Origin of the sequence: Acidovorax sp. LjRoot74 (genome assembly GCF_964254355.1) — a bacterium.
Classification (GTDB): Bacteria; Pseudomonadota; Gammaproteobacteria; order Burkholderiales; family Burkholderiaceae_C; genus Acidovorax.
Window position 1 is genome coordinate 1229305 of sequence record NZ_CAXUTI020000001.1, and the last position, 57122, is coordinate 1286426.

46 protein-coding genes (2 of these 46 only partly in view) are annotated in these 57122 nt (G+C 66.1%); 21 read left to right on the forward strand and 25 right to left on the reverse strand.

The genetic code is table 11. The features are described 5' to 3' along the window. From ACSQ3O_RS05790 to ACSQ3O_RS05810, 5 genes are all read right to left on the reverse strand, one after another. On the reverse strand, positions 1–471 hold the start of the coding sequence (locus tag ACSQ3O_RS05790; RefSeq protein WP_137746652.1) for a patatin-like phospholipase family protein. The gene continues 579 nt to the left of window position 1, outside the view; the window shows 471 of its 1050 coding nt (coding positions 1–471); it begins with the start codon at positions 469–471; its stop codon lies off the left edge, out of view. Positions 472–604: 133 nt separating this feature from the next. Further along, positions 605–1090, reverse strand: coding sequence for a nucleoside deaminase (locus ACSQ3O_RS05795; protein ID WP_283202037.1), 486 nt, complete (start codon positions 1088–1090; stop codon positions 605–607). Further along, positions 1083–1850: an ABC transporter permease gene (locus ACSQ3O_RS05800; protein ID WP_436138173.1), complete on the reverse strand. Its 768-nt coding sequence runs from the start codon at positions 1848–1850 to the stop codon at positions 1083–1085. Before ACSQ3O_RS05800 ends, ACSQ3O_RS05795 begins: the two co-directional genes overlap by 8 nt. Before the next feature lie 20 nt (positions 1851–1870). Further along, entirely contained in the window at positions 1871–2695 is an 825-nt protein-coding gene (locus tag ACSQ3O_RS05805; protein WP_436138174.1) for an ABC transporter ATP-binding protein, read from the reverse strand. Positions 2696–2772: 77 nt separating this feature from the next. Next, complete coding sequence (locus ACSQ3O_RS05810) at positions 2773–3804, reverse strand: ABC transporter substrate-binding protein (protein WP_137747070.1); 1032 nt, start codon at positions 3802–3804, stop codon at positions 2773–2775. A gap of 402 nt (positions 3805–4206) precedes the next feature. Between ACSQ3O_RS05810 and ACSQ3O_RS05815 the strand changes: the two genes are divergently transcribed. After that, positions 4207–5025, forward strand: a complete 819-nt coding sequence (locus ACSQ3O_RS05815) for an HDOD domain-containing protein (protein ID WP_137746649.1) — start codon at positions 4207–4209, stop codon at positions 5023–5025. Between the two features lie 79 nt (positions 5026–5104). On the opposite strand, the gene ACSQ3O_RS05820 is transcribed toward ACSQ3O_RS05815, so the two are convergent. The 6 genes from ACSQ3O_RS05820 to ACSQ3O_RS05845 form a co-directional block, all read right to left on the reverse strand. Next, on the reverse strand, positions 5105–7411 hold the full coding sequence (locus ACSQ3O_RS05820) for an NADP-dependent malic enzyme (RefSeq protein ID WP_436138175.1): 2307 nt from the start codon (positions 7409–7411) through the stop codon (positions 5105–5107). Between the two features lie 179 nt (positions 7412–7590). After that, positions 7591–9078, reverse strand: a complete 1488-nt coding sequence (locus ACSQ3O_RS05825; protein WP_063462474.1) for a nucleobase:cation symporter-2 family protein — start codon at positions 9076–9078, stop codon at positions 7591–7593. 204 nt (positions 9079–9282) lie between these two features. Further along, entirely contained in the window at positions 9283–9969 is a 687-nt protein-coding gene (locus ACSQ3O_RS05830) for a GntR family transcriptional regulator (RefSeq protein WP_436138176.1), read from the reverse strand. 28 nt (positions 9970–9997) lie between these two features. Then, positions 9998–11842: a methyl-accepting chemotaxis protein gene (locus ACSQ3O_RS05835; RefSeq protein WP_436138177.1), complete on the reverse strand. Its 1845-nt coding sequence runs from the start codon at positions 11840–11842 to the stop codon at positions 9998–10000. 135 nt (positions 11843–11977) lie between these two features. After that, the gene (locus ACSQ3O_RS05840) at positions 11978–12817 is read right to left on the reverse strand and encodes a transporter substrate-binding domain-containing protein (RefSeq protein WP_436138178.1); all 840 of its coding nucleotides are present in this window, start codon (positions 12815–12817) and stop codon (positions 11978–11980) included. Positions 12818–12844: 27 nt separating this feature from the next. Next, positions 12845–14125, reverse strand: a complete 1281-nt coding sequence (locus ACSQ3O_RS05845; protein WP_298449924.1) for a C4-dicarboxylate transporter DctA — start codon at positions 14123–14125, stop codon at positions 12845–12847. Positions 14126–14341: 216 nt separating this feature from the next. Between ACSQ3O_RS05845 and ACSQ3O_RS05850 the strand changes: the two genes are divergently transcribed. After that, positions 14342–15682, forward strand: coding sequence for a glycerate kinase type-2 family protein (locus ACSQ3O_RS05850; protein ID WP_436138179.1), 1341 nt, complete (start codon positions 14342–14344; stop codon positions 15680–15682). A 105-nt stretch (positions 15683–15787) separates the two neighbouring features. Here the strand turns inward: ACSQ3O_RS05850 and ACSQ3O_RS05855 are convergent, their stop codons facing one another. Continuing rightward, entirely contained in the window at positions 15788–16705 is a 918-nt protein-coding gene (locus ACSQ3O_RS05855; protein ID WP_436138180.1) for a LysR substrate-binding domain-containing protein, read from the reverse strand. Positions 16706–16865: 160 nt separating this feature from the next. Between ACSQ3O_RS05855 and gcl the strand changes: the two genes are divergently transcribed. From gcl to ACSQ3O_RS05875, 4 genes are all read left to right on the forward strand, one after another. After that, the gene (gcl, locus tag ACSQ3O_RS05860) at positions 16866–18656 is read left to right on the forward strand and encodes a glyoxylate carboligase (RefSeq protein ID WP_436138181.1); all 1791 of its coding nucleotides are present in this window, start codon (positions 16866–16868) and stop codon (positions 18654–18656) included. 168 nt (positions 18657–18824) lie between these two features. Then, positions 18825–19604 (forward strand): hydroxypyruvate isomerase, encoded by a 780-nt coding sequence (hyi, locus tag ACSQ3O_RS05865; RefSeq protein ID WP_436138182.1) that lies wholly within the window; start codon positions 18825–18827, stop codon positions 19602–19604. Between the two features lie 40 nt (positions 19605–19644). Further along, positions 19645–20559 carry a 2-hydroxy-3-oxopropionate reductase gene (gene glxR, locus ACSQ3O_RS05870; protein WP_137746639.1) on the forward strand — a complete coding sequence of 305 codons (915 nt, stop codon included), beginning with the start codon at positions 19645–19647 and terminating at the stop codon, positions 20557–20559. Between the two features lie 177 nt (positions 20560–20736). Further along, on the forward strand, positions 20737–20979 hold the full coding sequence (locus tag ACSQ3O_RS05875) for a hypothetical protein (RefSeq protein ID WP_436138183.1): 243 nt from the start codon (positions 20737–20739) through the stop codon (positions 20977–20979). 153 nt (positions 20980–21132) lie between these two features. Here ACSQ3O_RS05875 and ggt read toward each other — a convergent pair whose 3' ends face one another. After that, entirely contained in the window at positions 21133–22923 is a 1791-nt protein-coding gene (gene ggt, locus ACSQ3O_RS05880; protein WP_436138184.1) for a gamma-glutamyltransferase, read from the reverse strand. A gap of 218 nt (positions 22924–23141) precedes the next feature. Further along, entirely contained in the window at positions 23142–23861 is a 720-nt protein-coding gene (locus ACSQ3O_RS05885; protein ID WP_436138185.1) for a GNAT family N-acetyltransferase, read from the reverse strand. 141 nt (positions 23862–24002) lie between these two features. On the opposite strand from ACSQ3O_RS05885, the gene ACSQ3O_RS05890 reads away from it, so the two are divergent. Beyond that, the gene (locus ACSQ3O_RS05890; protein ID WP_436138186.1) at positions 24003–25493 is read left to right on the forward strand and encodes a PLP-dependent aminotransferase family protein; all 1491 of its coding nucleotides are present in this window, start codon (positions 24003–24005) and stop codon (positions 25491–25493) included. A 161-nt stretch (positions 25494–25654) separates the two neighbouring features. Here the strand turns inward: ACSQ3O_RS05890 and ACSQ3O_RS05895 are convergent, their stop codons facing one another. Genes ACSQ3O_RS05895 through ACSQ3O_RS05910 form a run of 4 tightly spaced genes read right to left on the reverse strand, consistent with a single transcriptional unit; the run spans position 25655 to position 30320 of the window. Continuing rightward, complete coding sequence (locus ACSQ3O_RS05895; protein WP_436138187.1) at positions 25655–26890, reverse strand: M20 family metallopeptidase; 1236 nt, start codon at positions 26888–26890, stop codon at positions 25655–25657. Next, positions 26887–28665 (reverse strand): 2-oxo-4-hydroxy-4-carboxy-5-ureidoimidazoline decarboxylase, encoded by a 1779-nt coding sequence (gene uraD / locus ACSQ3O_RS05900; RefSeq protein WP_436138188.1) that lies wholly within the window; start codon positions 28663–28665, stop codon positions 26887–26889. The genes ACSQ3O_RS05895 and uraD overlap by 4 nt, the downstream gene beginning before the upstream one ends. A gap of 5 nt (positions 28666–28670) precedes the next feature. After that, on the reverse strand, positions 28671–29630 hold the full coding sequence (gene puuE / locus ACSQ3O_RS05905) for an allantoinase PuuE (RefSeq protein ID WP_436138189.1): 960 nt from the start codon (positions 29628–29630) through the stop codon (positions 28671–28673). A 21-nt stretch (positions 29631–29651) separates the two neighbouring features. Then, complete coding sequence (locus tag ACSQ3O_RS05910) at positions 29652–30320, reverse strand: GntR family transcriptional regulator (RefSeq protein WP_436138190.1); 669 nt, start codon at positions 30318–30320, stop codon at positions 29652–29654. 108 nt (positions 30321–30428) lie between these two features. Here ACSQ3O_RS05910 and uraH point away from each other — a divergent pair, with 108 nt between their 5' ends. Next, positions 30429–30779, forward strand: coding sequence for a hydroxyisourate hydrolase (gene uraH, locus ACSQ3O_RS05915; RefSeq protein WP_015012870.1), 351 nt, complete (start codon positions 30429–30431; stop codon positions 30777–30779). A 58-nt stretch (positions 30780–30837) separates the two neighbouring features. Here the strand turns inward: uraH and ACSQ3O_RS05920 are convergent, their stop codons facing one another. After that, the gene (locus ACSQ3O_RS05920) at positions 30838–31317 is read right to left on the reverse strand and encodes a hypothetical protein (RefSeq protein WP_436141082.1); all 480 of its coding nucleotides are present in this window, start codon (positions 31315–31317) and stop codon (positions 30838–30840) included. Between the two features lie 124 nt (positions 31318–31441). Here ACSQ3O_RS05920 and xdhC point away from each other — a divergent pair, with 124 nt between their 5' ends. Both xdhC and ACSQ3O_RS05930 read left to right on the forward strand, forming a co-directional pair. Then, positions 31442–32260 carry a xanthine dehydrogenase accessory protein XdhC gene (gene xdhC, locus ACSQ3O_RS05925; protein ID WP_298449894.1) on the forward strand — a complete coding sequence of 273 codons (819 nt, stop codon included), beginning with the start codon at positions 31442–31444 and terminating at the stop codon, positions 32258–32260. Between the two features lie 254 nt (positions 32261–32514). Further along, positions 32515–33777: a urate hydroxylase PuuD gene (locus ACSQ3O_RS05930; protein ID WP_436138191.1), complete on the forward strand. Its 1263-nt coding sequence runs from the start codon at positions 32515–32517 to the stop codon at positions 33775–33777. A gap of 51 nt (positions 33778–33828) precedes the next feature. Here ACSQ3O_RS05930 and ACSQ3O_RS05935 read toward each other — a convergent pair whose 3' ends face one another. The 3 genes from ACSQ3O_RS05935 to ACSQ3O_RS05945 all read right to left on the reverse strand — a co-directional run bounded on the left by ACSQ3O_RS05935 (position 33829) and on the right by ACSQ3O_RS05945 (position 38008). Continuing rightward, a complete protein-coding gene (locus tag ACSQ3O_RS05935; protein ID WP_436138192.1) occupies positions 33829–34212 on the reverse strand; it encodes a RidA family protein in 384 nt (127 codons plus the stop codon). 714 nt (positions 34213–34926) lie between these two features. Next, positions 34927–36804 carry an EAL domain-containing protein gene (locus ACSQ3O_RS05940; protein WP_436138193.1) on the reverse strand — a complete coding sequence of 626 codons (1878 nt, stop codon included), beginning with the start codon at positions 36802–36804 and terminating at the stop codon, positions 34927–34929. A gap of 154 nt (positions 36805–36958) precedes the next feature. Beyond that, positions 36959–38008: a porin gene (locus ACSQ3O_RS05945; RefSeq protein ID WP_436138194.1), complete on the reverse strand. Its 1050-nt coding sequence runs from the start codon at positions 38006–38008 to the stop codon at positions 36959–36961. A gap of 300 nt (positions 38009–38308) precedes the next feature. Here ACSQ3O_RS05945 and ACSQ3O_RS05950 point away from each other — a divergent pair, with 300 nt between their 5' ends. Continuing rightward, positions 38309–38932, forward strand: a complete 624-nt coding sequence (locus ACSQ3O_RS05950; RefSeq protein WP_436138195.1) for a Crp/Fnr family transcriptional regulator — start codon at positions 38309–38311, stop codon at positions 38930–38932. Between the two features lie 183 nt (positions 38933–39115). Further along, complete coding sequence (locus ACSQ3O_RS05955; protein ID WP_436138196.1) at positions 39116–41239, forward strand: diguanylate cyclase; 2124 nt, start codon at positions 39116–39118, stop codon at positions 41237–41239. 970 nt (positions 41240–42209) lie between these two features. Here the strand turns inward: ACSQ3O_RS05955 and xdhB are convergent. Then, complete coding sequence (gene xdhB, locus ACSQ3O_RS05960; protein ID WP_436138197.1) at positions 42210–44558, reverse strand: xanthine dehydrogenase molybdopterin binding subunit; 2349 nt, start codon at positions 44556–44558, stop codon at positions 42210–42212. Continuing rightward, positions 44555–46063 (reverse strand): xanthine dehydrogenase small subunit, encoded by a 1509-nt coding sequence (xdhA, locus tag ACSQ3O_RS05965; RefSeq protein ID WP_137746619.1) that lies wholly within the window; start codon positions 46061–46063, stop codon positions 44555–44557. Before xdhA ends, xdhB begins: the two co-directional genes overlap by 4 nt. 110 nt (positions 46064–46173) lie before the next feature. On the opposite strand from xdhA, the gene ACSQ3O_RS05970 reads away from it, so the two are divergent. The 7 genes from ACSQ3O_RS05970 (at position 46174) to ACSQ3O_RS06000 (ending at position 54209) form a co-directional block, all read left to right on the forward strand. Beyond that, on the forward strand, positions 46174–47106 hold the full coding sequence (locus ACSQ3O_RS05970) for a LysR family transcriptional regulator (protein WP_137746618.1): 933 nt from the start codon (positions 46174–46176) through the stop codon (positions 47104–47106). 79 nt (positions 47107–47185) lie between these two features. Continuing rightward, complete coding sequence (locus ACSQ3O_RS05975) at positions 47186–48796, forward strand: ABC transporter ATP-binding protein (RefSeq protein WP_137746617.1); 1611 nt, start codon at positions 47186–47188, stop codon at positions 48794–48796. Next, positions 48789–49859, forward strand: a complete 1071-nt coding sequence (locus ACSQ3O_RS05980) for an ABC transporter permease (protein WP_137746616.1) — start codon at positions 48789–48791, stop codon at positions 49857–49859. Before ACSQ3O_RS05975 ends, ACSQ3O_RS05980 begins: the two co-directional genes overlap by 8 nt. Then, entirely contained in the window at positions 49859–50779 is a 921-nt protein-coding gene (locus ACSQ3O_RS05985; protein ID WP_063462500.1) for an ABC transporter permease, read from the forward strand. The genes ACSQ3O_RS05980 and ACSQ3O_RS05985 overlap by 1 nt, the downstream gene beginning before the upstream one ends. Before the next feature lie 109 nt (positions 50780–50888). Further along, positions 50889–52055, forward strand: coding sequence for a BMP family ABC transporter substrate-binding protein (locus ACSQ3O_RS05990; RefSeq protein ID WP_137746614.1), 1167 nt, complete (start codon positions 50889–50891; stop codon positions 52053–52055). A 118-nt stretch (positions 52056–52173) separates the two neighbouring features. After that, the gene (locus ACSQ3O_RS05995) at positions 52174–53157 is read left to right on the forward strand and encodes a Rieske 2Fe-2S domain-containing protein (protein WP_436138198.1); all 984 of its coding nucleotides are present in this window, start codon (positions 52174–52176) and stop codon (positions 53155–53157) included. Then, complete coding sequence (locus ACSQ3O_RS06000; protein ID WP_298449867.1) at positions 53157–54209, forward strand: adenosine deaminase; 1053 nt, start codon at positions 53157–53159, stop codon at positions 54207–54209. The genes ACSQ3O_RS05995 and ACSQ3O_RS06000 overlap by 1 nt, the downstream gene beginning before the upstream one ends. Before the next feature lie 44 nt (positions 54210–54253). On the opposite strand, the gene ACSQ3O_RS06005 is transcribed toward ACSQ3O_RS06000, so the two are convergent. After that, complete coding sequence (locus tag ACSQ3O_RS06005; protein ID WP_436138199.1) at positions 54254–54724, reverse strand: HIT family protein; 471 nt, start codon at positions 54722–54724, stop codon at positions 54254–54256. 229 nt (positions 54725–54953) lie between these two features. On the opposite strand from ACSQ3O_RS06005, the gene ACSQ3O_RS06010 reads away from it, so the two are divergent. Further along, positions 54954–56537, forward strand: a complete 1584-nt coding sequence (locus ACSQ3O_RS06010; protein ID WP_298449863.1) for a methyl-accepting chemotaxis protein — start codon at positions 54954–54956, stop codon at positions 56535–56537. A gap of 142 nt (positions 56538–56679) precedes the next feature. Next, on the forward strand, positions 56680–57122 hold the 5' portion of the coding sequence (locus ACSQ3O_RS06015) for a BMP family ABC transporter substrate-binding protein (RefSeq protein ID WP_436138200.1). Its footprint extends 658 nt past the window's final position; 443 of the gene's 1101 nt are visible here — the first part of the coding sequence; its start codon is at positions 56680–56682; its stop codon lies off the right edge, out of view.

The following is a 57122-nucleotide window of genomic DNA, read 5'->3' on the forward strand; positions in this document are numbered from 1 at the left end:
CGTGGCGACGACCACAAAGGGCTTGGCCATCTGCTCCAGCGGCTTGCGGCGTACTTGCTCGTTCACATAGTCTTCAAGCTTTTGGCCTAGCACCAGCCCGCCGGACGACAACTGCAGGTCGCGGATCTTGGCTTCGTCCAGCGCCACGGCTTTTTCCTGCATCTCGAAGGCGTTCATGCCGCTGGCGTACAGCGCGCCGACCACGCTGCCTGCGCTGGTGCCCGAGACCACGGCGGGCGCCAGGCCGTTGGCCTCCAGCATCTTGATCACGCCAATGTGCGCAAAGCCTTTGGCCGCACCGCCGCCCAGGGCGATGCCGATGCGGATGGGGCTTGTGCCGGGCGCGGTGAGGGTGGAAAGGGGCGTGGCGTCGCTGCCCGCCCCTGTCTGGGTCGGGGCTGTGCCGCCACATGCGGCCAGACCTGCTGCGGCCCCAAGGGCCAGAAGGCGCAAAAGAATGGTCAAGCGCATGCCGGGTGATCCTGCTGTCGTCCAAACGGGGCGGGCAGTATAGCGGCAGGGTGCCTGCGGCCTGGGTTGTGGGGCTGATTGCTCCTAAAAGAGGAGCGATATGCGCATTGTGGGCGGGCGGCGAGGCTGTTTATTACCAAAAATCGCGGTGCAGAGCCGCGATCTCGTCCTGCACCGCAGGCACCGGGCCCAGCACCTCGGTGGGGCGCTGGCCGCCCGCAAACACCGTGCGGCAGGGCAGGGCCAGCGTGGGGTTCTCGGGGTGGTCGCCCGTCAGGGCGAGCAGGGCGGTTTCTTCGGCGCCATACAACACGCGGCCGATGCCCGCCCAATAGATGGTGCCAGCGCACATGGCGCAGGGTTCAAAAGTGGTGACCAGGGTGCACTGGGCCAGGTAGGCGCTGGGATAGTTGGCCGCCGCTGTGCGGGCCAGCGTGCTCTCGGCATGGTTCACGGTGTCGATGTTGCCCTGCTCGGCCAGCACCGTTTCGCCATCGGGCGCAACGAGCAGCGCGCCGAAGGGGTGGCGGCCCATGTCCTTGGCGCGCTGGGCCACGGCGTTGGCGCGGCGCAGCAGCGTGGCTGCCTGGGCTTCGCTCAACGCCGTCGGGTTATTCACCTTGAGAACCCCGGTGCGCCCAGCCGGTAGTGCGCTTTTCCACCCAGCTGAACAGCTCGTACATCACCATGGCCATGGCACCCACCACCATCAGGCCTGCAAACGCCAAGCCCATCTGCATGGACGAGCCTGCGCTGATCAGCAGGTAGCCGATGCCTTCGTTCGCAGCGGTCATTTCGGACACCGTGGTGCCCACAAAGGCCAGCGTGATGGCCACCTTGAGCGAGCCGTAGAAGTACGGCATGGATCGGGGCAGGCCCACTTTGGTCAGCACGTCCCAGCGCTTGGCGCCCAGCACGCGCAGCACGTCTTCCAGCTCGGGCTCCAGCGTGGCCAGGCCCGTGGCGATGTTGACCATGATGGGGAAGAAGCTGATGAGGAACGCCGTGAGGATGGCCGGGCCCACGCCGATGCCGAACCACACCACCAGGATGGGCACAAAGGCGGCCTTGGGCAGCGCGTTGAAGGCGGTCATCAGCGGGTACACAGCGGCATAGGCGATGCGCGAGCTGCCGATCACAAAACCCAGCAGCACACCCACCACGATGGCAATGCCAAAGCCTGCCATGGTGACCCAGAAGGTACGCCAGGCATGGCCTGCGACGACACCGCTGAACTCCACCAGCTGCACGCCGATGGCCCAGGGGCTGGGAAACAGGTATTCAGGGATGCTGAAGGCTGAGCAGACGATCTGCCACAGAAGGATGATGGCGACGAGCAGGATCCAGGGGGACCAGCGCTCCACGGTTTTCTTGTGCATGGGGATGAGGCGCTTTCTTCTTATTGCTGAATGGGCGCGCCCGCTTTGCGCAGGGCGCCGATGTGGCCGCGCAGCTCGTGCACGATGTCGGTGAACTCCTTGGTGTAGGTGATCTCCAGGTCGCGCGGGCGGGGCAGCTCAATCTCCTTCTTCACCACAAACCGGCCGGGGCTCTTGCTCATCACATACACCGTGTCGGCCAGGAAGACCGACTCGCGCAGGTCGTGCGTGACCAGGATCACGTTGAACTGCTGTTCGGTCCACAGGTCGCGCAGGATGCACCACAACTCCTCGCGGGTGAATGCATCGAGCGCGCCAAACGGCTCGTCCAGCAGCAGCATCTTGGGCTCGTGGATCAGCGCGCGGCAGATGCTGGCGCGCTGCTGCATGCCGCCCGACAGCTGCCAGGGGAACTTGTCTTCGTAGCCCGCGAGGCCCACCTTCTGCAGCAGCTTGCGGGCGCGCTCTTCGTATTCCTTGCGCTTTTGCTTGAAGTTGCTGCGGTAGGGCTCGACGATTTCGAGCGGCAGCAGCACGTTGTCCACCGTGGTGCGCCAGGGCAGCAACGAGGGCGCCTGGAAGGCCATGCCCGAGACCTTCAGCGGCCCCGTCACCGGCTGCCCGTCGATGAGGATCTTGCCCATCGACGGCATCTTCAGCCCGGTGGCCAGCTTCATGAAGGTGGACTTGCCGCAGCCGGAGGGGCCGACGATGGCGATGAACTCGCCGCGCCGCACCTGCAGGTCGATGGCCTCGACCGCAAACTGGTTCTTGGCGCGCAGCTCGTCGTTGTAGGCGAGCCAGACATCGCGGAAGTCCACAAAATAGGAATCGGCAGCCAGCATGGAAAGTTGTTCTTTTTTGAATAAAAAGGCTGCTTGCGCCTGTCCAGTAAGCGCAAGCAGCTATCAAATTAATAGTTTTACTTCTTCGGCAGGATGTTGAGTTCCGCCGTGCTGGGCAGGAAGCTGGGGTTCCACACGTCGTCCGCGTTCACGCGGGTCTTGGTGTTGAACGCGTCGGACACCTGCGACGCCATCAGCGACAGGCGGCCGGGCACGGCCTTGCCGAAGCCTTCGGCGCGGGCGTCGGGGCTGTTGATCACGGTGTCGATGGCCAGCTGCAGGCGGCGGGTTTCGAGCGGCACGTTCACGATGCCGTCGCGTGCCTTCACATGTTCGATGGCGGCTGCGGGGTTGGCGATCACTTCCTTGGCGCCCTTGGCAAAGGCCGAGAGGAAGGCCTTGATGGCGGCCGGGTTCTCCTTGATGAGCTTGGGGCTGGCGATGATCACGTTGCCATACAGCTTCACGCCAAAGTCGGCGTAGGGCAGCACCACCACGTCGGCGGCCTTGGCGCCACGGGCTTCCAGGTTGAGCAGCGAGGTGAAAGTGAAGCCGGTGATGGCGTCCACGTCGCCGCGCACCAGCATGGTTTCGCGCAGTGGGGGGTCCATGGCGGTCCAGGTCACGGCGCCGATGCCGTTGGCCTTCTGGAAGATGGGGAACGCGCGGCGGCCTGCGTCAAACACGGGGGCGCCCAGCTTCTTGCCGGCCAGGTCGGCGGGCTTGGTGATGCCGCTCTTCTTGAGGGCCATCACCGATGCGGGCGTGTTGTTGTAGACCATCATCACCGCCACGGGCTTGTTCTGCGCGTCGGGGTTGTTGGCGTGGAATTCCATCACGGCGGCCAGGTCGGCAAAGCCCATGTCGTAGGTGCCCGAGGCCACGCGCTGCACCGCGCCACCCGAGCCGTTGCCTGCATCTACCGCCACGTCCAGCCCCGCTGCCTTGAAGTAGCCCTTGGCCACAGGCTGAAGGAACAGGGCGGCGGGGCCCTCGAAGCGCCAGTCGAGCTGGAACTTGATGGGCGTGGTGGCCTGTGCGTGGGCGGTGCTGAAGGTGCTGGCGGTAGCGAGCAGGAGAGCGGCTTGCAGGAGGGTGCGTTTGTTCATCATGAAGAGGTTCCTGTCAGAAGACGGCGGGAGAAGGCGGTAGCACAACGGGGCACTGGGCGGCCCCAGGGCTCGCCACCGTGCCATGGTGGGCCAGTCAGCAAAAACGATGCCTGGTTTCACCGGGGCGGGGAGGGGGTGCGGGCTATTGTTCGCCAGTTTGGTGCACGCGGTTCTACAGGCTTTCCCGAAATGGTGCAAAGGGGTTTTGGCGGTCCGAGGCTGGAGGCAACAAGCTTCGCGCCCATGGGGTCCGCTAAATCGGTGCCGAGGCGCGCGGCGGGGGCGCACATTGGGGCAAACGCGCAGGCCGTGCCCGCCCGCCGGTGGTACAACAAAAGCCCTGCATTCACTTTGTGGTTCCCGATCTCATATCCACACCAACACTTGGGAGGGCTTCTCATGGCAGACATCCAGGCTTTTTTCGAGAACGTGCAACTACCCACCATCCCCGACGTGGCGCGCGAGCTGATCGCCACGATGAAGGACGATGACATCCCTTTTGAGAAGGTGCGGGGGGCGATCTCCAAGGACCCGGCCCTCACGGCCAAGCTGATCCGCCTGGCCAACAGCGCACGGTTTGGCCTGCCCCGGCAGGTGGCGTCGCTGGACGATGCCATCACCATGGTGGGGCTGAATCAGGTGCGCACACTGGCGCTGGCGTCCTGCATGTCGGGCGTGTTCAAGGATGCGCCCGGGGTGGATGCGGATGCCTTCTGGAAGGAGAGCATGGCCATTGCGGGCTATTCGCAGTGGCTGGCCCGCACGCTGGGCTCCAATGTGCAGGAGTCGTGGCTCGCGGGCTTTCTGGTGCGGCTGGGTGAGCTGATCATTGCCCAGAAGGCGCCCGAGCAGATTCCGGCCATCGAACAGCTGCCCCACCATGCGGGTGGCCGCTGGGAGCGCGAACGCACGCTGCTGGGCTTTACCGAAGCCCAGGTGACGGCCGAGCTGGCGCGGCGCTGGCGCTTCCCCGACACCATCACCCGCGCGCTGGAGACCGCCGAAGACCCCGTGGCCGCCACCCCGTTCTGCCGCCTGGGCGGCATCCTGCATGTGGCCACCCTGCTGGCCGAAATCGGGCTGGAAGAGCCCATGTCGCCCGCCGACACCATTGCCAGCCTGCCCGCTGAGATCAAGAAGGCGCTGCAGCTCGATTCCCACTGGCTGGCCGAGCACCTGCCGCCGGTGGCGGACTATGTGGATGTCTCTGTTCGTTGAAGTTGTCTCACACAAAAAGAAAGGCCCCGAGGGGCCTTTCTTTTTGGCGTAGCGCGATCAGCGCTCTCAGCGATATCCGTCAGGCCGCGCGTGCAGCAGCGCTGGCCACGGCCAGGGCCGTCATGTTGAACACCCGGCGCACCGTGGCGGCAGGCGTCAGGATGTAGGCTGTGGCGGCGCCACCCATGAGGATGGGGCCCACGGTCACGCCGCCGCTGGTGGTGGTCTTGAGCACGTTGTACAGGATGTTGGCGGCATCCAGGTTGGGGCAGATCAGCAGGTTGGCCGAATCGGTGAGCGTGGAATCCGCCATGTAGGCGTTGCGGATGTTCGGCTCCAGCGCGGCGTCGCCGTGCAGCTCGCCATCGCACTCGATCTCGGGGTGGGCAGCCACAAACAGGTCGCGCGCCTCGCGCATCTTGCGGGCCGAGGCGCGCTTGGACGAGCCATAGCTGGAGTGCGACAGGAAGGCGACCTTGGGCGGGATGCCAAAACGCTGCACTTCCTGCACTGACATCCAGGCGATGTCGGCCAGTTGCTGGGCCGTGGGGTCTTCGTTCACATAGGTGTCTGCAATGAAGAGCGTGCCCCGGTTGGTCATCAGTGCGTTGAGGGCCGCGTAGTCGCGTGCGCCTTCCTGGCGGCCGATGATGCTGTGGATGCGCTCCAGGTGCGTCTCGTACGTGCCCACCAGGCCGCAGATCATGGCGTCGGCGTCGCCCAGCGTGACCATCAGCGAGGCGATGATGGTGTTGGAGCGGCGCACGGCCGCCTTGGCCACTTCGGGCGTGGCGCCATTGCGCTTCATCAGCTGGTGGTAGTGCTCCCAGTACTGGCGGAAGCGTGGGTCGTCCTCGGGGTTGCACACCTCCACATCCTTGCCCAACTGCATGCGCAGGCCGGCTTTTTCGATGCGGGCTGCGATCACGGCGGGGCGGCCGATGAGGATGGGCTGGGCGATCTTGTCGTCGATGGCCATCTGTGCGGCGCGCAGCGCGCGCTCGTCCTCGCCGTCGGCGTAGGCCACGCGCTTTTTCGCTTCGGGCAGGGCCTTGGCCGCGTTGATCACGGGGCGCATCAGCATGCCGGTCTGATAGACAAAGCGCGACAGCGTCTCTTTGTAAGCCTCCATGTCTTCGATGGGACGCGTGGCCACGCCGGATTCGGCGGCGGCCTTGGCCACGGCGGGCGCGATCTTGAGGATCAGGCGTGAGTCAAAGGGCGTGGGGATCAGGTAGTCTGGGCCGAAGGTCAGCTCTTTGCCTGCGTAGGCGCTGGCCACCTCCTCGCTGATGTCGGCCTTGGCCAGGTCGGCAATCTGGCGCACGCAGGCCAGCTTCATGGCCTCGGTGATCTTGGTGGCGCCGCAGTCCAGGGCGCCACGGAAGATGTACGGGAAGCACAGCACGTTGTTGACCTGGTTCGGGTAGTCCGAGCGGCCGGTGGCGATGATGCAGTCGGGGCGGATGGCCTTGGCCAGCTCGGGGCGGATTTCAGGCTCGGGGTTGGCCAGAGCCAGGATGATGGGCTTGGGGCCCATGGTCTTGACCATTTCGGCCGTGAGCACGCCGGGGGCCGAGCAGCCCAGGAACACGTCGGCGCCATTGACCGCATCGGCCAGTGTGCGGGTGTCGGTCTTTTGCGCGTAGGCCGCTTTCGATTCGTCGTAGCCACCGGGGCGGCCTTCGTAGATCACGCCCTTGGAGTCGCACACAAAGATGTTCTCGACCTTCACGCCCAGGCCCACCATCACGTTCAGGCAGGCAATGGCGGCCGCGCCCGCGCCCGAGACGGCAATCTTGACCTGGTCGATCTGCTTGCCCACCAGTTCCAGGCCGTTGAGCAGCGCCGCGCTGCTGATGATGGCCGTGCCGTGCTGGTCGTCGTGGAACACCGGGATGTTCATGCGCTTGCTGAGTTCGCGCTCGATGTAGAAGCACTCGGGCGCCTTGATGTCTTCCAGGTTGATGCCGCCCAGCGTAGGCTCCATCGCCGCGATGATCTCGACCAGCTTGTCGGGGTCGCGCTCGGCCAGTTCGATGTCGAACACATCGACACCCGCAAACTTCTTGAACAGGCAGCCCTTGCCTTCCATCACCGGCTTGCCCGCCAGCGGGCCGATGTCGCCCAGGCCCAGCACGGCCGTGCCGTTGGTGATCACGCCCACCAGGTTGCCGCGCGAGGTGTAGTCGAACGCCTTGGACGGATCGGCCTGGATGTCGAGGCAGGGGTAGGCCACGCCTGGCGAGTAGGCCAGCGACAGATCGCGCTGATTGGACAAAGGTTTGGTGGGGGTCACCGCAATCTTGCCCCGGCCGGGGTTGCGGTGGTATTCGCGCGCAGCGTCGCGCAGCGATTCTTCGGCGGCGGAAAGTTTCTGGGTCATACGGAAATCCTGGAAGTCCTCGGCGGAATGCAAAACAAGCGTACCCGATGGTGGGGTGGGTGCGCATGCCGGTTTATGCGGATGCGGCATGAAGCCAAAACCCCCTTGCGGCAAGGCCAGCAAGAGGGCAGGGCCCCGGGGGGCGGGGCGGGGTTCTTCGGCAGCGGGCAGGCGGGATGCTAGTGGGCGTCGGCCTGGCGTGCGGCGTTCACAGCGGCGGAGGTGTCGCGGCTGGCGCCATTGAAGAAAACGTTCAGGGCCACAGCCGTGATCGAGGCCAGCAGGATACCGGATTCGATGAGGGGGTGGATCGCATGCGGCATCCACTGGCGAAAGCTCGGTGCAATCAGCGGGATCATGCCCACGCCAATCGACACGGCCACGATCATCGCGTTGAAGCGGTTGTGCTTGAAGTCCACCCCGCCCAGGATGCGGATGCCCGTGGCCGCCACCATGCCGAACATCACCAGCCCCGCGCCGCCCAGCACCATGGTGGGCAGCGATTCGACCAGCGCAGCCATCTTGGGCAGAACGCCCAGCACGATCAGGATCACGCCACCGGCCACACACACAAAGCGGCTCTTAACGCCCGTGACGGCCACCAGGCCCACGTTCTGCGAGAAGCTGGTGTAGGGGAAGGTGTTGAAGATGCCGCCCAGCAACGTGCCCAGGCCGTCGGTGCGCAGGCCGCGCGTGAGGTCGGCCTGCTCGATCTTGCGGTCGGTCATCTCGCCCAGCGCCAGGAACATGCCGGTGGATTCGATCATCACCACGATCATCACCAGTGTCATGGTCAGGATCAATATGGGGTCGAACACCGGCCCAGCAATCTCGAACGGCAGCACCAGGTCAAACCACTGCGCCTTGGCCACTTTCTCGAACGACATCAGGCCCATGGCCACGGCAATCACGGCGCCAATGACGATGCCCAGCAGCACCGAGATGTTGGCAATGAAGCCCTTGGCAAACTTGGCGATCAGCAGGATGGACACCAGCACCACGGCCGAGATGCCCACACCCGTGAGGTCCGCGTATTTGGGGTTGGGCACCGTGGGCACCACCGCAAAGCCCTTGGGCACAGGCGGCAGGGACGAGCCGGGCGCACCGGCAACAGACTGCATCTCGCTGAGCCACTTGATGTGCTCGGGATTCACCACATTGGGCGCGGTCGGCCCCACGGGGTTGCCAAAGATCCAGTTGATGCCCACGCGCATCAGGCTGATGCCGATGACCGCAATGATGGTGCCGGTGACCACCGGTGGAAAGAACCGCAGCATGCGGCTGACCAGCGGCGCGATCAGGATCGAGATCACCCCTGCGCCGATCACCGAACCAAAAATCAGCCCGGCCCCGGCGGTGCCCCCTGTGCTCTGCGCCATGGACACCATGGGCGCCACCGAGGCAAAGGTCACGCCCATCATCACCGGCAGCCGGATGCCGAACCACTGCGAGGCGCCCAGCGCCTGGATCAGCGTGACGAGCCCGCAGACGAAGAGGTCGGCAGAGATCAGCTTGGCCACCTGGTCGGGCGTGAGGTTGAGCGCGCGGCCGACGATGAGCGGCACGGCCACCGCACCGGCATACATCACCAGCACATGCTGCAAGCCCAGCGCTGTAAGGCGCCCCAAGGGCAGGTGTTCGTCCACGGGATGCACGGGCGGGGTCATGGGAATTCCTTTTGTACGGGGCCTGAGGGATGGGCGGCGATCTGTGTGCAATGTGGTGCACAGCAGTCCATACAAAAATCGTATACAAAATATGCGAAACGGCTTATCCCGGTAAACCCTAGGTCCAGCGGCAACGCCCTCCAGCGCGCCAGGCGGTGGAGGGGGTAGAGAGGGCCTGTGGCCGACGCCGGAGTTGCGGGCGGGTCAGGGCACGCCGCGTTGCCCCGCCAAAGGGGCCAGCGATTCACGCAGGCGGTCGCGCACCAGTGGCTGGTCGGGGTTGAGTGCGGCTTCCACATGGCCAATGTGGGCCAGCAGACGTTCGCGGGCCAGAGCCGTGTCGCCGGATTCGAGCGCCTCCACGATGGCCGCGTGCTCCGCGCACGACTGGCTGGCCTCGTGGCGCGACTGGTAAAGCGATGCAGCGAGTGTGGTGCGCGCCGTGAGGTCGCGCAGGATGTCGCTCAGGCTGCGGTGGCCCATGACCTCGGCCAGGCACACATGAAAGTCGGCCAGCAGGAAGGCGCGTGTGGCCGCGTCCGCACCCTCGATGGCGCGCTGCTCGTCGGCAATGTGGGCGCGCAAGCGGGGAATGACCGCCTGCAGCGGGCGCCCCGCATCGGCCAGGATGCCCGATTCAATGATGCGCCGGGCCGAAAACGCATCGCGGGCGTCGTCCACCGACGGCTCCACCACATACCAGCCCCGGCGCGGGCGCACCTCGACAAAACCGCGCGCTTGCAGCTGCATCAGCGCTTCGCGCACCAGGGTGCGGCTCACGCCGAACAGATCGGCCAGCTCCTGCTCGCCCAGGCGCTCGCCGGGGGCGAGCTTCTGGGCCAGGATGGATTCCACCACCTGCTGGGCGATCTGGTTGGGGCTGATGCTCATGGGAGGGCTGTGGGCGTGGGCAGTGGCGTCAGCGCGGTAGCGCCAGGCGCGGGTTGGAGGAGGGTGTGGCGGGGTCGCCGTCGAGCTTAAAGCCCGCTACCGTGCGCGCAAGGTGGTGGGCCTGTTCGTTCAGCACGGAAGACGCGGCGGTGGATTCTTCCACCAGGGCAGCATTTTGCTGTGTCGCGCGGTCCATCTCGGCCACGGCCTGGTTGATCTGGCCGATGCCGGCGCTCTGCTCGGTCATCGATCCGTTGATCTCGCCGATGATCTGCGCCACGTGCTGGATGTCCTGGACGATCTCGCCCATGGTCTTGCCTGCAGCCTGAACACGCTGCGTGCCCGTGGCCACGCTCGCGCTGGAGGCGTCAATCAGCGCCTTGATCTCCTTGGCAGCTGTGGCGCTGCGGTGGGCCAGGCTGCGCACCTCGCTGGCTACCACGGCAAAGCCTCGGCCGTTTTCGCCAGCACGGGCCGCCTCCACCGCCGCGTTCAGCGCGAGGATGTTGGTCTGGAACGCGATGGAGTCGATCACGCCGATGATCTCGCCGATCTTGGCCGAGGCGGCCGAGATCTCGTCCATCGTGGTCACTGCGCCCGCCGCCACCTCGCCGCCCCGCGTGGCCGTGGCGCTGGCCGAATTGGCCAGGCGCGTGGCCTGCGCGGCGGCTTCTGCCGACTGCTTGACGGTGACGGTCAGCTGCGACAGCGAGGCCGAGGTTTCCTGCAGCGCGCTGGCCGAGCCTTCGGTGCGGTTGGACAGGTCCTGGTTGCCAGCCTTGATCTCGTCGGTGGCAGTCTTCATGGACTCGACGCCCTGGCGCACGTCCTGCAGTACCGTGCCGATCTTCTCGACAAAGCTGTTGAACGACACGGCAATCTGCGCCACCTCGTCGCGCCCCTGCACGGGCAGGCGGTGCGTGAGGTCGCCGCTGCCTGAGCCGACTTCATCCATCGCGTCCCGCACCTGCGACAGGCGGCGGAACGACTGCGCGGTGAGCAGCGCAGTGACGCCGGCTGCCGCCAGCACCAGCAGCACGATGGCGATGGCCGATGTGCGTACCACTTGGCCCAAGCCCGCTGTGGCTTCGGCTTTGTCCAGCGCCACCACCAGCAGCCAGTCGGTGCCCTGCACGGGCAACGCGCGCAGCAGCTTGGGGGTGCCGTTGAGGTCTGCCTCCAGCGAATGGCTGGCGCTCTGCAGCGACGACACCACGGCGGGCGTGAGCGCGGCAGACACTTCTGCGACGGGCTTGAGCATGCGCTTCGCGTCGGGGTGGGCCAGCACCAGCCCTTCCTTGTTGATTACAAAGCCCAGGCTGCTGGGCGTGGGGTGCACCGCAGCCACCACTTCCTGTACGCCTTTGAGCGGCACCGCGCCGCTGACCGCGCCCTGCGCCGTGCCGCTGCGCAGAATGGGCGCAGCGAACGAGACGAAGGGCTCGCCGGTGGAGGCGTCGCCATAGGGCTTGGTCACCACCAGCTTGCCGGCCTGCAGCGCGGTCTTGTACCAGGGGCGGGTCGTGGGGTCGTAGGTGGGCGGCGTGGTGCTGCTGCTCGACACCCAGCTCTTGTCCTGCCAGCCGCCCGTGGTTACCGGGAAGCCTCCAGATTGGTTCATGTGCAGCACCAGGCCCTTGGGGTCGCCGGGCTCGACCACGGCAGCCGTCGCCGTCACGGCCGTGGCCTTGGCTGCCACCCATTTCTCGATGGCCAGGGTGTTGCCCGAGGCAATCGCTGCCAGGTTCTCCTCGATGGTCTGCAGCGTGGCCGACCGCACGATGGTGTAGGTGGCCGCGCCCGTGAGCGCCAGGGCCACGGTGACGGCTGCAGTGGTGATGAACAAGATGCGGGTGCGAAGCGAGGTGATCATGGGAGTGCTGCCTTGGCCGGGGAGAGGGGCGGAGCGGTGAGGGTGGCTGTGGGTTGCTTCGGACCTGTGCACTGTGTGTTGTGCGGAAAGTAATGCGGCCAGGTGGTGGGCTAGCGGATGCTGCTGCGCGCAGTCTCAGCCTTTGCCGTCCTTGAACATGTCCGGTGACAGGCTGTGCTTGAACCAGTGCATCGCGTTGACCATGAGCGCCTGTGACGACCGGGCCTGGGCCAGGAACGCGTCCACCCGCGCCAGCAGGCGCGGTTCGCCCTTGCGCACGCCGATGTAGCAGGGGCTTTGCCGCAGCACCGCCACGCGGCGCACGCGCTCGCGCAGGGCGGTGTCGGGAATGGATTCGGCCACCACGTTGCCCGCGGCGAACGCATCGATGGTGCGGCGCACGTAGGCATCGAGCAGGGGCGCCGAGCTGTCGAACGCCACGGCCGTCGCATGCGCTGCCTGGGCCTTGAGTTCGGTTTCTTCGAGGCTGCCGCGCACCACGCCCACGCGGCGGCCCTTGAGCGCGGCCAGGTCCGTCGGGCCCGTGCCAGAGTCGCTGAAGACGCCCATGTAGGTGGGGGCGTAGGCCGTGGAAAAGTCGATCTCGCGCTCGCGCTCGGCGGTCTTGCCCAGGCTGGCGATGACCAGGTCCACCCGGTCTTCGCGCAGCGCCGCCAGTCGCTCGCCGCTGGCCACGGGCAGGGTCTTGAGCGACACGCGCAGGTCGCCGGCCAGCATGCGCGCCACTGCGATGTCAAAGCCGTCCAGAACGCCGTTCTTCGTGAAGCCGAATGGCGGAAACTCCTGCGGCACGGCCACCCGCAGCACGCGGCTCTTGAGAATGCGTTCGAGCTGGTCCGGTGCATCGCCCTTGCCTTGTGCGGCGGCAATGCCCCAGCCCAGCGTGCACAGGCCCGCCGCGCCTGCGATGGCGCTGCGCCGGGTCGGGTGGGAGTAGAGGGACGGCTGGGCCATGGTGGTGCCTCGCGTGGCGCGTTGGGTTTACTTCTGCAGCGGCGGCACGGCCTGGCCGTCCAGCACGGCATGGGCGCGCTCGCGGTCGATGTCGCCCTCCCACGCGGCAATCGCCACCGTGGCCACGCAGTTGCCGATCAGGTTGCCCAGGGCGCGGGCGATGCCCATGAACCAGTCCACCGACAGCACCAGCACCAGCCCGATGGCGGGGATGGCCGGAATGGCGTGCAGCGTGGCCGCCAGCACCACGATGGCCGAGCCCGGCACGCCGTGCGCGCCCTTGGAGGTGACCAGCGAGATCGCCAGGATGGTCAGCAGGTCGGTCATGGTGATGGGGGTGTTGGTGGCCTGTGCGATGAACACGGCCGCCAGCGTGATATAGATCGAGAACGCGTCCAGATTGAACGAGTAGCCCGTGGGGATCACCAGGCCCACGGTCGAATCGCGGATGCCCATGTTCTTGAGCTTGGCCATGATCTGGGGCAGCACGCTGTCGGACGAGGTGGTGGCGAACACCACGGCCAGCTCCTCGCGCAGGTAGCGCAGCAGCTTGAACAGGCTGAAGCCCGAGAACCGCATGATGAGACCCAGCACCACCACCACGAACAGGAACACGGCCACGTAGAACAGCACCACCAGCATGCCCAGCTGCTTGAGCGAGCCGATGCCGTACTTGCCCACCGTGAAAGCGATCGCACCCAGCACGCCCAGCGGGGCCAGCTTGATGATCAGGCCCATGGTCTTGAACAGCACATGCGACAGGTCTTCAATGAGGCCGGTGACGCGTGCCCCGCGCTCGCCCAGCAGCGCCAGCGCGCAGCCGAAGATGATGGAGAACAGCAGCACCTGCAGCACGTCGCCGTTGGCAAAAGCGCTCACAGCCGTGGTGGGGATGAGCTTGAGCAAGAAGTCGCTGAAGCCGCCGCCTGTGAGCTTGCTGGCGTTTTCTGCGTAGGCGCCCATGGCCTTGGGGTCCAGCGCCTTGGGGTCCACGTTCATGCCCACGCCGGGCTCGAACCAGAACGCCAGCGCCAGGCCCAGCACCAGAGCGATGGAGGTGACCACCTCAAAGTAGATCAGCGACTTGACCCCCACGCGCCCCACGCGCTGCAAATCGCCCGTGCCTGCAATGCCGTGCACCACCACGCAGAACACGATGAGTGGGATCAGCATCTTGATGAGCTTGATGAAGCCGTCGCCCAGCGGCTTGAGCTGCACGGCCGTGTCAGGCCAGAGCAGCCCGATGGCCACACCGGCAATCAAGGCCAGGATCACCCGGCCGAAGAGGGAGTTGAAGAAGCGAAGCATGGGAACCCTTTGGTGAGAAAAAGGATGGAGGTGCGCTGCAATCAATCTTGCATACAAGAAATGTAGACAACTGTTGCAGGCCAGAACATGGGGTTATCCCGTGCTGTGCACCGCTCTGGCGTGTTGCCATCCCCTGCCTGGGTTGAAGTAGTTTTGACTTTGGCGCACTGCTGTGCGGGTGACCGTGGCCCCACAATCGCCCGCGGAGACAACCCCATGACCATCACCGACACCGTGCCCGACCCCGTTCGCCAGAGCGGGGAATTCCTCGAACACCTCTACCGTGTGGCTGTGCGCCGTGCACTGCCGCTGCACAACACCGCTGCATTTCTGCCCCCCCCACCCAGCCGCGAGAGCGGCGGCCGCACCCTGGTGCTGGGCGCCGGCAAGGCCGGTGGTGCCATGGCCCAGGCGGTGGAGGCGCTGTGGCCGGCCGATGCGCCGCTGTCGGGCCTGGTCGTCACGCGCTACCACCACACGCCGCCCCGGCCCGCAGGCCTGCCGCAGCGCATCGAGGTGGTCGAGGCCGCACACCCGGTGCCGGATGCGGCGGGGCTGGCGGCCGCAGAGCGCATCCTGGCGCTCACCCAGGGGTTGACCGAAAACGACCTGGTGCTGTGCCTGATCTCGGGCGGCGGCTCGGCTTTGCTCACCCTGCCCGCCGATGGGCTCACGCTGGAGGACAAGCAGCGCATCAACAAGGCCCTGCTGGAGAGCGGCGCCGCCATCGACGAAATGAACTGCGTGCGCAAGCACCTTTCGCGCATCAAGGGCGGGCGGCTGGCGGCGGCCTGCGCCCCTGCGCGCGTGGTCACGCTCACCATCAGCGATGTGCCGGGTGACGACCCGTCGGTGATTGCCAGCGGCCCTACCGTGCCTGATGCCACCACCTGCGCTGACGCGCTGGCCATCTTGGCGCGCTACCGCATCGACATCCCGGCCAGCGTGCGTGCCGCGCTGCAGGCGGGTGATCTGGAAACCCCCAAGCCCGGCGATGCCGCATTCGCAGGCCATGCCGTGCACATGACGGCCACGCCCCAGCAGTCGCTGGAGGCCGCCGCCGAGGCGGCGCGTGCAGCGGGCGTCCAGGCCCACATCCTGTCGGACGAGATCGAGGGCGAGTCGCGCGAGGTGGGCAAGGTGCACGCTGCGCTGGCGCGGGCCGTGGCGCGGCACGGCCAGCCGTTTGCGCGGCCCTGCGTGGTCCTCTCGGGCGGCGAGACCACCGTCACCATCCGCACGCGCGCTCCTGGCGCCGCCAAGGGCCGGGGCGGCCGCGCGGGCGAGTTCTGCATGGGGCTCGCGCAGGCGCTGCAAGGCCAGGCGGGCGTGTGGGCGCTGGCGGCGGACACCGACGGCATCGACGGCGTGGAAGACAACGCGGGTGCCTGCGTTGCGCCCGACACCTTGGCGCGTGCCGCCGCGCAGGGGCTTTCCATCGCGGACCACCTGGACCGCAACGATGCATACGGCTATTTCGATGCACTGGGCGACCTGGTCATCACGGGGCCCACGCACACCAACGTGAATGACTTTCGCGCACTACTGATTTTGTAGCTTTAAACCCATGGTAGGCGCGCGGTAAGCCCTTCTTTTATTAAGATTTTTCGTCTGTAGCACCCGGTGCCCCGCTGGCGCGGGCCACGCCCGGCGGAGCCCGGTTCAGGGCGATAGCCGCTTCTCCTCCCACCAGTCCTTGGCAAACCGCCCCTGCAGGAACGCCACAAACGCCTGCACCTTCTGCGGCACCAGGCGCGGCGACGGGTACACCGCATGAATCTCCTGCTCGGGCAGGCGGCAGGTCTTGAGCACCTCCACCACGCGCCCGGCGGCCAGCGACTCCACCGCCACGTAGTGCGGCAGCGCCGCGATGCCCATGTGCGCACGCGCCGCCGCCAGCAGGGCCGAGAGGTTGTTGGACCGCAGCCGCCCCGTGACGGGCACCGACACCGCCTCGCCGCTTGCATTGCGCAGCCGCCACAGGTCGTTGCCCTGCACGCTGCTGTAGATCAGCGTGGCGTGGTCCTTCAGGTCCGACGGTCTACGCGGCGTGCCGTGGCGGCGCAGGTAGGTGGGTGAAGCCACCAGCACCCAGGGGTTCATGCCCAGTGTGCGTGCACCCAGCGCCGAGTCGGCCAGTTTGCCCAGCCGGATCGCCACGTCGATGCCATTGGCCACCAGGTCGGTGTAGCGGTCCTCGAAGCTCAGGTCCAACTGCACCTGTGGATTCTGCGCCATGAACTCCAGCGCCAGCGGCACCACCACGCGCCGCCCGAACGCGACCGAGCTGCCCACCCGCAACTGGCCGTGCACCTGCGTCTGGCGCACGCGCACCACGCTCTCGGCCTCGGCCACGTCGGTCACGATGGCCTTGCACTTCTCGTAGTACAGCGCACCGGGCTCGGTCAGGCTCACGCCGCGCGTGTTGCGGTTGAGCAGCCGCACTTTCAGATGCGTCTCCATCGCGGCGATCTGTTTGGTCACGGTGGGCTGCGTGGTGGTGAACTCCTGCGCCACCTTGGTGAAGCTGCCGGTCTCCACCACCCGCACAAACATCTGCATGGCATCGAGCCGGTCCATCGTTGTTGTCTCCTGGGGCTTTTGGGCATGGTGGCGCGGGCGCGCGCCGTGGCTTATTCCTGTGTGGAATAAATTTTATGGTTCATCGCCACCTTCCGCACCACGGGGGGCTTGCCTAGAGTGGGGCCATCCAACCGATAGCAAACCCAGGAGATGTGCAATGGCAAGAATGAAGGCCATCGAGGCCGCCGTAAAAGTGATGGAAAAGGAGGGCGTGAGTGTCGCATTCGGCGTGCCCGGCGCGGCCATCAACCCGCTGTATGCAGCGCTCAAGGCGCATGGCGGCATCGGCCACATCCTGGCACGCCATGTGGAGGGCGCCAGCCACATGGCCGAGGGTTACACCCGTGCCGTGGCCGGCAACATCGGCGTGTGCATCGGCACCAGTGGCCCTGCAGGGACTGACATGATCACCGGCCTGTACTCGGCCAGTGCGGACTCCATCCCCATCCTGTGCATCACCGGCCAGGCGCCGCGCGCCCGCCTGCACAAGGAAGACTTTCAGGCCGTGGACATCGCCAGCATCGCCAAGAGCGTGACCAAGTGGGCCACCACGGTGCTGGAGCCCGCCCAGGTGCCGCAGGCGTTCCAGCAGGCCTTCCACCTCATGCGCTCCGGCCGACCCGGGCCGGTGCTGATTGACCTGCCCATCGACGTGCAGCTGGCCGAGATCGAGTTCGACCCTGACACGTACGAACCCCTGGCGCCCTACAAGCCTGCCGCCACCCGTGCGCAGATCGAGAAGGCACTGTCCATGCTGAACGACGCCGAGCGTCCGCTCATCGTCGCAGGCGGCGGCATCATCAACGCCGATGCCTCCGACCTGCTGGTGCAGTTGGCCGAGGTTCTGGGCGTGCCGGTGATCCCCACCCTCATGGGCTGGGGCAGCATCCCGGACGACCACCCGCTCATGGCCGGCATGTGCGGCCTGCAGACCAGCCAGCGCTACGGCAATGCCACCATGCTCGCCAGCGACTTCGTGCTGGGCATCGGCAACCGCTGGGCCAACCGGCACACGGGCTCGGTGGATGTGTACACCAAGGGCCGCAAGTTCGTGCATGTGGACATCGAGCCCACGCAGATCGGCCGCGTGTTTGCGCCGGACTTCGGCATCGTCTCCGACGCGGGTGCGGCGCTCAAGCTCTTTGTGGAGGTGGCGCGTGAATGGAAGGCGGTGGGCCAATTGCGCGACCGCAGTGCCTGGACGGCCGAGTGCCAGGCCCGCAAGCACAGCGTGGATTACCTGCGCAAGACCCATTTCGACAGCGTACCCATGAAGCCGCAGCGTGTGTACCAGTGCATGAACCGCGCACTGGGCAAGGACGTGTGCTACGTCTCCACCATCGGCCTGTCGCAGATTGCAGGCGCGCAGTTCTTGCACGTGTACCAGCCGCGCCACTGGATCAACTGCGGCCAGGCCGGCCCGCTGGGTTGGACGGTGCCCGCCGCCCTGGGCGTACGCGTGGCCGACCCGGCGCGCAAGATCGTGGCGCTGTCGGGCGACTACGACTTCCAGTTCATGATCGAAGAGCTGGCCGTGGGCGCGCAATTCAAGCTGCCGTACATCCACGTGCTCGTCAACAACAGCTACCTGGGCCTGATCCGCCAGGCGCAGCGCAGCTTCAGCATCGACTACTGCGTGCAGCTCGCGTTCGACAACGTGAACATGGCCGAGGGCGAGGTGGCGCGCTGTTATGGCGTGGACCACGTGAAGGTGGTCGAGGGCCTGGGCTGCAGGGCCATCCGCGTGCACCGCCCTGAAGAGTTCGCACCCGCCATCGCCCAGGCCGAGGCCTGGATGGCGGAGCACCGCACCCCTGTGGTCGTCGAGGTGATCCTGGAGCGCGTGACCAACATCGCAATGGGCACGGAGATCGACAACATCGTCGAGTTTGAAGAGCTGGCCACGCAGGCAGCAGATGCGCCGAGCGCGCTCGCCATGCTGGATTGATGCAGCGCCTGGTGGTGCGCGGATTCATCCCCCAAACCGTTCAGCCTGAGCTTGTCGAAGGCTGCCCCAAGCCCTGGCTTCGACAGGCTCAGCCCGAACGGTGGTGGGAGAACGCGAGCCACAGCGCCAGTCCCATTGTTCTGATTCATTGTCACGGAGAGTTTTTCTATGCCCCGTTTTGCTGCCAACCTCAGCATGCTGTTCACCGAGGTGCCTTTTCTCGACCGCTTCGAGCGCGCTGCGCGCACGGGCTTCGAGGCTGTGGAATTTCTGTTCCCGTATGAATTTCCCGCAGAGGAAATCCGCGCGCGCATCGACACACACCGGCTGCAGATCGTTCTGCACAACCTGCCCGCTGGCGACTGGGCCGCAGGAGAGCGCGGCATCGCCTGCCACCCCGATCGCATCGCCGAGTTCCGCGCGGGTGTGGCCCAGGCCATCACCTACGCCAAGGCGCTGGACGTGCCCCAGCTCAACTGCCTGGCGGGCAAGGCGCCTGCCGGTGTGGCGGCCGACGTGCTGCGCCGCACCCTCATCGACAACCTGCGCTTTGCGGCCACCGAGCTGAAGGCCGCTGGCCTGCGCCTGCTGATCGAGCCCATCAACCCGTTCGACATCCCTGGCTTCTACCTGACCCGCACCGACCAGGCGCTGGACATCTTGGATGAAGTGGATGCCAGCAACGCCTTCGTGCAGTACGACATCTACCACGCGCAGCGCACCGAAGGCGAAATCGCCGCCACGCTGCAAAAGCACCTGCCGCGCATCGGCCACGTGCAGCTGGCCGACAACCCCGGCCGCAACGAACCGGGCACCGGCGAGATCAACTACCGCTACCTGTTCGCGCACCTGGACCGCATCGGCTACGACGGCTGGGTGGGCTGCGAGTACCGGCCCGCGCGCACCACCGAGATCGGCCTCTCATGGCGCAGCGCCTTGACCGCTTGAAAGCGAATGAACCACAACACACAAACAGGAGAACAAGAACATGACTGACACCCCTCTCAAACTCGGCTTCATCGGCCTGGGCATCATGGGCGCGCCCATGTGCGGCCACCTCATCGCTGCGGGCCACCAGCTGTACGTGCACACCCGTGGCCGCGTGGCGCCGCAGATCGCCGAGAGCAGCGCCACACAGTGCACCACCGCGCGCGGCGTGGCCGAGCGGGCCGACATCGTCTTTCTGATGCTGCCCGACACGCCGGATGTGGAGAAAGTGCTGTTTGGCGCAGACGGCGTGGCCCACGGCCTCAAGGGCAGCGCGGGCAAGGTGGTGGTGGACATGAGTTCCATCTCGCCCGTTGCCACCAAGGACTTCGCGCGCCGCATCGAGGCCCTGGGCGCGCAGTACCTGGATGCGCCCGTCTCGGGCGGCGAGCTGGGCGCCAAGAACGCCACGCTGTCCATCATGGTCGGCGGCCCCGAAGCGGTGTTCGACCGCATCAAGCCGCTGTTCGAGCGCCTGGGCAAGAACATCACCCTGGTGGGCAGCAACGGCGACGGCCAGACCGCCAAGGTGGCCAACCAGATCATCGTCGCCCTGAACATCGAAGCCGTGGCCGAGGCGCTGCTGTTTGCTGCCCGCGCGGGCGCCGACCCGGCCCGTGTGCGCCAGGCGCTGCTGGGGGGCTTCGCATCGTCGAAGATCCTAGAGGTGCACGCCGAGCGCATGATCAAGCGCACCTTCGACCCGGGCTTTCGCATCGGACTGCACCAGAAGGATTTGAACCTCGCGCTGTCGAGCGCGCGGGCGCTCGGCGTGCCGCTGCCCAACACTGCCATGGCGCAGGAGCTGTTCAACGCCTGCGTGGCTCATGGCGGGCAGGGCTGGGACCACTCGGCGATGGTGCGGGCGCTGGAGAAGATGGCGAATTTTGAGATTGGGCAGGGTGTGGCGGCTTGAACGATGGGCCTCAGGCGTCCGGGGCGCGGTGGCTTAGAGTTGCAGCAGTTCCAGAGCGCTTGCAGACCACCGATGAAACATGACTGCCCCTACTGCGGAGCCGCCCTTGGGTGGCGATTGGTGACATCCAAGCCACTCCCGGGTGAGCGAAAGATATTGCCTCAGCGCGCAGTGCCCGTGTGCCCGGCATGCCAGGGCGCGCTGGCCACCAACATCCATTGGTCGGAAGGCGTGCTGGGTTGCGCTGCGGCGCTGCTGGCCTTTCTGTTGCAGCAGTTGCTATCCGGAGCCGTGCAGCCAGGTTCCGGGTTTTTCATGCTCATGGGCGCGGTGATGGCCGCCATGGTCGCGCTGGCGGTTTTCTTCCACTTCCGCTATTGGCGGCACTGGCAAAGGTACAAGCCCTACGTGTCCCCGTAACTTTGCCAGCGCCAAGCGTGGGCAAAAGGGGGATGCTTGGCAGGGCCAGAGGCGCAAAAAATCCCGCACACCTCTCGGTGAGCGGGATTTTTGATTCAAATTGGCCGCTACCGCCCGTTCATCAAGCGGTAATAGCTATCAATTAAATAGCAATCAATACCCCAACGTCTTCCCATCCGGGTTGCGTGGGTCCGAGTAGCCATACAGCGCGCCGCCCCGGATCTGGATGGTCTGCGTGCGGCCCATCGAGGGCTTCACGGCGATGTTGTGACCGCGCTGCTTGAGCAGGGCAATGGTGTCGGGCGACAGGCCCTTTTCCACGCGCAGCTCGTCGGGCGTCCACTGGTGGTGCACGCGGGGTGCGGCAGCGGCTTCGGCGGGGTTCATGCCGAAGTCGATGGTGTTGACCACCGTCTGCAGCACCGTGGTGATGATGCGCGCACCGCCAGGGCTGCCCGTCACCAGGGTGGGCTTGCCGTCTTTCAGCACCAGGGTGGGCGTCATGGACGACAGGGGGCGCTTCTTGGCGGCCACGGCGTTGGCGTCGCCGCCGACCAGGCCGTAGGCATTGGCCACGCCGGGCTTGGCCGAGAAGTCATCCATCTCGTTGTTGAGCAGGATGCCTGTGCCCTTGGCGACGATGCCGCTGCCGAAGTTGGTGTTGAGCGTGTAGGTCACGGCCACGGCGTTGCCCGCCTTGTCCACCACCGAGTAGTGGGTGGTCTGGTCGCTTTCATACGGCTGGGGCTGGCCGGGCTTGATCTCCTTGGCGGGGCGCGCGCGGTTGGGGTCGATGCCCTTGGCCAGCGACTCGGCATAGCGCTTGGAGGTCAGGCCCTTGAGCGGGATCTTCACGAAGTCCGGGTCGCCCAGGTATTCGGAGCGGTCGGCATACGCCAGCTTGCTGCTCTCGGCCATGTGGTGGATGGTCTGCGCGCTGTTGGGACCCCACTGGGCCAGGGGCAGGGGCTCCAGCATGTTGAGGATTTGCACCAGGTGCGGGCCGCCCGAGGAGGGGGGCGGCATGGTCACGATCTCGTAGCCCCGGTAGGTGCCGCGCGTGGGCACGCGCTCGGCCACCTTGTATTCGCGCAGGTCCTGCAGGCTGATGGCGCCGGCGTGCGGGGCCATCTCGGCCGCGATCTTCTGGGCGATCTCGCCTTCGTAGAACGCCTTGGCGCCCTGCTGAGCGATGAGGCGCATGGACTGGGCCAGGTCTTTTTGCACCAGCGGGCCGCCTACCTTCAGGGGCTCGCCGTTCTTCCAGAAGATGGCCTGGGTGGCGGGCCACTTACCCATGTTCTTCTTTTCCTGCTGCAGGATCTTGGCGAGCGTCTCGCTCACCGGGAAGCCCTTGTCGGCCAGTTCGATGGCGGGAGCGATCACACGCGACAGGGGCAGGGTGCCCCAGCTTTTGAGCGCATGTTCCATGCCGGCCACGGTGCCGGGCACACCCACGGAGTAGTGGGTGTAGAGCGACTTGCCGTCCACCACGTTGCCTTTGGCGTCCAGGTACATGTCGCGCGTGGCCTTCAAAGGGGCCACTTCGCGGAAGTCGAGCGCCACGCTCTTGCCGGTCTTGGCGTCGTGCACCACCATGAAGCCACCACCACCCAGGTTGCCCGCATTGGGCAGGGCCACGGCCAGCGCAAAGCCGATGCCCACGGCCGCGTCCACCGCATTGCCACCGGCTTTCAGGATGTCCAGGCCAATCTGCGAGGCCAGTTCCTGTTCGGTGGCGACCATGCCATTGCGTGCCACCACGGGGTGGAACACGTCCATGTCGAAGTCGTAGGCCGCGCTGGCAGCGCGTGCGGCGGCGGTCTGCTGCGCCTGTGCCGGTGCGGCGGGCGCAGCCACCTGCTGCGGCGCGCTGCCGCAGGCGGTCAGGCTGGCCAGTGCCAGCGCCAGGCTGGAGGCCAACAGCGTGTGTCGGATGTTCATGGAAGCTGCTCCTTGGTTTTTGCTTTGTAGAAAAGGGAAGAGGGATGCGAAGCCCGCGAGGGGCCGCAGCAAGTGTAGGGTGGGGCCCCATGGCGCGCACGCGGTGGTTATGCCGATGGGATATGCAGCCCATGCAAGCCCGTCATGCCCGTGTTGCTGGCGGACGGTGAGCGCCAACAGCGGTGACTCCACGGGCCCACCCTTCGGCCGTGCCAGGTTCAGCGCTGCAATGATCCGCGCACATGCGCCAGCGAACGCCGCTGGCGCCCCTGAGCATCCTGGTTGTCGTCCGACAGCCAGGCCTCGAAGGCCTGCCGCAGCAGCGGCCATTCGGTGTCGATGACCGAAAACCAGGCGGTGTCGCGGTTGCGGCCCTTGTAGACCACGGCTTGGCGGAAGATGCCCTCGAACTGGAAACCCAGGCGCGCGGCAGTGCGCTGCGAGGGGGCATTGAGGCTGTCGCACTTCCACTCGTAGCGGCGGTAGCCCAACGTGTCGAACACATAAGCCATGAGCAGGAACTGCGCCTCGGTGGAAGCGGGGGTCTGCTGCAGCAGGGGCGAGAACATCACATTGCCCACTTCGATCACGCCATGGGTGGGGTCGATACGCATCAGCGCCAGTGTGCCCACGGCCTTGCCGGTGGTTCGGTCCACCACGGCGAAGTGGCGCGGGTCGGTGCTCTGTGCGGCACCCTGGGCGTAGCGCAGGTAGTCCTCAGCGGTGTTGAACGGGTTGGTGAACATGTAGGTCCAGGCGCGCGGGTCGGGGGCGAGCCGGTAGGCGGCGTCCAGGTCGGCGGCATGGCGGTCGGCCTGCAGGGGTTCCAGTTGGCAGTAGCGGCCTGCCAGGGTGACGCCGGTGGGCTGGGGGCGGGGCGTCCAGCCGGGCACGGGGGCGCCGATGGGCTGGGCGAAATCATTCGTGAAAGAGGACATGGGTTGCAGGGCCCTGGGGGGCAAAAATGAAGAGGTCGAGTTCCCGACTCTAGGGTTGTGGTGGACTGTAAAAAAGATCCACCAATGCACAATCTGATGGTGCCACCGGGTTCTGGATCGGGTGGTTCTCACAGGCCCACCATGATCCAACGCCCCTCTGCCATTGACCCCGTCCGCCATGTCCTGCTCGATGCCCCGCTGGTGCGGGGGCGGCAAGGCGATTCGTTGCAGCGCCAACTCCTCACGCGCATCCGCGATGCCATCCTGGACGGGCGCTTCCCCTCTGGCTGCCGCCTGCCCGGATCGCGGGACCTGGCGGCCGACCTGGGGGTGTCGCGCAACAGCGTGACGGCGGTGTACGAGCAATTGGGGGCCGAGGGTTACATCGAACTGAACCGCCGAGGCACCAAGGTGGCCGCGCTGGACCGCAGCCGGGCCCGGGGCCGAGCAGGCGCGGCCCGCGCTGCGCCGCCGCGCCTGTCCGAACGCGGTGCACGGGTGGTCAGCCGGTTTGCCGATGCGGCCGACACCCTGGCGTTCAAACCCGGGGTGCCTGCGCTGGCGCGTTTCCCCGTGAGTGCGTGGAAGAGCTGCTTTGATCGCGCCTTCAAGGCGGCGGGGGTGTCGGCCCTGGGCTACGGCCACCCTGCAGGCGAGGCCGCCTTGCGTAGCGCCATCCTGCGGCACCTTGCGGTGGCGCGGGGCGTGCGCTGCGAGGCGGAGCAGGTGGTCATCACCGAAGGCGCGCAGGAGGCCTTGAACCTGTGTGTGCGGCTGGCGACCAACCCGGGCGATACCGCCTGGGTGGAAGACCCAGGCTACCGGGGGGCGCACACGGCCTTCCAGTGTGGGGACCTGCGGGTGGAGCCCTTGCGGGTAGACGGCGCGGGCCTGGTGGTGCCTGCCGATGCATGGACCACGGCACCGCCCCGGCTCATCTACGCCACGCCGTCCCACCAGTACCCCACGGGCGCCGTGTTGCCTGTGGCGCGCAGGCTGGCGCTGATCCGGCAGGCCCAGGCCTGCGGCGCCTGGATCATCGAGGACGACTACGACAGCGAGTTCCGCCACGCGGGCGAGCTGATCGGCGCCATGCAGGGCCTGGTGCCCGATGCGCCGGTGATGTATGTGGGCACTTTCAGCAAGACGCTGTTCCCGTCGTTGCGGCTCGGCTTTGTGGTGCTGCCGCAGGCACTGGCGGCCGTGGCAGGCCCCCTGCTCAAGGAGACCCTGCGCGGCGGGCACCGCCACGAGCAGCTGGCGCTGGCAGAGTTCATCGAGAGCGGACAGTTCAGCCGGCATCTGGGGCGCATGCGGCGCTTGTACCGCAGCCGGCAGGCGCTGCTGCGCGAGGCACTGGCGCAGCACCTGAACGTGCCCCATGCGGTGCTGGGGGGGGACAGCGGCATGCACCTCACGGTGCGGCTGCCGCCCGAGTACCCCGACCAGGCGATTGCCGAGGCGGCGCGCGCCTACGACATGGCCCCGGCGCCGCTGTCGCGGTTTGCCCTGCGCGCGCAGCCCGAAGACAACGGCCTGGTGCTGGGCTATGGCAACACGTCCGAATCGCAGTACCCGGCCCTGGTGCAGCGGCTTGCGCGGCTGGCGCAGGCGCAGCGGCTCAAGGGTTAAGGCAACACTGAACAAGTCCCTCGCGCACCGCGCACCCCTGCTTTGGGCGGTCTGCTGCGTTGCAAATCCTCGCGATAGCTACGGCTTTCGCTGCGGTTTGCGCCTTGCATCCCATCCCAAACCAGGGCGCGCGCCGCCGCGGGGACTTATTCAGCGTTGCCTCAAGCCAACAGGTCGCTCAACGTGCGCGCGATGACCTTGGTCGCGCGGCGCAGGTCTTCCAGCTGCAGGCGTTCGTCGGCGCGCTTGGCGTGCGATTCAAGCACGGTGCGTGGGCCCGCGCCGTAGATCACGCCAGGGATGCCGCGCTCCACATACAGGCGCACGTCGGTGTACAGCGGTGTGCCCACGGCGGGCACCGGCTCGCCGATCACGGACTGCGCGTGTTTCTGGATGGCATCGACCAGGAGCTGGTTGCCGGCCAGCGGCGTCATCGCGTTGGCCAGCAGCAGGCGCTTGATCTCCACGCGGATACCGTCGCGCTCGCCCGCAGCCTGCTCGATGATGCGGCGGATGGCGGCTTCGACCTCCACCGGGTTCTCTTCGGGGATCATGCGGCGGTCGAGCTTGAACATGACCTTGCCGGGCACGACGTTGGTGTTGGTGCCGCCTTCGATGCGGCCGACGTTCAGGTACGGGTGCTTGATGCCGGCCACGTTGGACGTGATCTTCTTGTACTCGCCGTTCTGCGCATACAGCGCGTTCAGGATGTGCACCGCGCCCTGCAGCGCGTCCACGCCGGTGTGGGGCACGGCGGCGTGGGCCATCTTGCCGTGCACGGTCACTTCCATCTGCAGGCAGCCGTTGTGGGCGGTGACCACTTCGTAGCTGAAGCCGGCGGCGATCATGAGGTCGGGTTTGGTCAGCCCTTTTTGCAGCAGCCAGCCGGGGCCGAGTTCGCCGCCGAATTCCTCGTCGTAGGTGAAGTGCAGCTCCACCGCGCCCCGGGTCGGCTTGGCGATGGCTTCGAGCGCGCGCACGGCGAAGGTGAAGCTTGCGAAGTCGCTCTTGCTCACGGCGGTGGCGCGGCCGTATATGGCGCCATCCACGATCTCGGCGCCGTAGGGGTCGTGTGTCCAGCCTTCGCCAGGGGGCACCACATCGCCGTGGGCGTTCAGGGCAATGGTCTTGCCGCCGTTTCCGTAGGGCCTGCGCACGATGAGGTTGGTGATGGATTCCATGCCGTAGGCCAACACATCGGCGGTGGGCACAGCATGTTTTTCGGCCTCGTAGCCAAAGTCCTTCAGCAGCTCGGCCGTGCGCTCGGCATGGGGAGCATTGTTGCCGGGTGGCGTGTCGGTGGGCACGCGCACCAGGGCCTGCAGAAAACGCACTTCCTCGTCGAAGTGCTGGTCAATCCAGGCGTCCAGTGCGGCGTAGTTATTGGGGGTGGTCATGGTTGTTGTTCCTCTGCAAGTTGGCGTAGCACCTGTGTGAAGGCGTCCACGGCCAGCTGCATATCGTTGTTGGTGGTGGATTCGAGCGGGTTGTGGCTGATGCCGGAGTTCAGGCCGCGCACGAAGAGCATGGCCTGGGGCATGATTTCGTGGAGTTTCATCGCGTCATGTCCCGCGCCGCTGGGCATGCGGAACACGGGCACACCCAGGGCATCGACGGCGCGCTCCCACTGGTGCTGCCAGGCGGGCGCGCTGGGGGCTGCGGCAGCGCGCATGGATTCCTCCAGCGTGTAGCGCAGGCCGCGCCGGGCGGCAATCTTTGCAAGCTGCTCCTTCACGTCGCTCACCAGCGCATCACGCTGGGCGTCGGTGGGTGCGCGCAGGTCCAGGCTGAATTGGCAGCGTCCCGGCACCACGTTGATGGAGCCCGTGGGCACCTGCAGCTGGCCGATGGTGCCCACCGAGTCGCCGTCCTGCGCGGCGCGCTGCTCCACATACAGCGCCAGCTCTGCCACGGCCACGGCCGCGTCGCGGCGGCGGTCCATCGGGGTGGTGCCAGCGTGGCTGGCGGTGCCGATCATCTCGCACAGAAAACGCACGCTGCCGTTGATGGAGGTGACCACGCCCAGGGGCAGGTCCAGCTCGTTGAGTACGGGGCCCTGCTCGATGTGCACCTCGATGAAGCCCAGGTACTGCGCGGGGTCGCGCTTGAGCTTTGCGATGTCATCGATGCACAAACCCGCGTGCTGCATGGCCGCGCGCATGGTCACGCCGTCTGCATCCTTCTGGTCGAGCCAGGCGGGGTTGAAGTCGCCGATGAGCGCGCCCGAGCCGAGGAAGGTGGCCTTGTAGCGCTGGCCTTCCTCTTCGGCAAAGCCCACCACCTCGATGCCGAAGGGCAGGCGTTTGCCGGCGCGGTGCAACTCGCGCACGCAGGCCATGGGCACGAAGATACCCAGTCGGCCGTCGTATTTGCCGCCGTTGCGCACGGTGTCGTAGTGCGACCCGGTGATGAGGTAGCGGGCGCCGTCGGCAGCGGCGTGGTACCGGCCGACCACGTTGCCCACGGCGTCCACTTCCACTTCGTCGAAGCCGCAGTCGCGCATCCAGTGGCTGATGCGCTGGGCGCAGGCGCGGTGCGCGTCGGTGAGGTAGGTGACGGTGAGCTGGCCCTTTTCGGCAAAGCCGGGGTCGGAGTGCTCTGCGAGCTTTTCCTGCCAGTCCCACACATCGTTGCCCAGGACAGGCTCGGCGGCGAACTTGTCGTTCAGGCGGATCTCGGCGATGCGGTGGATGTTGCGCAGGGCCTCGGCCAACTCGAACTCGGGGTGGTTGTCCAGCCGCCGTGCAAAGGTGTCGATGATCTCCTGCTTGGGCAGGCCCGTGCCGCGCGGCCCGCGCACCGCCAGGATGAACGGGAAGCCGAAGCGCTCGTTGTAGGCCGCGTTGAGCTGCTGGATGCGATCGAATTCTTCCGGCGTGCACTGCGTGAGGCCCGCCTTGCTCTGCTCGTTGGTGGACTCGGCCGTGAGATTCTTCGCCACCATGGCCTTGCCCGCCAGTTCGGGGTGAGCGCGGATGAGGCCGAGCTGCGCGTCCTGCCCCGCCGTGCGCACGACCTGCGCCAGCGCGTGCTGCAGGTGGGCCTGCGATCGGAAGGGGCGCTGCGCCAGCGCCTGCTCTGCTATCCAGGGCGAGTGCTCGTAAAGACCGTCCAGCAGCTGAAGGGCCTCGGCAGGGCTGGCAGCGTTGAGTTGTTCCAGGGTCAGGGCCATGGTGGTCAGCCTGCTTTCTGTGAAGGGTAGGGGTGCGCCTGTTTCCAGTGGTGCGCGATGTCGATGCGGCGGCACACCCACACATCGCTGTGCTGCTGGATGTGGTCCAGAAAACGCTGCAGCGCCGTGATGCGGCCGGGGCGGCCCAGCAGGCGGCAGTGCATGCCGATGCTCATCATCTTGGGTGCGTTGTCGCCGGCGGGGTTGCCCTCGGCGTACAGCGCATCAAACGTGTCTTTCATGTACTGGTAGAACGGGTCGGCGTGCGAATAGCCCTGCGGCAGTGCAAAGCGCATGTCGTTGCAGTCGAGCGTGTAGGGCACGATGAGCTGGGGCACGGTGGCTCCGTTGCTCTTTTTCACGTCCATCCAGAACGGCAGGTCGTCGCCGTAGTAGTCGCTGTCGTATTCGAAGCCGCCGAAGTCTGCCACCAGGCGGCGGGTGTTGGGGCTGTCGCGGCCGGTGTACCAACCCAGGGCCCTGTGCCCGGTCATGCGCTCAATGATCTCCATGGCCTCGGCCATGTGGGCACGTTCCACTTCTTCAGGCACGTGCTGGTAGTGGATCCACTTGAGGCCGTGGCAGGCGATCTCGTGGCCCAGCTGCACGAAGGCCTGCGTCAGCTCGGGGTGGCGCTGCAGCGCGCTCGACACGCCGAACACGGTGAGGGGCAGCTTGCGCTTTTCAAACTCGCGCAGGATGCGCCACACGCCCGCCCGCGAGCCGTATTCGTAGATGCCTTCCATGCTCATGTGCCGCTCGGGGTAGCTCGCGGGGTTGAACATTTCGGACAGGAACTGCTCGCTGCCCGCGTCGCCGTGCAGCACGGCGTTCTCGCCGCCCTCTTCGTAGTTGAGCACGAACTGCACGGCGATGCGCGCACCGCCCGGCCACTGCGCGTGGGGCGGGGTCTTGCCGTAGCCGATGAGGTCGCGGGGGTAATGCTGGGTGGAGTCGTAGATCATGGGCGACAGGGGTTCAAGGGGTCATGGCATGAGCGCTGCGGCCAGGTCGCTGGCCGGGCGCTTGCGGTCAAAGGTCAGGCTGGCCTCCACGTGCTCGAGGTGGGCCTGCATCAGGGACACGGCCAGAGCTTCGTCACGCGCGGCCAGTGCGGCCACGATGTCGCCATGCTCCTCGTGCGAGTGTTCGGCGGCGCTGGCGGACTGGTACATCAGCGTGATCAGCGCGCAGCGCGAGATCAGGTCGCCCAGCATCTGCGCCAGCACCTCGTTGCCCATCAACTCGGCCATGCGCACGTGGAAGTCACCCAGCAGCTCGGTGCGGCTGCTGGCGTCGGCGGTGCCCATGGCGGCCTTCTCGCTGGCCACATGGGCACGCAGGGCCTTGATCTTGGCGGGCGTCACGGACTGCACGAAAGCGCGCGTCATCTCGGTTTCTAGCATGCGGCGCACGGCGAACACCTGGCGGGCTTCTTCGACCGAGGGGGTGGAAACGAAGGCGCCGCGCGCGGGCTCCAGCGTGACCAGCCGGTTCTGCGCGAGCTGGAACAGGGCCTGGCGCACCAGCGTGCGTGACACGCCGAAGTGGTCGGCCAGTTTCTGCTCGGCGAGCTTGGTGCCCGGCTGCAGGCGGTGCTCCACGATGGCGCGGGTCAGCGCCTCGACAATCGCACTGGTGGATGAAGATTCCATGGTGGCATGATACGTTGGATGGCGAAAAGTGTATACACTTTTGGTCTACACGCTGCGATTTGGCAATCCTCGCCGATTGGCCGTGGTCCCCACTTCAGGAGATTCCCTATGGGATTGAGCACCCACGTTCTGGACACCATGAACGGCTGCCCTGCCGCCGGCATGGAGGTCGCGCTGTACTCCACCGACGGCGACAACGCCACCCTCATCAAGCGCCTGGTGCTGAACCACGACGGCCGCACCGATGCGCCGCTGTTCGACAACGCCAGCCTGCGCACCGGCACCTACCGCTTGCGATTTGATGTGGCGGGTTACTTCAAGGCCCGGGGCGTGCAGTTGCCCGAACCCAACTTTCTGAACCAGGTGAGCCTGGACTTCGGCATTGCGCATGCCGATCAGCACTACCACGTGCCGCTGCTGGTCAGCCCGTGGAGCTATTCGACCTACCGAGGTTCGTAGGCACCGCAGCCGCTTTGGGCGGCCGCGCCGAGCGGCGAAGCCGCTCGCAGGGATGTACTTACAACTGCCCTTCCGTGAGGGTGTCCAGCTGAAAGTGCCCGCCCTTGTCCCACAGCCAGGTGTCGGTGTAGGTGACCTTGCCCATGCGTGTGGGCACGGGGAAGGGCGCCGCCGCGCGCACGGTGCGCTCGATCTCGGCCACCACCTCGGGCGCATGGCGTGGGGCGCGCATCCAGTGCAGGCGGGTGACCTTGCCGCTGCGGTCGATGTCCACCTGCAGCACGCCAATGGCGTACAACTGGGCGGGCAGCTTGCCCTTGAAGATGCGTTCGCGGTTCAGGCCATAGAGGTGGGTGGCTGCATCCTGCCGGTAGGCCTGGGGTGTGGCGGCGGCCGAGGGGCGTGCCGACCCGGTGGCAGCGGGCACCGGGCCCTTGATGCCGCCAGGTTCCGCGCTGGTGGACGGCACGCTGTCGGGCGGCGGGGCAGGTTCTGGCGGCGATTTGCAGGCCGATACCAGGGCGGCGCCAAGGGCCATGATGCCCGCCAGCAGCCAGTGGCTGCGCGGGCCGGGGGAGCGGGTGGGGGGCGTGTCGGGCATGGTGTGGGTGTGGCAGGGGCCGCCAGCAGTGCCAGCGGCCAGGGGCGTTAACGACAAAGGAATGGCGGTGACAAATTTGCGTTTGCTGTTGGACGGTTTGACCGCCGGACCAGCATGCCTGGTAACCGTAGAGTCTACCCAAGGGTCGGTGCCCCGCGAGGCCGGGGCCTGGATGGCCGTGTTTGCCGACCACCTGGTGGGCACCATTGGCGGGGGCCACCTGGAGCTGCAGGCGATTGCCGAAGCGCGCCTGCGTCTGGCTGGCACGGCGGCCGCCAACCCCGCACCCGTGCGGTACGCGCTGGGCCCGGCGCTCGGGCAATGCTGTGGCGGGGTGGTGCACCTGGGATTTGCCCTGCTCACGCTGGCCGACGCCCCCGGCTTGGCCGCCCGGCTGGCGCCGCGCCAGCACCCCTTGGCGCTCTTTGGCGGCGGCCATGTGGGCCATGCGCTGGCCCGTGTGCTGGCGCCGCTGCCCTTTGCGCTCACCTGGATCGACAGCCGCGATGGCATCTTCCCCGAGCCGCCACCCGACGGCGCGGTCTGCGAGCATTCCGACCCCGTGCAGGGGGCCGTGCCGGGCCTGGCGCCGGGCAGCCGCGTGCTGATCATGAGCTTCAGCCATGCCGAAGACCTGGACGTGGTGGCAGCCTGCCTGCACCGCCAGCGGCAGCAGCGGGACCTGCCCTTCATCGGCCTGATCGGCAGCAAGACCAAATGGGCCACCTTTGGCAGCCGTTTGCGCAGCCGGGGCTTCAGCCAGGACGAGCTGGCGCAGGTGACCTGCCCCATCGGCATCCCCGGCATCGGGGGCAAGGAGCCCGAAGTGATCGCCGTGGCCGTGGCGGCGCAGCTGCTGCTCAGCTTGAAGGCCTCCTGAGAACCGGTGGCTGGAACGATTCATGCACCTGCCGTCACAACAGCTTGAATGCGGGTAATTCCCGCCCCGCAGGCACCAGACTGGGGCTGGAAGCGGGAACAATTTCTGCATACACTTTGATTCACCGGTCGCAGCGGTGCCCAGCAGATGTTTTTCTGCCCAGGTGCGCGACCCCCTTCTTCTGCTCAGAGCGCCCGCAGTGGTGAGCAGGTTGTACAAGCGGCGTGTTCCCCACGCCGCCAAGGCCGAGAACCATGGAAAGCTACCTTCTCGACTGGGCCAACCTGCTGCTGCGCTGGGTCCACGTCATCACCGCCATCGCCTGGATTGGCTCGTCGTTCTACTTCGTTTTCCTTGACAGCAGCCTCACGCCGCCCGAAGACGATGACCTCAAGAAACAGGGCGTGAGTGGCGAACTCTGGGCCGTGCACGGCGGCGGCTTTTACCACCCCGTCAAGTTCGCTGTATCGCCGCCCAAGCTGCCCGGGCACCTGCACTGGTTCTTCTGGGAAAGCTACAGCACCTGGATCAGCGGGTTTGCGCTGTTCACGGTGTCCTATCTCTACAGCGCCAGCACCTACCTCATCGACAAGTCGCGCATGGACTGGGCGCCCGCCACGGCCATCGCGGTGGCGCTCGCGTTCTTTGTGGTGTTCTGGCTGCTGTACGACGCCATCTGCCGCATCTTTGGCCAGAGAAAGAACGGCGACGCCATCGTGGGCGCGCTGGTGCTGGTGCTGGTGTGCATCGCCTCGTGGCTGGCCTGCCACTGGTTTGCGGGCCGCGCGGCCTTCTTGCTGGTGGGCGCGATGATCGCCACGGCCATGAGCGCCAACGTGTTCTTCTGGATCATCCCCGGCCAGCGCACCGTGATCCGCCAGATCAAGGCCGGTGAGCCCGTGGACCCGATCCACGGCAAGCGCGGCAAGCAGCGCAGCGTGCACAACACCTATTTCACGCTGCCGGTGCTGTTTGCGATGCTCAGCAACCACTACAGCTTCACCTGGAGCCACCCGCAGAACTGGCTGGTGCTGATCCTGATGATGTTTGCGGGCGCGGCCATCCGCCAGTTTTTTGTGATGCGCCACGGCTACAAGCTGGGCCGCAACGGCAACCCGCTGCCCTATGCGCTGGTGGGGGTTGCGGTGATTGTGGGCGCCATCGCCTGGATGCGCCCGGCCCCTGTCGCAGCCGTGGCCACACCCACGTCTGCACCTGGTGTTGCTCCTGTTTCAGGAGCTGCTGGGGCAAGTGCAGCGGGCGCAGGCAGCCAAATTGACTTCAAATCGGTGCAGGCCGTGCTGGAGCAGCGCTGCTATATGTGCCACGGCGAGCAGGTCCAGATGAAGAACCTGCGGCTGGATTCGCCCGCGCTGGTCCAGCAACATGCCCAGGCCGTCTACCAGCAGGTGGTGGTGCAAAAGCTCATGCCCATGAACAACGCCACGGGCATGACGGATGCGGAGCGTGCGCTCGTCAAGCGTTGGTTTGAAGCAGGGGCGCCTACGGGGCCTTGAGGGTTGCGGAGTGCAGCGTCACTCTGCGCTCAAGCGGAGCCGCGCTGGCTCCTAGCCCTTGACGACGGTGGCGTCGATCTCCACCACCTGTTCCGGGTATCCCAGGCGGGCGACGCCCAAGAGCGTTGCTGGAGGCACTTGCCCGCCAAAGTGCGCCGTCACGGCGCCCCAGGCCGCTGAAAGGTCAGCCTGTTCGCCGACGACGTAGACCACAAGGCGGCGAATGTCTGGCGTGGCAAACCCGTGAACGGTCAGGACCTTGCTCAGATTCGCGAGGCACTGCGATGCCTGGGCGTACGGATCTCCGGGCGCCACGATCGAGCCATCGGCGGCCTGCGGCACTTGGCCCGCAAGGAAGAGCTGACTCCCCACGCGCTGCGCGTACTGATAGTGTGGTGTGACCGGCAGGCCTGAGGCGATTTCGGCTTCGTTCATTGGTGGTTCAGAGCGAGATATTGCGCTGGTTCGCGTTGTGACGGTTAACGAGCCAAAGTAATCAGCCGCGAAGCCATCCACCTTGACTGCCGTGTTAGGCCGATGGCCTTAAAAAAATATACTTGTTTCGCCATAGCGTGATGTTCAGAAGCGCTAAAAACGGCTTGCAATTTGCTCCACATTGCAGCCGTGTCTCCTGTCCAGATGCTACTGATATGTTGACCACAGGGCTGTTGCACCAATCAATCTTGAGTTGCACTGTATGGTCCCCAGGCTGAAGCTCAAAGGTTACCTCCATGCCTTCTGAGACAGAACCAACCTCTTCTCCGTCAATCACTACTTTGTAGGCTCGGAGTTTGTCTTGCCACGCGCGATTTCTGCAAATTCGTAAAGTGCTCATATCTTTTGGTTTAACTTGATTTAGACCGCAAAACCTGCTGGATAGACTGGGATTTGCGGGACATTCTGGGCACTGATTTCTCCTGGAAGTGGCATGCAGCTTGAGATGGCGATCCATGTGCTGCACAAAAGCAAAGGTATAAAACTTCCGCGAAACCCGGCACGCTTCAGCCGATAAAACTATAGCCTTTCAAGCCGAAAAGGCTGGGCGGCCGGGAACTCAACCAAGCGCGCTAGAGGTCGAGGCGAACTGGGTTGCAGTGTGAATCTTCCAGTTCCTATGCTGGACCAAAACGACGCGGCTAACTCCCGCCCCTACGCCGCCAGCACATCCTGCAGCGCCCGCGTGGCGGCCAGCGCGCCCAAGCTGGATTCGGTGAAGCCGCCGTGCAACACCACGCCGGTGGCGGCCAGCTTGGCTTCGTGTTTGGCCACGGCGGCCAGGTTGGCCACCTCTTCGGCGTGCCGGAAGCGCCCGGGCGTGATGCGCACCGCACCGATGGCGAGCGTGGTGCACGGGAAGAACCGCCGCACGCCGTGCCGGTCTTCTGCGTGGATGCCGCCTGCCAGCCGGGCGCCGTCGTCAAACAGCGTGACGGCCTCGCGCGCAAACTCGTCCACGATGTTCTTGCAGCGCTGCAGCCAGTTGCTGCTCTGGAAGATCAGCATGAAATCGTCCCCGCCCACATGGCCCACAAAGTCGCGGCGCGCGTCGCAGTGCGCCGTGGCCAGGCGCGCCACCAGGCGGATCATCTGGTCGCCGCGCCAGTAGCCGTAGTGGTCGTTGAAGGGCTTGAAGTTGTTCAGGTCCGCATAGCAGGCCACAAACTCGGTGCCGCTCTCCAGCAGGCGCTGCATGTGCAGGCTGATGGGGATGTTGCCGGGCAGAAAGGTGAGCGGGTTGGCGTGGCGCGCGGCCTCGATGCGGGTTTCGGTCACGGCGCGCACCAGCTGGTCGCCCGTGCCCAGGCCCAGGTAGCGGCCGTTGTCGGTCACGATGTAGCCATCGCTCAGGTAGCGCTGGTCCTGCGAGGTGAGGATGCCCACCAGCTGGTCCACGTCGCAGTCCAGCTCCACCACACGCGGCGCCTGGTTGGCGAAGGCCAGGCAGGACTTGCGGCCATGCACTTCGCGGAAGTACAGCGTGGCGTAGTGGTTCATGAACTGCTGGCGGTTGATGAGCGCCACGGGGCGTGTGCCATCGACCACGGCCAGCGCGTGCAGGTCGGTGTGCTGGTGAAAGATCACGGCCACCGCGTCGTTGCTGGTGGCGGGTGATGCCGTGGGCGCCTGCACCACCAGCAGGCTGCGCAGGATGCCCGGGCGCGCGGTCTGGCCCAGGTGTGGCAGCACGGCCACGCGGCGGTCCTGCATCACTTCCAGCGCGGGGCCGTCCACCGTGTGGCGCGGGGCGCGGGCCGGGCGGCCCAGCAGCCAGCCCTGGCCGTAGGGGATGTCCAGGTCGCGCAGCGCGCGCAGGTCGTCGCGTGTTTCGATGCCCTCGGCAATCAGCTTGGTGCCAAACACATCGGCAATGCCCTTGATAGCCTGCAGCATCTGCAGGTTCTCGGGGTGGTCGCTGATGTCGTGGATGAAGTATTTGTCGATCTTCACGAAGTCGGGCTTGACCTCGGACCACAGCCGCAGGCTGGAGCGGCCATCGCCAAAATCATCCAGCGCCACCCGTGCACCGCAGGCGTGCACGGCCTTGATCGCCTGGCGCAGCACCGGCATGTCGCTCACGCGCTCGTGTTCGGTGATCTCCAGCACCAGCATGCGGGCGCTCAGGCCAAAGCTGCGCACCGTCTCGCCCAGCAATTCGGCGCCCACCAGCGCCACGCCGTGCACCAGCGCGTCGGCGCTGATGTTGACGAACAGGCGGCCCGGCGCTTCGTGCTGGCCCCATTGGGCGAGTGCGGTGAAGACGCACAGCAGCTCGAAGTCCTGCAGGATGCCTTCCTGCCGTGCCAGGTTCAGCAGTACATCGGGGGTGTGCAAGGGGCTGCCCTCGGGGCCCCGGATCAGGGCCTCATGGGCGTGGATGTTGCCCTCGCGCAGATCGGCCAGGGGCTGGAAGACGCAATGCAGCCCACCACCCTGCATGAGCCGGGCCAGCGGGCCGGTGCCATGGCGTGCAGCGGGTGACAGCAGCGCCATCATTGCCTCCAGCCGGCTCCATTGGGTGTTCTGCATCGCGTTGTGGGTCCCTGAGCAAGGACGCAAAGATACCCAGCTGCCGTGACAGTTTGGTTACAGAATCATGAATGCTATATTTTTGATAGCTTATGTGGCATGTCTGTAAAGCGGAGAGGGCCTTTTTTATTCACAAAAGGCCCGCTCAAGAGCCTCAGAAACGGTGGCGGATGCCCACGCCCACGCTGCTGCCATGGGCCTGGTTGGTGATGCGGTCGGCCATGGCCATCACGTACAGGTCGGTGCGCTTGGACAGGAAATGGTCATAGCCCACGGTGAAGGTCTTGCGCGAGATGTCGGTGGCGCTCAGCGTGGTTTGCGCCCACGATGCCAGCACCTTGCCGGTGGCACCCACGGGCACCGACACGCCGAGCTGCGTGGTCTTGGCCTTGTTGGTGGTGTTGTCGGCCTTGGCCTGGCCGTAGCTGGCAAACGCCTTGACCACCGTGAAGTCGTAGGCGCCGCCCAGCATCCAGTCGGTCTTGGTGGTGCCCAGGTAGGTGCTGGGCGCGGCGGGGTTGCTCATCTGGTCGCGTTCGTAAAAGCCGGTGAGCGTGATGGGGCCGTTGAAGTACAGCGCGTTGATGCCCACGTTCTTCTTGCCGCTGTCGCCCGCAATCTCGCCGAACTGGTAGTGCAGGTTGGCCGAGAGCCCGCCCAAGTTGGGCGTGCTGTAGATGATTTCGTTGGCCCAGCCCGTGTCGGACGGCGTGGTGGAACCCCAGCCGGTGCCATTGAACAGCGGCACATTCATGTGCAGGATCACGGGCGCGAAGGTGAACGAGTCGCCCAGCGGGTTCGACAGGATGGAGGGCAGGAAGTTGGGCGCCAGGCCCCGGCCCACCGTGACGGTGCCCCAGCTATCGCTCAGGCCCACGTTGGCATCGCGCGAGAAGAAGGTGTCGTTGGCGAAGCGGCCTTGCACGCCACTGTCCACCTTGATGAACGAGGTGAGCGCGAACTGGGCCTTGAGCCCGCCGCCCAGGTCCTCCGTGCCCTTGACGCCGAACCACGACGTTGTCATGCCACCGCTGCCCACCACTGCGCTGCGGCCTGCATCACCGGCATTTTTCATGGAGCCCACATACACATCGGTCAGCCCCATCAGCTGGACCGAGCTTTGGGCCTGGGCCCCGGTGGTGCACAACAGCAGTGCGCTGCCCAGCGAGAGGGACAGAGACAGTGCGGACAGGTTTTTTTTCATGGATTTTCCTGTGGGTGAAATGCCGGACGCCCGGCGTTGGGAGGGGGTGCTTGCGGCCCGGTGTGCACCGTGGTGCAAGGGCGGGCCTGCACGCCGGAGTTCGCAATTTCCGTGCCCCTGCCGAAACAGGTTCTGGCAGCGGCATGCCACGGGGCCGTGCACGGGGCCGCAGGCGGTAGCAGGTCCGCGCGCAGCTTTCTTGTGTTTTTGCGCAAACCCTTGCAGGACGGGGCTTGCGACGTGGTTGGGCTTTGATCTTGCTCAATGCCCCGGGCGCGGCGACACGGCAAAGTGGCTTCCATGCTGCCCTCTACCCTTTTCTCCCTGCCCGCTGACACCGAGGTGATTGCCCCCGGCGAAGTGCTGCGCAGGCGCAACGAGGTTCTCACCTCCGTGCTGCACCTGGAAAGCGGCCGCGTGTTGCGCGGCGTGCTGGATGACGGCTTTCTGCGCCACCAACTGGGGGCGGTGGAAGGGCCGTTCTGGCTCGATGCCGCATCCGCCCTGATGGGCCTGCCCTTCCCGGTAGACATGGTGGCCGACACACGCTTGCAGGTGCGGCGCCTGCCGATTGAAGCGTTTCGCTGCAGCCTGGCCGCCATGCAGCCGGGCGCGCGGGGTCTGCTGCTGGACATGGCACAGGGTTATCGGCAGCAGTCCGAGCTGGCGGTGAGCCGCCTGGCGCAGGACGCGGAATCGCGTTGCGCACAGTGGCTGCTCAAGCATGCCGAGCCCGACCCCACGGGCGCCATGCAGGTCACGCTGCACCAGCGCAAACGCCTGATCGCAGCACAACTGGGCATCGCCCCCGAAACCTTCTCGCGCGTGCTGCGCCATTTGCGGGAGCTGGGGCTCATCCATGGCACCGGCAACGTGCTGAACCTGCCCCAACCCCGGGCGTTGCAGTCGATGGCTGGTTGCTGAGGGTGCGCCGGTCTCGCGCAGCGGGGCGGCTTTGGACTCAGGGTTTTTCCTTGCGTTTTTCCAAGGGTTCCACCCAAGCCCCCGGCCCCGGGGGCTGCGTATATTTGTTGGGACATGTCTGCTGTGACCCGTCCCCATGCCTAACCTCCCGCGTGCCTGCGACGCTCCTGTGCCGGGGTGTCCATGACGGCCCCCGCACCCTCGGCTGCGCCCGGCGACGACGCACCAGGCTGGCTGGTGCCTGGGGCGCTGGTGCTGCGGCTCATGCTGGTGGCGGCATTGGCTGTGGCCCTGTCGGGGGCTGTGGCCGCGTGGCTGGTCACCCGCGCCTCGGGGCAAGAGGCCGTGCGCCGGGTGGTGAGCCAGCAGACCGATGAGGTCGAGGTGGTGGCCCGCCTGCTGGCCAGCAAGATCGAACAGAGCCAGAAGGTGCTGCGCACCGTGGCCGCAGGCATCACGCCGGGTATGCTCGAATCCCCCTCATCGCTCGAATGGCTGCTGCAGCAGGGCCTGCCTGCGGTGCAGTTTTTCGACACCATGCAGGTGGCCCGCGACAACGGCGAGCTGCGCCTGAACCTGCGCGCCGGGCAGCAGCAAAAAGCCGCCGACCTGGATTCGGCCGAGCGTGACGCCCTGCGCCGCACCTTGGTGGATGGCAAGCCGCTGGTGTCCGAGCTGATTGCCGGGCGCGGTGGCGAGCCGCGCGTGATGTTCACCATGCCGCTGCACCGCGAAGACGGCACCGTGCTGGGTGTGGTGGCCGGGGCGCTGCGCCTGCAGTCGCAAAGCCTGCTGCCTCCGTCCATGACGCTGCCTGCGCGCGAAGACTCGCAGCTCATCGTTTTCACACGCGACGGCACCATCCTGTCGCACCCCGATTCGTCCCGCATCCTGGGCCAGGTACGCGACGAAGCCGGGCTGGCGCCTGTGTACACCCGCTGGTTGACCCAGGCCCAGCCTGTGGTGGGGCGGGGCATGAGCCATGTGCAGCCTGACCACATCGTGAGCATGGCGGGCATGCCGCTGCCGCAGTGGATCGTGGCACGGGTCAGCACTTCGCAGGCACTGCTGGCGCCCCTGCGCGGCGCCCAGCGCGAGGCCTGGTGGCTGGCCGTGGCCAGCATGCTGCTGTGCATGCTGCTGGCCGTGGCCCTGATGGGCTGGATGGCCCAGCCCCTGGCGCAGCTCACCTACAAGGCGCGCCAGCTGCTCAAGACCAGCACCCGGCACCAGCAGCCCCCAGCCGACCAGGCCTGGCCCCGCGCGGGGGGCGAGGTGGGCGAGTTGGTGCGGGTGTTCCAGGGCCTGGTGCAGCAGGGCCAGCAGCAACAGCAGCGCAAGGACACGCTCGACGGCCAGTTCCAGGCCGTGCTGGACAACGCCTCGGTGGGCATCATCATCTCGCGCCACGGCATGCTCGACGTGGTGGGGCGGCAGGCGGGCGTGATGCTGGGCTACACCGCGCAGGAGCTGCAGGGCCGCCCCGCGCGCACCGTGTACGCCAGCGACGCGGACTACGCCCAGGTGGGCGAGCGCGTGCGCTCTGAAATGGCCGCGCACGGCGCGTTCGATGGCGACATCTGCTTCATGCGCAAGGACGGCACCCCCGTGTGGGCCCGTGTGCAGGGGCGCGGCGTGCGGCCCGACGAGATGCATGGCGGCACGGTGTGGATCCTCGAAGACATCACCGCCGCCCGCGAGGCCCAGGTGCAGCAGGCCTGGGAGCGCACGCACGATGCCCTGACCCAGCTTTACAACCGCGCCGCTTTTGACGAGCGCCTGGGCCTGTTGATGGCCGAGCGCTCCACGCGCCAGCGCAGTGCCACGGAAGAGGAGGACGGCAGCGAGCCAAAGGGCGACGGCGTGGTGCTGTTTCTCGACCTGGACCATTTCACCGTGGTCAATGACATTGCAGGCCATGACGCGGGCGATGACGTGTTGCGCCACGTGGCCCGCCTGCTGGCATCCCAGGTGCGCCAGATCGGCTGGGCGGCGCGCCTGGGGGGCGACGAGTTTGCGGTGGTGCTGCCCGGCTGTGCGCTGGCGCGCGGCCAGGCGGTGGCCGAGCAGCTGCGTGCAGCCGTGCATGCCTGGGAGCCGTCGTACCAGGGGCGCAGTTTTACGCTGGGGGTGAGCATCGGGCTGGTGGTGCTGGACGCGAGTCTGCAGGATGTGCCGTCGGTGCTGTATGCGGCGGACATGGCTTGTTATGACGCCAAGCGGGCGGGGCGCAACCGGGTGGAGACGCGGCACGCGAGCCAGGCGACGGTGACGGCGTCGGGGCGGATGGCGTTGGGGCCGGTTTGATTTATTTTGGCTGCTGGCGCCTGCTGGTTATGCCTTGGTAGCTATTGTTTTTGTAGTGATTGCCGTCTGTCGGTGTGGGGCGGGGCTGTCGAAGTTCATGTGGCTCGCTAACCGTTCGGGCTGAGCTTGTCGAAGCCTTGGTGTGCTGGTTTGGGCTCCATGCTTGTGTTTGGGGCGGAGGCCGGGTTGTCGCCCCGGCAGGCGACTCACTTTTCTTTGCTTCGCCAAAAGAAAGTAAGCAAAGAAAAGGCGACCCCCAGTCTGCGACCCCTGCGCTTCGCTCCGGGGCAAACCTGCGTCGGGGCGGTTGTGGGGTGCGCCGTGGAACTCGCTTTGCGCTGCGCGCGCCGCTCGGACAGCCACGGCGAGTCAGAGCACGAAGCATGGGCGCTGCGACGCCCATGCCACCCCACAACCGCCCCGCCGCAGGCGCAGCCAGCAGGGGTTGGGCAGCCGAACCTCCAACAGCCGAACAACCAACGGGCCATCGCTTCGCTCGGCCCCGGCTGCGCAGCGCGTGGCGCTTGCGCCCGCGAGAGGGGGCCGAGCGCTGCGCAGCGAAGCAATGGCCCGTGTGGATGTCCGCACCCCGGGTTCCCTTCAGGATGCGCCGAGGAGCGCAGCGGCCAGCGGATCAGGGCTCGCGATTGTCTGAGCGCAACGCAGTGGAGCGAGTTCGAGCGAGACCCCGCTGGACGCGAGCACCGCAGGTTGCCCGCAGCGCAGCGAAGGGACACAGCCTGTAGGGTCGCCTTCTCTTTGGTGACTTTCTTTTGGCGAGGCAAGAGAAAGTTACTGCGCCGCCGGGCGCACACCCCGGCCTCCGCCCTCAGAAAAAGCACACCGCCCCAACCAGCCCACATGCCCAGGCTCCGACAAGCTCAGCCCCAACGGCGATCAAGAAATCAAATTGCTACGAAAATAGTAGCTAAAAGGGCATAAACAGCAAGCGGTGGATGCCAAAAAAGCCTCAATCCCCCACCCGCCCCAAAGCCCTCAGCACATTCTCCGCAGTCGCCGGTGCCGTCAACACCACCGGCGTCGCAGCATCCACGCCACTACGCCCCGCCGCCACCGCATTGCGCAGCGCCTCATACACACTGATCGCCAGCATGAACGGTGGCTCTCCCACCGCCTTGCTGCCACCCACGTTGTCCTCCCGGTTCGCCTCGGGCCACAGGTGGACGTTGAAGTGCTCCGGGATGTCGCCCGTCGCCGGGATCTTGTACGTGCTGGGCGCATGGGTGGCGAGGTACCCCTTGTCGTTCCACACCAGCTGCTCGGTGGTCAGCCAGCCCATGCCCTGCACAAACCCGCCCTCGATCTGGCCGATGTCGATGGCCGGGTTGATGCTGTGGCCCACGTCATGCAGGATGTCAACCTTCAGCACGCGGCTCTCGCCAGTGAGGGTGTCGATGGCCACCTCGGTGCAGGCGGCTCCATAGCTGAAGTAGTAAAACGGACGCCCGGTGAGCGTGGCTTTGTCGTAGTGGATCTTGGGCGTGCGATAAAAACCGTCGCTCCACAGCTGGATGCGGTTGGCGTATGCCTCCTTGACCACGGCGTCGAAGCTGCGCACGGCCTTGGGCGAGATCACCTGGCCGCCCGCGAACCGGATGGCGCCTGCGCCGCAGCCGTCCAGCCCGCACACGAAAGAGGCCAGGTTGTCGCGCACGTTGCGCGCGGCGTACTGGGCGGCGCGGCCGTTCAGGTCGGTGCCGCTGCTGGCGGCGGTGGCGCTGGCGTTGGGCACCTTGCTGGTGTCGCTGGCCGTCACCAGCACACGGTGCAGGGGCACACCCAGCTCATCGGCCACGATCTGCGCCACCTTGGTGTGCAGGCCCTGGCCCATTTCGGTGCCGCCGTGGTTCACCTGCACGCTGCCGTCGGTGTACACATGCACCAGCGCACCCGCCTGGTTGAACAGCGTGGCGGTGAAGCTGATGCCGAACTTGACGGGCGTGATGGCCATGCCGCGCTTGATGACCGGGTTGCGCGCATTCCAGGCCGCAATCTCGGCCTGGCGCTGGCGGTAGTGCGAGGTCTGCTCCAGCGTGGGCAGCAGCTCGTGCAGGATGTTGTCTTCCACCGCCATCTGGTAGTGGGTCACATGGCGGCCACTGCTCGCGTCCTTGCCATACAGGTTGGCCAGGCGCACGTCCTGCGCGTCCAGGCCGAGTGCACGCGCAATGTCGCCCAGGATGGCTTCGATCACGATCACGCCCTGCGGGCCACCAAAGCCGCGGAAGGCGGTGTGGCTTTGGGTGTTGGTCTTGCAGCGGTAGGACGCGATCTCGACATCGCTCAGGTAGTAGGCGTTGTCGGCGTGGAACACCGCGCGGTCGGCCACGGGGCCGGACAGGTCGGCGCTGAAGCCGCAGTTGGCGGCCATGTGCAGTTTCAGGCCCGTGATGCGGCCGGTGTCGTCAAAGCCCACGTCGTACTCGTACGCGAACGGGTGGCGCTTGCCGGTGACCATGAAGTCTTCGTCCCGGTCCAGTCGCAGCTTGATGGGGCGGCCCAGCTTGTTCGCGGCCACAGCGGCCCACACGGCCAGGTGGCCGGCTTGGGTCTCCTTGCCGCCAAAGCCACCACCCATGCGGCGGCACTCCACGCGCACCGCATGGTTGTCGATGCCCAAAGCGTGCGATACCCAGTGCTGCACCTCGCCCGGGTGCTGGGTGCTGGAGTAGACCCACCACTGTTTTTGCTCCAGCGGCATGGCGTAGGCGATCTGGCCTTCGAGGTAAAAATGCTCCTGCCCGCCGACCTCAAACGCGCCGCTCAGGCGGTGGGCGGATTGCGCGAGGCCGGTGGCCGCATCGCCCCGGCGCACAAACACGGGGGGCAGCACATAGCTTTGCGCCTTCAGCGCGTCCTGCACCGTAAGCACGGCGGGCTGGGGGGTGATGTCGAGCTTCACGGCGCGCACGGCGCGGCGTGCTTGCATGACCGAGTCGGCCACAACGAGGCCAATCACCTGGCCCACAAACTGCACGCTGTCCAGCGCAAAAACGGGCTCGTCGTGCCCGAACGCGGCCAGGATCTTGTCGCCCGGCACGTCGCTGGCCAGCACCACGCCACGCACACCAGGCAGCGCCAGTGCAGCGGTGGCGTCCACCCCGTTCAGGGTGCCGTGCGCCACGGTCGAGAGGATGGGCGCGGCATACAGCGTGCCCTTCACCTCGGGCAGGTCGTCGATGTAGTGCGCGGCGCCTGCCACCTGGGCGCGGGCGCTTTCATGGATGTGCGAGTGGCCCATGGCGGCCCGGGTGGGCGAGGGCAGGGCCTGGGTCGGGATCTGTTCGGGGGCGTTCATACCGTGGCCTCCAGCGTCAAAGTGTCCAGGCTGACCGAGGGCTGGCCCTGGCTCTCCAGCCAGTAGCGCTGCAGCAGGCTGCCCAGCACCTGGCGGCGATAGGTGCCGCTGGCGCGCATGTCCGAGATGGGGCTGAACTCAGCCTGCAGCACCGCAGCGGCGCGTTGCGCGGTGGCCTCGGTCCACGGTTGGCCGACCAACGCGGCCTCTGTCTGCCGCGCGCGGGCCGGTGTGGCGGCCACGCCGCCTGCGCCGATGCTGGCGCGCTGCACGGTGCCGTCCGCGATGTCGAGGTTGAGCACCAGGCAGACGGCGGAGATGTCGTCGTCAAAGCGCTTGGAGATCTTGTACGCCCGCAGCTGTTCTTGGGTCGATGGGCGGGGCACCACGATGCGCACCAGCAGCTCATCCGGCGCCATCACGTTCTGCCGGTAGCCGGTGTACAGGTCTTCCAGCGGCAGCTGGCGCTCGCCCCGGGCCTGGCTGGCCAGTACCACCTGGGCGCGCAGCGCGATCAAGAGGGGCATGGAGTCGCCAATGGGCGATCCGTTGGCCACGTTGCCGCCCAGCGTGCCCGAGTTGCGCACGGGCAACCCCGCAAACCGCGTGGCAAAGCGGTGCAGCTGCGGCCACTGCGCAGTGAGGGCTGCAAACGCGTCGGTCAGCGTGACGGCGGCGCCGATGTGGATGGCGTCGGTGTGCGGTGTGACTTCGCGCAGCTCGGCCGCACGGGTCACGTCCAGCACCTGGGTGTACTGCTTGTGCTGCTTGGTCACCCACAGCCCCACGTCGGTACAACCGGCCACGATCTGCGCAGCGGGGTGGGCCGCGCGTGCGGCCAGCAGGGCGGCCTGGCTGGTGGGGGCGATATAAGAAAAATCGGCTGTCTGCGCGCGCTGGTCCTGCGCCATCAGCTTCAATTTTTGTAGCACTTCGGATTCATTGACCACCATGCCGGGCAGCGATGCCATTTGCTGGGCGGCATCGAGGATGGGGCGGTAGCCGGTACAGCGGCACAAGTTGCCCGAGAGTTCTTCCTGGGCCAGTTCGCGGGTGATGGGTTCACCGTGGCAGACATGGTTCTGGTACATGCCGAAGAGGCTCATCACGAAGCCGGGAGTACAGAACCCGCATTGAGAGCCGTGGCACTGGACCATGGCCTCCTGTGCGGGATGGAGCGTGATCGTTTGTCGGGCAGCGGGGGCATCGCCCACGGGCTGGATCAGCGGGTCTTCCGCCAGGTCTTCCACCGTCCACAGCGCCATGCCGTTCACCGAATGGGCCAGTCGGATGCAGCTGTTCACGGCGCTGTAGTGCAGCTGTCCGCCGCGCTCTTCGCCCAGCACCACGGTGCAGGCGCCGCAGTCGCCTTCGCCACAGCCCTCCTTGGTGCCGGTGCAGCCCAGGTCTTCGCGCAGCACCTCCAGCAGGGTGCGGTCGGGTGGTACATTGCCCAGCGCCACGGGCTGGCCTCGGCGCAGGAATTGCAAGGGTTGGGTGGTCATGACGGATGCCGCTTCTTCGATTGCTATCAATTCTTCAATTCATCAGAGGGTAGGGCGCCCCGAGGCCTTCAGCATAAGTACAAGCTTATGACATCAATGCACGCACTGCTATGAGAGACCACGCCCTTTTCGACAAGATAGACCTCCATCTCATAAGGGTCTTGCACACCGTGCTCACAGAACGCAGCGTATCGAGGGCCGCCGTCCGCCTGGGCATGCACCAGCCGGCGGTGTCGGCTGCGCTCAAGCGGCTGCGCGACCTGTCGGGCGACCCGCTGCTGGTGCGCTCTGGCGCCAGCATGATGCCCACCGACGCCGCGCTGCGCATGGTGGAGCCCGCAGGGGCCATCCTGCGCGCGGCCGAGGCGCTGTTTTCGGATGCGCGCGGGTTTGACCCGCGCACCGCCACCCGCACCTTCCGCGTGGCCGCCAGCGACTACCTCGACCCGCTGTTCCTGCCGCAGCTCGTGTCCCGCATCAAGGTTGAAGCGCCCCTGTGCCCCATCGAGATCCTTCCCTTGTCGGCCGACGCGCACTACCACGCGCACCTGGCACAGGGCGAGGTCGATGTGGTGATCGGCAACTGGCCCCAGCCGCCCGACGACCTGCACATGGGCCGCCTGTTTGGCGACGAGGTGGTGTGCCTGGTGGGCAAGGACCACCCCGCCGTGCGGCGCGGCTGGGATGTGGAAGGCTGGCTGGCCGCCGAACACATTGCCCCCACGCCCACACACCCCGGCGCACGCGGCGTGATCGACGTGCACCTGGACAGCCTGGGCATGCAGCGCCACATCACGGCGCGCTGCGCGCATTTCAGCCTCATCCCCAGCATCGTGGCATCGAGCTTGCTTGTGCTGACCACGGGCCGCCAGTACTGCGAACGGTATGTGGAGCAGCTGCCCCTGGCCATCCTGCCCTGTCCGGTGCCGTTTCCCCGGCTCATGTATTACCAGCTCTGGCACGCGCGCACCCACCACTCGGCGGCGGCCGCGTGGCTGCGCGAGTGTGTGAAGGGTGTAGCGTCTTCGCTACGAAAAGAATAGCTGCTTGGGCATGCTGAACAAGCGCAAGAAGGTGTTTTCGTTCCTATAACAAGTTGTAAAACTGAGAGACAATCCCCGCATGAGTTCACCTCCTAATCCTCCCGCCCCGGGGGCGTCGCCGCCGCCCCGGCTGCAGCTTGTGGGCATCACCAAGCGCTACCCGGCCGTGGTGGCCAACAGCGGTGTCTCGCTCACCGTGCTGCCGGGTGAAATTCATGCGGTGCTGGGCGAAAACGGCGCGGGCAAGTCCACGCTGATGAAGATCATCTACGGCTCGGTCAAGCCCGACGAAGGCAGCGTGTTCTTCAACGGCCAGGCCGTGCAGGTGCGCAACCCGCAAGAAGCGCGGGCCCTGGGCATTGCCATGGTGTTCCAGCATTTCAGCCTGTTTGACACCCTCACGGTGGCCGAGAACGTGTGGCTGGGCCTGGACAAAAGCCTCGCGCTGGCCGAGGTCACGCAGCGCATCAGCGCCAAGGCCGCCGAATACGGCCTCGATATCGACCCCCTGCGCCCCGTGCACACGCTGAGCGTGGGCGAGATGCAGCGCGTGGAAATCATCCGCGCGCTGCTCACCAACCCCAAGGTGCTGATCCTGGACGAGCCCACCTCGGTGCTCACGCCCCAGGCGGTCGAAAAGCTCTTTGTGGTGCTGCGCAAGCTCGCCAGCGAGGGCTGCAGCATCCTGTACATCAGCCATAAGCTGCATGAAATTCGTGCGCTGTGCACCGCCTGCACCGTGCTGCGCGGCGGCAAGGTCACGGGCGTGTGCAACCCGGCTGAAGAAACCAATGCGTCCCTGTCGCGCCTGATGATTGGCGCCGAACCGCCCGCGCTGGAACACCGCGCGGTGCAGACGGGTGCCACCGTGCTGCGCGTGCAGGGCCTGTCGCTGCCGCGCGCTGACCAGTTTGGCGTAGACCTGATCGACCTGCAGTTCGAGGTGAAGGCGGGCGAGGTGGTGGGCATTGCCGGTGTGTCGGGCAATGGGCAAAAAGAACTGCTCTACGCGCTGTCGGGCGAAGACCAGCGCGCCGAGCCTGCCAGCATCCAGGTGACAGGCCAGAACGCGGGCCGCATGGGCCCGGGCCAGCGCCGCGCTTTGGGCCTGCACTTTGTACCCGAGGAGCGCTTGGGCCGGGGTGCCGTGCCCACCATGGGCCTGGCGCACAACCTGCTGCTCACGCGCAAGAACGCGGTGTCGGGCAGCGGTTGGATCAAGGTGGGTGCGCTCGAAGCGCATGCCCGGGACATCATCCAGCGCTTCAATGTGAAGGCTGGTGGCCCGCATTCGGCGGCTAAGTCGCTGTCGGGCGGCAATCTGCAGAAGTTCATCGTGGGCCGCGAGATCGATGCCAACCCGAAGCTGCTCATCGTTTCGCAACCCACCTGGGGTGTGGACGTGGGTGCGGCGGCGCAGATCCGGGGCTCCATCCTGGCGCTGCGCGATGCGGGCTGCGCCGTGCTGGTGGTGAGTGAGGAGCTGGACGAATTGTTTGAAATCTGCGACCGGCTGCATGTGGTGGCCAAGGGGCACCTGTCGCCTTCCGTGCCACGCGCCGAGGCCACGGTGGAGCGCATCGGCGAATGGATGAGCGGCCTGTGGCATGCCGATGTGCAGGCCCACCTGGCGCAGCAACACCAGCTGCAGCAACAGCAACAACAAGCCGGGGAGGTGCAGCATGCTTAAGCTGGAACCGCGCCCCCAGGCGTCGAAGCTCTGGACCTATGGCTCGCCCCTGCTGGCGCTGGCCTTCACGGTGCTGATTGGTGTGGCCCTGTTCATCGCCCTGGGCAAGGACCCGGTGCGCGGGCTGCAGGTGTTCTTCTGGGAGCCCATCAAGACCCAGTACGCCATTGGCGAACTCATGGTCAAGGCCACGCCGCTGCTGCTGATTGCGCTGGGGCTGGCCGTGTGCTTCCGCTCCAACGTGTGGAACATTGGCGCCGAAGGCCAGTTTGTCATCGGTGCCGTGGTGGCGGGCGGCGTGGCGCTGCTGGCCGATAAGACCACGGGCCCCTGGATCGTGCCTGCCATCCTGCTTGCCGGGGTGCTGGGCGGCATGGTCTGGGCGGGGCTCACGGCGCTGCTGCGGGACAAGTTCAACGCCAACGAAATCCTGGTGAGCCTGATGCTGGTCTATGTGGCCACGCTGGTGCTGGGCTACCTGGTCTATGGCCCCTGGAAGGACCCCATGGGCTACAACTTCCCGCAGACCAAGACGTTTGAGAAGGTCACACAGATCCCGCGCCTGATGCAGGGCTCGCGCATGTCCATCGGCCTGCTGCTGGCCCTGGCCGGTGCTGCGGCGCTGTGGGTGTTTTTGTTCCGCACCCGTGCGGGCTTTGCCCAGCAGGTGGGCGGGCTGGCACCGGCGGCGGCGCGTTATGCGGGCTTTTCGTCGCGCCGCGCGCTGTGGACTGCGCTGCTGATTTCGGGTGGTGCCGCCGGTTTGGCGGGTGCGCTGGAGGTGGCTGGGCCCATCGGCCAGCTCACGCCCTATGTGCCAGCGGGCTACGGTTTTGCGGCCATCATCGTGGCCTTTGTGGGGCGGCTGCACCCGGTGGGCATGATTCTCTCGGCCATCCTCATGAGCATGTTCTACATCGGTGGCGAGCTGGCGCAGTCGCGCCTGGGCCTGCCCAAGTCGCTCACCGGCGTGTTCCAGGGCCTGCTGCTGTTCACGCTGCTGGCCTGTGACACATTGATTGCCTACCGCATCCGCTGGGTGGCCTCGAAGGGAGGCAAATGATGGAATCCTACGCATTGCTTATCGGCGCCACGCTGAGCGCGGGCACCGTGCTGGCCATCGCGGCCCTGGGCCTGCTCATCAACGAAAAGGCGGGAATCGTCAACCTGGGGGCTGAGGGCATGATGCTCTGCGCCGCGATTGCAGGCTTTGCCACCGTGGTGCACACGGGCAACACCTGGCTGGGTTTTGCCGCAGGCATGGCCGCAGGTGCCGTGCTGGCCGCCATCTTTGGTGTGCTGGTGATCTGGCTTAACACCAACCAGTACGCCACGGGGCTGGCGCTCAGTCTGTTCGGCGTGGGCTTCTCGGCGTTTGCAGGCATCAGCTATGTGCAGGCCAAGCTGCCCGAATTGCCCAAGTACGCGATCCCTGTGCTGGGCGATGTGCCGCTGCTCGGCCCCGCGCTGTTCCAGCAGCATCCGCTGGTGTACCTCACCATGCTGCTGGTGGCGGGGTTGATCTGGTTCCTGTACCGCTCGCGCGCTGGCCTGGTGCTGCGGTCGGTGGGCGAGTCGCCAGAATCGGCGCACGCATTGGGTTACCCGGTGCGCCGCATCCGGCTGCTGGCCGTGGTGGTGGGCGGCGCCCTGTGTGGCCTGGCCGGTGCCTACATCTCCACCGTCTACACCCCGCTGTGGGTTGAGGGCATGGTGGCCGGGCGCGGCTGGATTGCGCTGGCGCTCACCACCTTTGCCACCTGGCGCCCGGCACGGGTGTTGCTTGGGGCTTATCTGTTTGGTGGCGTGACCATGCTGCAGTTCCATTTGCAGGCCACGGGTGTGCAGGTGGCCAGCCAGTTGCTGAGCATGCTGCCCTATGTGGCCACCATCGTGGTGCTGGCGCTGATCTCGCGCAATCCGACCTGGATCCGCATCAACATGCCGGCATCGCTGGGCAAGCCGTTTTATCCGGGCTCCTGAAAGGGGTTGCCCGCGTGAAAATCTGGTTACCCTGCGGTAGATCGCACCATAATCACCGTTTTCGTCCCTCAACCTTTGCAAGTTTTACTTCTTCGATAAGGAAACCGACATGACTGATCTGCAGAAACGCTCCATGCTCAAGGTGGCTGCGCTCTCCGCCGTGGCTGCTGCCGCCCTCGTGGGTTGTGGCAAGAAGGAAGAACCGGCACCGGCCCCCGCGCCTGCACCGGCCCCTGCCGCCGAAGCACCGGCCCCCAAGCCCGAGCCACTGAAGATCGCGTTTGCCTATGTCGGCCCGGTGGGCGACGGCGGCTGGTCGTTCGCACACGACAACGGTCGCAAGGCCATCGAGAAGGAATTCGGCGACAAGGTCGTGACGAGCTTCGTGGAAAGCGTGCCCGAGTCCGCCGACGCCGAGCGCGTGCTGCGTGACCTGGCCGGCCAGGGCAACAAGCTGATCTTCGGCACCACCTTTGGCTACATGGAGTCCATGCTCAAGGTCGCCGAAGACAACAAGGGCATCAAGTTCGAGCATGCCACCGGCTACAAGACCGCCGAGAACATGCGCACCTACGACAGCCGCACCTACGAGGGTGCCTACATGGCGGGTGTGATCGCCGGTGCCATGACCAAGTCCAACACGCTGGGCGTGGTGGGCTCGGTGCCGATCCCTGAAGTGATCCGCAACATCAACAGCTTCACGCTGGGCGCGCAGTCGGTCAACCCCAAGATCAAGACCAAGGTGGTCTGGGTGAACGAATGGTTCAGCCCACCCAAGGAAACCGAAGCCGCTACCAGCCTGATCAACGGCGGCGCTGACGTGCTGTTCCAGAACACCGACTCGCCCGCCGTGCTGAAGACGGCACAAGAGAAGGGCAAGCGCGCCTTCGGCTGGGACTCGGACATGACCGCCTACGGCCCCAAGGCCCACCTGGCATCGGCTGTCATCAACTGGGGCCCGTACTACATCAAGGCCACCAAGGACGCGCTGGAAGGCCAGTGGGCGTCGGGCCAGAGCTGGTGGGGCGTGAAGGAAGGCGCGATCGACATCGTCTCTATCGCCGAAGACGTGCCTGCCGACACCAAGGCCAAGGTCGAAGCCGTGAAGAAGGGCCTGGCCGATGGCAGCTTCGTGATCTGGAAGGGTCCGATCGTGGGCCAGGATGGCAAGGAAGTGCTGGCCAAGGACGCCGTGGCCGATGACAAGTTCCTCGGCGGCGTGAACTTCTATGTCAAGGGCGTGGAAGGCAAGATCCCTGGCGGCGACAAGAAGTAATTCGAGCCGCGTGCATCAGCAGTTCTTGGGAGCTGCTGTGACAAAGGGCCGCCCTGGGGTGGCCCTTTTGTTTTGCAGGGGCCTTTTGCGGTCCGTGGCTTTTTGAGGAGCAAGGGCGATGGTGGAATCAACGTTGTGGCACCCCGTGGCGCTGTCAGCGGCCTTGGCCGCACAAGCCCCGCTGGCCGTGCAGGTGCTGGAACAACCCGTGGTGTTGTGGCGTGACAGCGAAGGCGCTGTGCACGCGCTGGCCGAACAGTGCCCGCACCGGGGCGCCCGCCTGTCGCTGGGCCGCGTAACGTCCCAGGGCCAGCTGGAGTGCCCCTACCATGGCTGGCAGTTTGCGGCCGGTGGGCAATGTACCCACGTGCCCGCACTGCCCACCTTTGTACCCCCGGCCACGCACTGCGCCCGGCATTTCGAGGCTCAGGAGGCCTGTGGCCTGGTGTGGGTGCGCATTGCCCAGGGCGAGCAGGATCTGCCAGTGTTCGCTGCGGAGGGGGATGCCCGCCTGCGCAAGCTCAACTGCGGGCCCTACGATGTGGCCGCCAGCGCGCCGCGCATCGTCGAGAACTTTTTGGACATGTCCCACTTCGGCTTTGTGCACGAAGGCTGGCTGGGCAGCCGCGACGCCACAGCCATTGATGACTACCGCGTGGAGCCCACCCCCACCGGCCTGTTGGCCACGGGCTGCAAGGCCTGGCAACCGCAGTCCAACCTGCACTCCACGGCAGCTGCCCAGGTCGAATACACCTACGAAGTCACGGCGCCCTATGCAGCCGTGCTGACCAAGGTGCCCGAGGCGGGCACCACGGCGGTGGACGGCTGGCGTGAGTCCATTGCGCTGTTCATCTGCCCGATCACGCCGGTGCGCAGCCGCGTGTGGTTTCGCTTGGCAGTGGCCGATTTCGATTCGCCCGATGAGAAGCTGCAGGCCTTTCAGCACACCATCTTCACGCAGGACCAGCCAGTGCTGGAGTCGCAGATGCCACAGTGCCTGCCACTCGACCTGCGCGCGGAGTTGCATACCGCCGCCGACAAGGCATCATCTGCCTACCGCCGCTTTTTGCGCCAGAGTGGCATCACCTTTGGAGTCTGCTGATGTTCAAGATACCCCCCATCTCCGCCGAGCGCCTGCCCGGGCTGCTGCGTGCCATGCCCAAGGCCGAGCTGCACATCCACATCGAAGGTTCGCTGGAGCCCGAGCTGATCTTTGCCCTGGCGCAGCGCAATGAAATGACGCTGCCTTATGCCAGCGTGGAGGCCCTGCGCAGCGCCTATGCGTTCACCAACCTGCAGAGCTTTCTCGACATCTACTACGCGGGTGCCAGCGTGTTGCTGCACGAGCAGGATTTTTACGACATGGCACGGGCGTACCTGGGCCGCGCGGCGCGCGACAACGTGCTGCATGCCGAACTCTTTTTTGACCCGCAGACCCACACCGCACGCGGCGTTGCCATGGAGACCGTGATCAACGGCCTACATCGCGCCTGCGAAGATGCGCGCACCGAGCTGGGCATCAGCGCGACACTGATCCTGTGTTTCCTGCGCCACCTGAGCGAGGAGTCGGCGTTTGAAACGCTGGAGCAGGCCATGCCGCTGATCGACAAGATCGTGGGCGTGGGGCTGGATTCCAGCGAGCTGGGTCATCCGCCCGAGAAGTTTGCCCGTGTGTTCGCCCGCTGCCGCGAGCTGGGCCTGCACCTGGTGGCCCATGCGGGCGAGGAGGGGCCCCCTGCTTACATCTGGAGTGCGCTCGATGTGCTCAAGGTCGAGCGCATCGACCACGGCGTGCAGGCCGTGCACGACGCCGCACTGATGCAGCGCCTGGCGCAAGATCGCATTGCGCTCACCGTGTGCCCGCTGTCCAACCAGAAGCTGTGTGTGTTCCCCAACCTAGCTGACCACAACCTGGGCAAGCTGCTTGACGCCGGGCTGGCCGCCACAGTCAACTCCGATGACCCCGCCTACTTTGGCGGCTACATCAACGAGAACTTCACCCAGGTGTTTGCGGCCACGGGCCTCACGGCCAAACATGCCTACCAGCTGGCGTTCAACAGCTTCGAGGCGAGCTTTGCGGGCAACGCCGACAAGCGGGTGTGGGAGCACAAGCTCAAGGAAACCTTTGAGCGCTGTGTGGAGCATGACTACTGACTACTAAAGGCGGACGGTTGAACGTCCTTGCAGTCCACAGAACATCAGCCACCGCCCGAGGTGACTGAATCATCGCCCTGCAGCGCCGTGCGCAGCCGGTCTGCATAGGCTTGCAGCATGGCGGGCCCCGGCTCCTTGCGGGGCCAGGTCAGGGCAATGCCATCCTGCGCGTGGCGTGGCACCACATGCATGTGGAAATGGAACACCGTCTGGTCGCCCTCGCGCCCGTTGGCCTGCAGCAGGGTGATGCCCGGTGGGTCGAATGCCCGGCGCACGGCCTGCGCCATGCGCTGCGCGGTCTGCATGACGGCGGCTGCCTCTTCGGGGGTGATGTCCAGCAGCGTGGCCGCGTGGCGCCGGGTGGCCACCAGCACATGACCGGGGTTGACCTGGCCAATGTCCATGAAGGCGATGGTCAGGGTGTCTTCGTACACCTTGGCTGCAGGGATTTCGCCCGCCACCAGGCGGCAGAAGATGCACTGGCCGGGGGGTGAGGTGTCAACAAACATGGGCATGTGAAAGGACTCCGGAGCAGGTGATTGCGCCATCCTAGCGGCAGCCGTGCCCGGCTCGCGCGGCGTGCCTTTTGGGCTCTGTGTAGTTAAAATACGGGTAAACCCTAAAATGTGAATATTTGTACACCCGCCCATGCTCTGTGTGCGGGTGGGCGTTTGTGTGCCCCGCGTCGCGGGGCCTTTGTTTTGCTGACGCGCCGTGCGTTGTTCGCAGCAGGATTTCCCCTTCATGTTTCTCAATCAACTTTCCATCGGCAAGCGCCTGACCCTGGTGCTTGGCGTGATCCTGGCGCTGTTTTTTGTCAGCAGCGTCGTCGCGGTCTTCAAACTGAACCAGCTGGGCGCAGAGATCAACACCATGGTCGATGACAACATCAAGACCGAGCGCGCGGGTGCAGACTGGTTGCTCAACACCACTGCGGGGGTGCAGCGTGCTGCGGCCATCGCCAAAAGCAGCGATGCTTCGCTGATCCCTTACTTCGCTCCGGCCACAGCGGCCGCTATCAGCGAGACCAACGAACTGCAGAAGTTCATCGAATCGAAGATGGACGCACCCGAGGAAAAGCAGCTTTTCGCCAAGGTGGGTGATCTGCGCAAGGCCTATCTGAGCGCGCGCGAGGAGGTCAGCAAGCTCAAGCAAGCGGGCGATGCCGATGCGGCTGGCAGGGTCTTCACCGAGCGGTTCGAGCCCACCTCTCGCGACTATGTTGCAGGCGTCAAGCAGATGGTGGACCTGCAGCGCGCCCAACTGGACGCTGCGGGTAAGCGCAGCGAGGCGCTGCGTGCGCAGACCACGCTGCTGCTGCAGGTCTGCACCGGCATCTCGCTGCTGCTCGGCGCTTTGCTGGCCTGGCTGCTGGCCAGCAGCATCACGCGCCCGCTGCGCCATGCCGAGGCCATTGCCGAGGCCATCGCGGACATGGACTTGACGGGCGCGCCGCAATCCGCGTATGCCAATGACGAAACCGGCCGCTTGCTGCGCGCGCTGGATGTGATGCGTGCGGCGCTGCACGGTTCGCTGCAGCAGGTGCGCGGCGTGGTGGACAGTATCTCCACCGCCAGTACCCAGATCGCCATCGGCAACCAGGACCTGAGCGCTCGCACCGAGCAGACGGCCAGCAGCCTGCAGGAGACAGCCAGTTCGATGGAAGAGCTGACCAGCACCGTGCGCCAGAGCGCGGATTCTGCTGTGCAGGCCAACCAGCTGGCTGCGTCGGCTGCTGAGGTGGCTCAGCGGGGCGGTGAGGTGGTCGCCCAGGTGGTGAACACCATGGACGAGATCAACGCCAGCAGCAAGAAGATTGCCGACATCATTGGCACCATCGACGGCATCGCTTTTCAGACCAACATCCTGGCACTCAATGCCGCAGTGGAAGCTGCCCGCGCAGGCGAGCAGGGCCGTGGTTTTGCCGTGGTGGCCAGCGAAGTGCGTTCACTGGCCCAGCGCTCGGCCAACGCGGCCAAGGAAATCAAGACGCTGATCGGTGTGTCGGTGGAGAAGGTCGAATCCGGTTCTGCACTGGTGCAGAACGCTGGCAGCACCATGACCGAGATCGTGAGCTCTGTGCGCCGCGTCACCGACATCATCGGCGAGATCAGTGCTGCAGCGTCCGAACAGAGCCAGGGCATTGGCCAGGTGAACGTTGCGGTGAGCCAGTTGGACCAGATGACGCAGCAGAATGCCGCACTGGTGGAAGAGTCCACTGCCGCTGCCGAAAGCCTGAAGGACCAGGCCTCGCGCCTGTCCGGCGTGGTGGGGGCGTTTCGCCTTGGCAACGCTGCGCAGCCAGGGCAGCCGCTGCGTCTTGGCTGAGCGCAGTTCATGCGGATGCATCACACCCTCTGACAGAGAGATTTTTCAAGCCAGAAAATACCCTGCGTATATTCACTTCACTGCGAGCCGTTGTCCTGCGGCTTGCACGTGTCTTTTCATCAGGACCATGTAGAGGAACACCATGTACAAAAACCTCGCAGCCATGCTCGTGGCCGCTTGTTTTTTCTCCCCCGCTTTTTCCCAGACCGCACCCGCCAAGGGCAGCGCTGCCGAGCCCGTCAAGGCCGGTTTTGTCTATGTTTCGCCCATCACCGAAGCGGGCTGGACACGCCAGCACGACGAGGGCCGCAAGGCCGTCGAGGCGGCGCTGGGCCCGCAGGTCAAAACCACCTATGTGGAGAACGTGGCCGAAGGTGCTGATGCCGAGCGCGTGATCCGCGACCTGGCCGCCACGGGGCACCAGATCATCTTCACGCCCAGCTTTGGCTACATGGAGCCCACGCTCAGGGTGGCGCAGGACTTTCCGCAGGTGAAGTTCGAGTCCATCACCGGCTACAAGCAGGCCGCCAACGTGGCTACCGCCAACGCGCGCTACTACGAGGGCCGCTACCTGGCAGGCATTGC

Bases quoted from the DNA above. Each gene is read 5' to 3' on its own strand.
- ACSQ3O_RS05850 (WP_436138179.1), top strand. From the start codon at position 14,342: ATGACCATCACCGACACCGTGCCCGACCCCGTTCGCCAGAGCGGGGAA.
- ACSQ3O_RS05885 (WP_436138185.1), bottom strand. From the start codon at position 23,861: ATGTCCTCTTTCACGAATGATTTCGCCCAGCCCATCGGCGCCCCCGTG.
- ACSQ3O_RS05980 (WP_137746616.1), top strand. From the start codon at position 48,789: ATGCTTAAGCTGGAACCGCGCCCCCAGGCGTCGAAGCTCTGGACCTAT.
- hyi (WP_436138182.1), top strand. From the start codon at position 18,825: ATGCCCCGTTTTGCTGCCAACCTCAGCATGCTGTTCACCGAGGTGCCT.
- ACSQ3O_RS05970 (WP_137746618.1), top strand. From the start codon at position 46,174: ATGAGAGACCACGCCCTTTTCGACAAGATAGACCTCCATCTCATAAGG.
- ACSQ3O_RS05800 (WP_436138173.1), bottom strand. From the start codon at position 1,850: ATGCACAAGAAAACCGTGGAGCGCTGGTCCCCCTGGATCCTGCTCGTC.
- ACSQ3O_RS05820 (WP_436138175.1), bottom strand. From the start codon at position 7,411: ATGACCCAGAAACTTTCCGCCGCCGAAGAATCGCTGCGCGACGCTGCG.
- xdhA (WP_137746619.1), bottom strand. From the start codon at position 46,063: ATGACCACCCAACCCTTGCAATTCCTGCGCCGAGGCCAGCCCGTGGCG.
- gcl (WP_436138181.1), top strand. From the start codon at position 16,866: ATGGCAAGAATGAAGGCCATCGAGGCCGCCGTAAAAGTGATGGAAAAG.
- ACSQ3O_RS05840 (WP_436138178.1), bottom strand. From the start codon at position 12,817: ATGGCCCAGCCGTCCCTCTACTCCCACCCGACCCGGCGCAGCGCCATC.
- ACSQ3O_RS05810 (WP_137747070.1), bottom strand. From the start codon at position 3,804: ATGAACAAACGCACCCTCCTGCAAGCCGCTCTCCTGCTCGCTACCGCC.
- ACSQ3O_RS05930 (WP_436138191.1), top strand. From the start codon at position 32,515: ATGGAAAGCTACCTTCTCGACTGGGCCAACCTGCTGCTGCGCTGGGTC.
- uraH (WP_015012870.1), top strand. From the start codon at position 30,429: ATGGGATTGAGCACCCACGTTCTGGACACCATGAACGGCTGCCCTGCC.
- ACSQ3O_RS05895 (WP_436138187.1), bottom strand. From the start codon at position 26,890: ATGACCACCCCCAATAACTACGCCGCACTGGACGCCTGGATTGACCAG.
- ACSQ3O_RS05815 (WP_137746649.1), top strand. From the start codon at position 4,207: ATGGCAGACATCCAGGCTTTTTTCGAGAACGTGCAACTACCCACCATC.
- ACSQ3O_RS05830 (WP_436138176.1), bottom strand. From the start codon at position 9,969: ATGAGCATCAGCCCCAACCAGATCGCCCAGCAGGTGGTGGAATCCATC.
- ACSQ3O_RS05975 (WP_137746617.1), top strand. From the start codon at position 47,186: ATGAGTTCACCTCCTAATCCTCCCGCCCCGGGGGCGTCGCCGCCGCCC.
- xdhB (WP_436138197.1), bottom strand. From the start codon at position 44,558: ATGAACGCCCCCGAACAGATCCCGACCCAGGCCCTGCCCTCGCCCACC.
- ACSQ3O_RS05940 (WP_436138193.1), bottom strand. From the start codon at position 36,804: ATGCAGAACACCCAATGGAGCCGGCTGGAGGCAATGATGGCGCTGCTG.
- ACSQ3O_RS06005 (WP_436138199.1), bottom strand. From the start codon at position 54,724: ATGCCCATGTTTGTTGACACCTCACCCCCCGGCCAGTGCATCTTCTGC.
- ACSQ3O_RS05990 (WP_137746614.1), top strand. From the start codon at position 50,889: ATGACTGATCTGCAGAAACGCTCCATGCTCAAGGTGGCTGCGCTCTCC.
- ACSQ3O_RS05890 (WP_436138186.1), top strand. From the start codon at position 24,003: ATGATCCAACGCCCCTCTGCCATTGACCCCGTCCGCCATGTCCTGCTC.
- ACSQ3O_RS05910 (WP_436138190.1), bottom strand. From the start codon at position 30,320: ATGGAATCTTCATCCACCAGTGCGATTGTCGAGGCGCTGACCCGCGCC.
- ACSQ3O_RS05920 (WP_436141082.1), bottom strand. From the start codon at position 31,317: ATGGCCCTTGGCGCCGCCCTGGTATCGGCCTGCAAATCGCCGCCAGAA.
- ACSQ3O_RS06000 (WP_298449867.1), top strand. From the start codon at position 53,157: ATGTTCAAGATACCCCCCATCTCCGCCGAGCGCCTGCCCGGGCTGCTG.
- ACSQ3O_RS05825 (WP_063462474.1), bottom strand. From the start codon at position 9,078: ATGACCCCGCCCGTGCATCCCGTGGACGAACACCTGCCCTTGGGGCGC.
- ACSQ3O_RS05855 (WP_436138180.1), bottom strand. From the start codon at position 16,705: ATGGACCGGCTCGATGCCATGCAGATGTTTGTGCGGGTGGTGGAGACC.
- ACSQ3O_RS05935 (WP_436138192.1), bottom strand. From the start codon at position 34,212: ATGAACGAAGCCGAAATCGCCTCAGGCCTGCCGGTCACACCACACTAT.
- puuE (WP_436138189.1), bottom strand. From the start codon at position 29,630: ATGATCTACGACTCCACCCAGCATTACCCCCGCGACCTCATCGGCTAC.
- ACSQ3O_RS05945 (WP_436138194.1), bottom strand. From the start codon at position 38,008: ATGAAAAAAAACCTGTCCGCACTGTCTCTGTCCCTCTCGCTGGGCAGC.
- xdhC (WP_298449894.1), top strand. From the start codon at position 31,442: ATGGCGGTGACAAATTTGCGTTTGCTGTTGGACGGTTTGACCGCCGGA.
- uraD (WP_436138188.1), bottom strand. From the start codon at position 28,665: ATGGCCCTGACCCTGGAACAACTCAACGCTGCCAGCCCTGCCGAGGCC.
- ACSQ3O_RS05950 (WP_436138195.1), top strand. From the start codon at position 38,309: ATGCTGCCCTCTACCCTTTTCTCCCTGCCCGCTGACACCGAGGTGATT.
- ACSQ3O_RS05835 (WP_436138177.1), bottom strand. From the start codon at position 11,842: ATGATCACCTCGCTTCGCACCCGCATCTTGTTCATCACCACTGCAGCC.
- ACSQ3O_RS05985 (WP_063462500.1), top strand. From the start codon at position 49,859: ATGGAATCCTACGCATTGCTTATCGGCGCCACGCTGAGCGCGGGCACC.
- ACSQ3O_RS05995 (WP_436138198.1), top strand. From the start codon at position 52,174: ATGGTGGAATCAACGTTGTGGCACCCCGTGGCGCTGTCAGCGGCCTTG.
- glxR (WP_137746639.1), top strand. From the start codon at position 19,645: ATGACTGACACCCCTCTCAAACTCGGCTTCATCGGCCTGGGCATCATG.
- ACSQ3O_RS05805 (WP_436138174.1), bottom strand. From the start codon at position 2,695: ATGCTGGCTGCCGATTCCTATTTTGTGGACTTCCGCGATGTCTGGCTC.
- ACSQ3O_RS05955 (WP_436138196.1), top strand. From the start codon at position 39,116: ATGACGGCCCCCGCACCCTCGGCTGCGCCCGGCGACGACGCACCAGGC.
- ggt (WP_436138184.1), bottom strand. From the start codon at position 22,923: ATGAACATCCGACACACGCTGTTGGCCTCCAGCCTGGCGCTGGCACTG.
- ACSQ3O_RS05845 (WP_298449924.1), bottom strand. From the start codon at position 14,125: ATGCTTCGCTTCTTCAACTCCCTCTTCGGCCGGGTGATCCTGGCCTTG.
- ACSQ3O_RS06010 (WP_298449863.1), top strand. From the start codon at position 54,954: ATGTTTCTCAATCAACTTTCCATCGGCAAGCGCCTGACCCTGGTGCTT.